Origin of the sequence: Fundidesulfovibrio soli (assembly GCF_022808695.1) — a bacterium.
GTDB classification, from domain to species: Bacteria; Desulfobacterota; Desulfovibrionia; order Desulfovibrionales; family Desulfovibrionaceae; genus Fundidesulfovibrio; species Fundidesulfovibrio soli.
In genome coordinates this window covers 276,385-319,921 of sequence record NZ_JAKZKW010000002.1, presented here as the reverse complement: position 1 = coordinate 319,921, position 43,537 = coordinate 276,385, and the positions used below count along the sequence as shown (strand labels likewise).

Below are 43,537 nucleotides of genomic sequence, written 5' to 3'. Positions count from 1 at the left end.
CCGGCTCGCGGTGTCAACGACTTATTTCGTTGACGCTCAATCTTCAGTTTTCAATCCCGCCGCAGCACTCGGCTCCGTCGGGCGAGGCGGCAACCTATTGGCTTCCGGCCCCCGCGTCAACAACTTTCTGCGAAGTTTTCGACACGTCCCTCAGCGGCCCAGGGTCTCCCCCTTCCCGCAGCGGGCCGAACTTCCTACCGAAGCCCGGTCGCCGTGTCAACCGCCAATCGCGTCCAGTTGTCAATTTTCTCAAACCACCCCGGATGGGCTCGCGCCCTCCCGCAGCGGGAGAGGCTGTCTAGCTGGGCCAGCACCTGGAGTCAACAGGATTCTTCCAACCCACGGAACATTTTTACGATTCCTGGCCTGGTGAACTGCGCAACAGCTCTGCATCACAGGGCATCACGCCGCGACACTTTTTACCCTTCGCTAGCCCGCGCTCTCGGATAGAGGGGCATCTCGTTCAAGAATAATCAGAGCCGCACATCGGAATATAGCACAGAAAAGGGAGGGGGGAAGGCCTTCGCCCTCCCCCCGGTCGGTGAAATCGTCCCTGGCGATGATTGCCGCCTAGAATTCCAAATGTTTGTAGGTCCTGGGGAAGGCGATGACGTCGCGGATGTTGGTCACGCCCGTGACCAGCATGACCATGCGCTCGAAGCCCAGGCCGAACCCGGCGTGGGGGGCAGTGCCGAAGCGGCGCGTATCCAGGTACCAGCCGTAGCTCTCGCAGGAGAGGCCCAGCTCGTCGATGCGGGCCTGAAGCCTGTCCAGCCGCTCCTCGCGGGCGCTGCCGCCGATGATCTCGCCGATACGGGGCACCAGCACGTCCATGGCGCCCACGGTCTTGCCGTCGTCGTTCTGGCGCATGTAGAACGCCTTGATATCTTTGGGATAGTCATACACGATCACGGGCTTGCCGAAGTGCTCCTCGGCCAGGTAGCGCTCGTGCTCGGTCTGGATGTCCTTGCCCCAGCCCACGGGATACTCGAAGGATTTCTTGGCCTTGGAGAGTATGTCGATGGCCTCGGTGTAGGAGATGCGCTCGAAGGGCTCCCCCACGAGCTTGTCCAGGCGCTCGGACAGCCCGGTGTCCACCCACTTGGCGAACAGCTCCAGGTCGGAGGCGCGCCGGTCCATGACCGCCTTGATGCAGTACTTGAGCAGGTCCTCGCCCAGGTCCATGTTGTCGCCCAGGTCGGCGAAGGCCATCTCGGGCTCCACCATCCAGAACTCGGCGGCGTGACGGGCCGTGTCCGAAGGTTCGGCGCGGAAGGTGGGGCCGAAGGTGTACACGTCGCCCAGGGCCAGGGCGAAGGGCTCGGCCGAGAGCTGGCCGGAGACCGTCAGGAAGGCCTCCTTTCCGAAGAAGTCGGCCTTGACGCCTTCGGGGCCGAGCATCTGGCCCGGGTTCAGGGTGGTGACGCGCAGCATCTCGCCCGCGCCCTCGCAGTCCGCGCCGGTGATCAGCGGCGAGTGCAGGTAGAAGAAGCCACGCTCCTGGAAATAGCGGTGCACGGCCAGGGCCAGCTCGGAGCGTATTCTGAAGAGCGCGCCGAACTTGTTGGTGCGGGGCCGAAGGTGCGCTATGGTGCGCAGGAATTCGTCGGAGTGCCGCTTCTTCTGCAGGGGGAAGGTGTCCTGGTCGGAGGCCCCGATGAGCGCGACCGACGTGGCCTTGATCTCCCAGGCCTGGCCCTTGCCGGGCGAGGCGACGAGCTCGCCCTCCACGGAGACGGAGGCGCCTGTGCCCATCTCCTTCACGGAGTCGTAGCCTGGGATGCCGGCGTCCACCACGGCCTGGATGTTGCCCAGACAGGAGCCGTCGTTGAGTTCCAGGAAGGAGAATTCCTTCGAATCGCGCCGGGTACGCACCCAGCCCTTCACCAGCACACGGGGCACGGGCCCTTCGGCCGCGAGCAGTTGAGCGATTTTGGTACGTTTCATCCCGACATTCTAATCCAATCTGGAGTATGCGGGCAAGAGGCGTCTGCGCCCTTGTCTGGGAAGGCCCGCTGGGTTAGGAGAGGTGCGCAAGTAAATCTTATAAGGATGGCTCATGGGTTTTTTCTCCAAGCTCACCTCCTGGATAGGCCGCAAGAAGCCCGACGAACAGACGCCCGACGAGAAGGCTCCTGAAAACCTGCAGACCGCCGAAGCTCCCGCCGGGGAGCAGGCGGCGCCAGCGCCGGAGCCTGAAAGTCCGGCGGCCGAGGCCGCTCCGGAACAGGCCGAACCCGCCGCCTGCCCCAAGGCCGAGCCCGGCGCGACCCCAGCCTGGCAGACGGAGCTGACCCTGAGCCTGCGCCAGGCCGAGCCGAAGCTTTCGGTGTGGCTGGGCATCGTGCTCCAGGGCGTCAACCGCGGCGGCCCCGAGCTCTGGGAGCGCCTGCGCTTCTTGTTCAACTGCCTCGAAGCCCCCGCCGCCGAGGCCGACGAGTTCATCGCCGCCTTCGAGAAGTGGCTCGCCAACATGGGCTACGAAGAGGTGGAGGAGTTCCGCTCCGAACTGCAGTACCGCCTGGCCCTAGCCCTGGACCTGGAGGACGAGGAGGACGAGCGCAGCCGCCTGTTCATCAAGCTCTCCGAGGGCCTGGCCAAGACCCGCGAGCAGATCGCCGCGCGCATCGACGGGCTGCTCACCTCCCACTCCAAGATGGACGACGAGTTCTGGGAGGAGCTGGAGGAGATCCTGATCATGGCCGACGTGGGCTTCGAGCCCGCGGGCAAGCTGCTCTCACAGCTCAAGAACCGGGCCCGCAAGTCCGGCGTGACCGACCCGTCCGGCTTCAAGGAGATCCTGCGCGAGGAGCTGGCCCAGATTTTCAAGGCCCCCAAGACCATCAAGGCCGTGAACCCGCCCGAGGTGGTGATGATGGTGGGCGTCAACGGCGTGGGCAAGACCACCTCCATCGCCAAGCTGGCCTACAGGGCGCAGATGCAGGGCCGCAAGGTGCTCATCGTGGCGGGCGACACCTTCCGCGCGGCGGCCATCGAGCAGTTGCAGATCTGGGCCGGACGCGTGGGCGCGGGCTTCTTCTCCAAGGGCGAGGGCGCTGACCCGGCGGCCGTGGCCTTCGAGGCCATGGACCACTGCCTGGCCAACGGCTACGACCTCATGCTCCTGGACACCGCGGGCCGCCTGCACACCAAGGCAAACCTCATGGAAGAGCTCAAGAAGATCGAGCGCGTGCTGGGCAAGAAGCACCCCGGAGCGCCCCACCGCACCATCCTGGTGGTGGACGCCACCACCGGCCAGAACGCCCTCTCCCAGACCAAGCTGTTCCACGAGGCCGTGGGCGTGGACGAGATCGTGCTCACCAAGCTCGACGGCACGGCCAAGGGCGGCGTGGTGGTGGGCATCGCCCTGGAGCACGCCATCCCCATCACCTTCGTGGGGCTGGGCGAGAAGATGGAGGACATGCGGCCCTTCTCCGGCGAGGACTTCGCCAAGGCCCTGCTGGTCTAGAACATGCTCGTCGACAACTCCAACCAGGCCGGTACGACCATGCGCACGCCCTCCAGGACGGAGGCCCTGGCCCTGCTCGAACAACACCAATCCAAGCCGGAGCGGATAGCCCACAGTCTTGCCGTGGCCGAACTGGCCCTGGCCATCCGGGACCGGCTCGCCGAGCGCGGCCACGAGCTGGACCGTGGCCTGGTGGAGTCGGCCGCCCTGCTCCACGACATGTGCAAGGGCCAGCCCGACCATGACCGCGCCGCAGGCGAGCTGCTGCGCGGACTGGGCTACCCCGAGGTGGCCGCCGTGGCCGAGGTGCACACCCGCCTTGCCGGGCGCACGCCCCAGGAGCCCGAGCCCGTGAGCGCCGCCGAGGTGGTCTACATGGCGGACAAGAGCTACCGCCGCACCACCCGGGTGAGCGTGGAGGACCGCTACGCCATCTGGCTCAAGACCTGGGAGGGCAACGCGGAAAAGCTGGCCAGCCTGGAGAACGGCCAGAAACGCGCCGAGACGGTGCGTGCGCGCATCGAACGGGCCATGGGACTCCCTTTGGATGCGGTGGGACCCCGGGCGTAATTTTTGACTTTACACAATCCGTTTGCGCATGACATCCTCCGGCCATGATCCACTGCCGGAGGCTCCCCACATGACCAGCGCCCCGCCCGAACGCTCAGCCCGGGCCATGCTCGGCAGCGTGTTCGGCTTCCCGGGGTTCCGCCCAGGCCAGGCCGAGGCCGTGCAGCGCCTTCTTGAGGGGCGCAGCGTGCTTGCCGTCTTCCCCACCGGCGCGGGCAAGAGCCTGTGCTACCAACTGCCGGCGCTGTGCCTCTCGGGCGTGACGGTGGTCATCTCGCCGCTCATCGCCCTGATGAAGGACCAGATCGACTTCCTCACCGCCAAAGGCGTGGCGGCCGCGCGCTACGACTCCACCCTCGACGCCGACCAGGCCCGCTCCGTGCTCGACGGCCTGCGCGGCGGCAGGCTCAAGCTGCTCTACATCTCGCCCGAGCGGCTGGCCAACGAGCGCTTCCTGCAGCACCTGCGCAGCGTGAAGATTTCCCTCCTGGCCGTGGACGAGGCCCACTGCATCAGCGAATGGGGCCACAACTTCCGGCCGGACTACCTCAAGATCGCGGACTTGGTCCGGGACCTCGGCATCCCGAGGGTGCTGGCGCTCACGGCCACGGCGGACCCGGCAACCGCGCAGGACATCGCCCGCGCCTTCGCCATCGCCCCCGAGGACGTTGTGCGGACCGGCTTCCACCGCCCCAACCTGGAGCTGCGCGCCACTGCCGTCACGCCCGGAAGCCGCAGGCGCACACTGCTCGACCGGCTGGCCTCCCGGCCGCGCGGCCCGGCCATCGTCTACGTCACCCTGCAGAAGACGGCCGAGACCGTGGCGGAGTACCTGAACCGGAACGGCTTCCAGGCCCGGGCCTACCACGCGGGCATGGAGAACGAGGACCGCGACGCCGTGCAGGACGCCTTCATGGCCTCCAAGGATATGATCGTGGTGGCCACCATCGCCTTCGGCATGGGGGTGGACAAGGCCGACATCCGCGCCGTGTACCATTACAACCTGCCCAAGTGCGTGGAGAGCTACGCCCAGGAGATCGGCAGGGCCGGGCGGGACGGCGCACCGGCCGTGTGCGAGCTGCTGGTCTGCCGCCAGGACACCGTGACCCTGGAGAACTTCGTGCTGGGCGACACCCCGGACGAGGGCTCCATCGCGGCCGTGCTGGACGAGATTCTTGGCGGAGAGGCGCAGCAGGACATCTCCACTTACGATCTCTCCAACCGGCACGACATCCGGCCCCTGGTGGTGCGCACGTTGCTGACCTACCTGGAGCTTGCCGGGGTGCTGCGCTCCGTGGGGCACGTCTATTCCAGCTATCTGGTGGAGCCGCTCAAGCCTTCGGCGGAGTTCCTGCCCCTCTTCGACCCGCAGCGGCAGGATTTTCTGCGCCGGGTGCTGGCCAGGCTGGTCAAGCGCCGGAAATATTTCGTCATCGACGTGGACGAGGCGGCCCAGGCCCTGGAAGAGCCCCGGGAGCGCATCGTCAGCGCGCTGGACTATCTGCACGCCCAGGGACATGTCACGCTCAAGACCAGCGGCGTGAAGCAGCGTTTCCGCGTGCTCGCGCCGGACAGGGACAGCTCGGCGCTGGCGGCGGAGCTGGCCCGGCGCTTCAACCAGCGGGAGACGAGGGATGTGGAGCGCGTGGGCAGGATGCTGGCCCTGGCCGCCACTTCGGGCTGCCTCACCAGGGAGCTGGCCGGGCACTTCGGGGAGGAGATGGGCGACTGCGGGCACTGCGGCCCATGTCTGGGCGACGCGCCCGCCCACCCCGCCCCGCTTGGAGTGCGCAGGCCCAAGACGCAGGCCCTGGAGCGGGTTGCCGCGCTGATCGGGGAGCGGCTGCCGCAACTGGGCACGCCCCGGCGCATGGCCAAATTCCTGTGCGGGATATCATCGCCCGCCACCAGCCGCCTGAAAGGCCACGAGGCGTTCGGGCTGTTCGAGCGGGTGCCGTTTACGATGGTGCTGGAGCTTGCGCGAAGGGAAATGGAGAGATGAAGGCCGCCCTCACTCCGGCCACATCATGCGCGTGTGCAGAAGGCGCAATATTTCCACGCGGACCCCGGAAAGTCGGTACACGCAGACATACGCCGTGCCCGGAATCACGAGTTCCCGGGTATCGGGGACCGCGCCTTCCCGCCCGACCCGTGGGAACTGATCCAGCCCGGTGCAGGATACCTCGATCTTGATCGCCGTTCGGCGGGCGGCCTCGGGGTTGTCCTGGGCGATGTAGGCCAACTGGGCGCGTAAATCGTTCAAGGCATGAACTGTCCAGACGGGCATGGCTAGGCCCCAAACTCCCTGAAGACGGAATCGACCTCATCCTGGGATGCGAAGCGTCCCGCTTCCGCCGCTTCGACGCCCTCCCGCACCTTGGCGAGATACCACTCGTGGTAGGTAATGAAATCCTCGATGGCTTTGTTCAGGGCCCAATTGCGGCTTCTGCCCATTTGTTTGGCCACTTCGTCCAACCTGGCCAATGTTGCGCTGTCCGTGCGTAGCGTGCTGGCGACGCTCATGGCGGTGCCTCCCGGCATTATGATACCACCATGATATCGCCATGACATCAAGCTGACAACCCCAAACCGGGCTTCCTGTGAATTTCCACGAAAAAGCGGCCACAGCTTCCGCCGTGGCCGCATCAATTCGCGAATATCCTCAACAATCAGTCTAGGTGAACGCCTTCACCAGCTCCAGCGGCGTTTCATCAGGCAGCTCGATGCGCTTGTCCTTCAGGAAGACTTCCGCCAGCTTCTGCATCCACTCCCTGCTCACGCGCAGCTCCTCGAAGCGCAGCACGGGCTTGCCGTCCTCGCGTTCCAGGCTGTAGCCCACCAGCTCCACGCGGATGGCCTCGGCCTCCCCCTTGGGGGTGCCTTCCAGCACCAGCACCTTCCCCTTTGAATCCAACTCCACGCGCAACATGTCGCAATAGTCCTTGAGCAGCGGTTTGAGCTTCACCGTGGCCGCCGCTGCGGCCACATTGTCCATGATGGTCCTGAGCAACGCGGCCTACCAGGTCAGGGCGTTCTGCTCGTCCATGCAGAGCTTGCCGCCCTCGGCGCAGGGAGGGATCACGTAATTGCCGTCGAAGCAGGCCAGGCAGTACTTGTGGTGCTCCCTGTCCGCGCCCACGGAGTCCAGCAGGCCGCCGATGGAGAGGTAGTGCAGGCTGTCCAGCCCGATGTAGCGGGCGATATCCTCCACGGAGTGATTGGCCGCGATCAGCTCGCCCTTGGAGGAGAAGTCGATGCCGTAGAAGCAGGGAAACTTGATGGGCGGGCAGCTCACGCGCATGTGGATCTCGCGCGCGCCCAGCTCCCGCAGCTTCTTCACGCGGGTGCGGATGGTGGTTCCGCGCACGATGGAGTCTTCCACGATGATGATGCGCTTGTTCTTGATGAGCGAGCGCACGGGGTTCAGCTTCACGCGCACGGAGAAGTCCCGCATGGACTGCGAGGGCTGGATGAATGTGCGGCCGACGTAGTGGTTGCGCACCATGGCCACCTCAAAGGGCAGGCCGGACTGCTGGGCGTAGCCCACGGCGGCGTAGACCCCCGAGTCCGGGAAGGGCATCACGTAGTCGGCGTCCACGGGGGCTTCCAGGGCCAGGGCCTGGCCCATCTGCTTGCGGCAGGAGTAGACCACCTCCCCGAAGACCACGGAGTCCGGCCGGGCGAAATAGACCAGTTCGAAGATGCAGCGCTTGGCGGGCTTGGGCTCGCTGATGCGGAAGGTGCGCAGGCAGTTGCCCTGCACCACGAGCATCTCGCCGGCCTCGACCGTGCGCAGGTACTCGGCCTCGATGAGGTCGAAGGCGCAGGATTCGGAGGAGATCACGTAGGCGTCGTCCAGGCGGCCCAGGGCCAGGGGGCGGATGCCGTGGGGGTCGCGTACGGCGATGAGCTTGTCGTTGGCCAGGATCAGCAGGGAATAGGAGCCCTTCACGCGCTGGCAGGCCTTGATCACGGCGTCCTCGATGGTGCCGCCGTTCAGGTGCTTGGCGATGAGGTGCACGAAAATTTCGGAGTCCATGGTGGTCTGGAAGATGGAGCCCGAAGCCTCCAGCTCAGCGCGCAGCTCCATGGTGTTCACCAGGTTGCCGTTGTGGGCGATGGCCAGGCGCCAGTCCCCGAAGCGCACCAGGAAGGGCTGCGCGTTGCGCAGCAGGGAGGCCCCGGTGGTGGAGTAGCGGATGTGGCCCACGGCGATGTTGCCCTTGAGCTCCTTGCCCAGGTGGCGTTCGTTGAACACGTCGGCCACCAGACCCATGCCCTTCTGCTCGCGGATCAGCTCCCCGTCCCAGGTGACGATGCCGGCCGACTCCTGCCCCCTGTGCTGCAGGGCGTAGAGGCCGAAATAGGTCATGCGCGCGGCCTCGGGGTGGCCGTAGATGCCGAACAGTCCGCAGTACTCTTTCTTCATGTGCTTGCTACCTGCCGTCTGCTGAAAGTGAGGAGATAAGGCTCCTTCCTTCCGAGTCAACTAAAAAGCCCCGGCCGCCCTTGCGGGCGGCCGGGGCGCTTGCTTGCGCTGTTAGGCGTAATGTTCCTGAAGGCTCTTCACGGAGAGGCCGTGGCCCTTCATCTCCTTGATGGCCTGGGCCATGGCCCGCGCGCCCGCCACCGTGGTGGTGTACGGCACGCCGTACATCAGGGTGGTCTGGCGCAGCTGGGAGGAGTCCTGCACGGTCTTCTTGCCGGAGACGGTGTTGATCATCAGCTGGATCTGGCCGTTGATCACGTGGTCGGCGGCGTTGGGCCTGCCCTCGTAGACCTTGAGCACCTTCTCGGCCTTGACCCCGTTGGCGGTCAGGTGGGCGGCGGTGCCGCCCGTGGCCACGATGCGGAAGCCCAGCTCCTCGAAGAGCTTGGCCACGGGGACCACGGCGTCCTTGTCCGTGTCGTTGACGGAGATGAACACCGTGCCCTCCATGGGCAGGCGCTGGCCTGCGGCCAGTTGGCTCTTCATGAAGGCCAGGCCGAAGCTCGCATCCACGCCCATGACCTCGCCGGTGGAGCGCATCTCGGGTCCGAGCAGCACGTCAACGCCGGGGAAGCGGTTGAACGGGAACACCGACTCCTTCACGGAGATGTGGCCGGTCTTGCGCTTGGTCCAGGGGTCGAGATCCTTGAGGGTCTGCCCCATCATCACCTTGGTGGCCAGGTTGGCCAGGGGCACGCCCGTGGCCTTGGACACGAAGGGCGAGGTGCGCGAGGCCCGGGGGTTGACCTCCAGGATGTAGATCTCGCCGCTCTTGATGGCGAACTGGATGTTCATCAGGCCCACCACGTTCAGCTCCACGGCCAGGGCCTCGGTCTGGCGCTCGATCTCCTTGATGAGCGCGGGATCGAGGGTGTGCGGGGGCAGCACGCAGGCCGAGTCGCCGGAGTGGATGCCCGCCTCCTCGATGTGCTCCATGATGCCGGCCACGTAGGTGTCCGTGCCGTCGCAGATGGCGTCCACGTCCACCTCGACCGCGTTCTCCAGGAACTTGTCGATGAGGATGGGATGCTCGGGGGAAGCCTGCACCGTGCGCTTGAAGTAGCTGGCCAGGGCCTCCTCGTCGTAGACCACTTCCATGGCCCGGCCACCCAGCACGTAGGAGGGGCGCACCACCACGGGGTAGGTGATCTGCTTGGCGATGTCGCGGGCCTGCTCGAAGGAGTACGCCGTGCCGTTGGGCGGCTGCTTGAGCCCGAGCTTGCGCAGCAGGGCCTGGAAGCGCTCGCGGTCCTCGGCGCGGTCGATGGAGTCGGGCGAGGTGCCCAGGATGGGCACGCCAGCGCGCATGAGCGGCACGGCCAGGTTCAGCGGGGTCTGGCCGCCGAACTGCACGATGACGCCCTCGGGCTTTTCGGACTCGATGATGTTGAGCACGTCCTCGAAGGTCAGGGGCTCGAAGTAGAGCTTGTCCGAGGTGTCGTAGTCCGTGGACACGGTCTCCGGGTTGGAGTTGACCATGATGGACTCGATGCCCAGCTCCTTCAGGGCGTAGGAGGCGTGCACGCAGCAGTAGTCGAACTCGATTCCCTGGCCGATGCGGTTGGGCCCGCCGCCCAGGATGACCACCTTGCGCTTGTCCGAAGGGGTGATCTCCTTGCCGGACTCGTAAGTGGAGTAGAAGTACGGGGTGTAGGCTTCGAACTCGGCGGCGCAGGTGTCCACCAGGTAGTAGGTGGGCTGCACTTCGAGCTTCTGGCGGATGGAGCGGATGTCCAGCTCCTCCTTTTTCCAGAGCGCGGCCAGCTGGCGGTCGGAGAAGCCGAACTGCTTGGCCTTGCGCATAACCGGGCCCAGCTTGGGGTTGGAGGCGCTGATGGACTCCTCCAGGGCGAAGGAATGCAGCTCGGCCTCCATGTCCACGATCTCGCGGATCTGGCGCAGGAACCAGGGGTCGATCTTGGTGGCGTCGTGGATCTCCTCGTCGGTCATGCCGCAGAGCATGGCGGAGCGCACGTCGAAGAGCCTGCGGGAGTTGGGCTTGCGCAGCGAGGCCAGGATGGCTTCCTTGTCCCAGGTGCAGCGGTCGAACTCCTTGGAGAGGCCGGGCATGCCCACCTCAAGGGAGCGCATGCCCTTCTGCAGCGACTCCTTGAAGTTGCGGCCGATGCTCATGGCCTCGCCCACGCTCTTCATGGCCGTGGTCAGGTAGTCCTCGGCGCCGGGGAACTTCTCGAAGGTGAACCGGGGGATCTTCGTGACCACGTAGTCGATGGTGGGCTCGAAGGAGGCCATGGTCTCCCTGGTGATGTCGTTGGGGATCTCGTCCAGGGTGTAGCCCACGGCCAGCTTGGCCGCGATCTTGGCGATGGGGAAGCCCGTGGCCTTGGAGGCCAGCGCCGAGGAGCGCGACACGCGGGGGTTCATCTCGATGATGACCATCTCGCCGTCGGCCGGGTTCACGGCGAACTGCACGTTGGAGCCGCCGGTCTCGACGCCGATCTCGCGCATGATGGCCAGGGCCGCGTCGCGCATCTTCTGGTATTCGTCGTCGGTGAGGGTCTGGGCGGGGGCCACGGTGATGGAGTCGCCGGTGTGCACGCCCATGGGGTCGATGTTCTCGATGGAGCAGATGATGACGCAGTTGTCGCCAACGTCGCGCATCACCTCCAGCTCGAACTCCTTCCAGCCGAGCACCGACTGCTCAAGCATGATCTCGGACTTGATGGAGAGGGCCAGGCCCCGGGCCGAGATGGCCTCCAGGTCCTCCATGTTGTAGGCCACGCCGCCGCCTGCCCCGCCCATGGTGAAGGCGGGACGGATGATGATCGGGAAGGGGATCTGGCGGCCCCAGTGGCGCACGTCTTCCATGGAGCGGGCGATGCCGCTCTTGGGAGTCTTGAGGCCGATCTTGTCCATGGCCTCGCGGAACTCCTGGCGGCTCTCGGCCTTCTTGATCACGGCCAGGTTGGCGCCGATGAGCTCCACGCCGTACTTGTCCAGCACGCCGGATTCGGCCAGGGCCACGGCGGTGTTCAAGCCGGTCTGCCCGCCCAGGGTGGGCAGCAGGGCGTCGGGGCGCTCCCGCTCGATGATCTTGGCCACGATGTCCGGGTCGATGGGCTCCACGTATGTCCGGTCGGCCAAGCCGGGGTCGGTCATGATCGTGGCGGGGTTGGAGTTGACGAGGATGACCTCGTAGCCTTCCTCCTTGAGCGCCTTAGCGGCCTGGGAACCGGAATAGTCGAATTCGCAGGCCTGACCGATGACGATAGGGCCGGAGCCGATGATCAAAATTTTCTTTAGGTCCGTGCGTTTGGGCATGACTTGGGAGAGGTTGTTGAGGTTAGGAGGGCGCGCGAGGCCCGAACACTGCGCGATTTTGTAAAATCGTGGGCTTCGCCTCGCGGGTGGATGTACGCAAATAGCCGCCCCCCGGCAAGATGTTTGAGGCCCCGCACGGCGATTGACTTCCCGGCCAGCTAGCATATTGGGATGCGCAGCCGTTAACGCACGACAAGGAAGCCCCGTGAAGCCACACTACATGCTCGCCGCGAGCCTCGCCGCCACCGTCGCCCTGCTGGACCAGGCAACGAAATACCTGGTGCAGAAGCACATTCTGCTTTTCACCGGGCGCGAGGTCATCCCCGGTTTCTTCAATCTGGTGCACACCCTCAACAAGGGCGCGGCGTTCGGCTTCCTGAACGACACCGGCGGCAACTGGCAGACCTATTTCTTCCTGGGGGCCTCGGCCCTGGCGGTGGTCATCATCGCCAACCTGCTCACCAAGGCCCAGCCCGGGGATACCATCTTCGTTGTCGCGCTGGGCCTGATTCTCGGCGGAGCCATCGGCAACATGGTGGACCGCATCCGCTCGGGCGAAGTGATCGACTTCCTCGACTTCTACATCGGCTCCTTCCACTGGCCCGCCTTCAACGTGGCCGACATCGCCATCACATGCGGCTCGCTGGCCCTGATAATCTCGCTCTACGAACGCAAGAGGCCCTGAAGCCAAACCCCGCGCGGTCTTGCCAAACAGGCCGCCTGGATATAGCAAGGACGCACCTATGAGCCTGACAACTCTCGTCGGGGGGTTCCCCCTCTGGTTCTACGTCGCGCTGGCCCTCCCGCTGGTGCTCAACTTCTGGGCGATCACCCACGCATTCTACCGCGAGTTCCCCACGATACAGGAAAAGATGGTCTGGCTGTGCCTGGTGGTCTTCGTGCCCGTGGTCGGCGCCCTGATCTACCTGTTCGCGGGCAAGAAAAGAGGAAAGTCAACCAAATGAGCCGTAAGCATATCGCCGCATTGGCCGCCCTGCTCATGCTCTCGGGCTGCGCAGGAAGCTCCGACGCCCCGGTGAAAGGCAAACCCGTGGACCCCACCGCCCAGGCCCAGGCCAACGCCCTGGCCGAGGTGGACGGCCTGCGGTCCCGCGTGCAGCAACTCTCCGCCCAGGTGGAGGAACTGAACCTCCAGGTGCGCTCCCTGACCTCCGGCGACGGCGGCGGCGGTTCGGCCTCCCTGCCGGAACTCTCCAGGCGCATCCAGAAGCTGGAGGGCAACCTGAAGCAGGTGGCCGCGCAGCTCGGCGTCGAGGTCGACGGCCAGGTGCCCGCCGCCCAGCAGGGACAGGCCCCGGCCGCCGACCAGGGCCAGCCCGCCATGCAGCAGGCCGCGCAGCAGCAGCCCCAGGCCCAGGCGCCCGCCAAAACTCCGGGCAAGCCCACGGACGTTCCCGCCGCCACCAACACGGACCCGGCCGAAGCCATCTACTCCAAGGGCATGCAGGCCTTCCAGGCCAAGGAGTACGACAAGGCCGCCTCCATGTGGAGCGACGTGGCCAAGAACTACCCCAAGCACACCCTGGCCCCCAACGCCTACTTCTGGATGGGCGAGGCCTACTTCCAGAAGGGCGACATGCCCCAGGCAGTGCTCAACTACCAGGAAGTCATCGAAAAGTTCCCCAAGAACAACAAGGTGCCCTCGGCGATGCTCAAGCAGGGCATGGCCTTCCAGAAGCTGAACAAGAAAGAGGCCGCCAAGATGATTTTCCAGGACCTGATCAAGAAATTCCCCGACTCGGCCGAGGCACGCCGGGCCAAGAGCCTCATCTAAGGTACCAAGCCATGAACGAGATCAGAAAGATCGTGCACCTGAGCTTCTCCCCGGAGACTTCCGGCAAGCCCGTCGTGTGCAACATCATCAAGCTCTACGACCTCTGCTTCAACATCCTCAAGGCGCACATCACGCCCCGCGAGGTCGGCGAGATGATCCTTGAGATCAACGGCCTGGAGAAGGCCGTGAGCGACGCCATGGATTACCTCAAGGAGCACGGCGTCAAGATCACGCCCGTGGGCCAGAAGATCCGCAAGGACGAGACCTCCTGCATGCACTGCGGCGTGTGCACCGCGCTGTGCCGTCCCCGCGCCCTCTCCGTGGACAGGAGCACCTGGAAGGTCACCTTCGACCCCGAGAAATGCGTGGCCTGCGGCCTGTGCGTGAAAGTCTGCCCGGTGAAGGCCATGGAGACCCAGTTGGAGAACGGCACCATCTAGCGCCCATTCCCGGGAGTCCGGCATGGAAGAAGACAAACGCACGTTCCTGCGCATCCCCACCAACCTGCGCGGCAGGATCAGGCTGCTCGCCTCCGACAAGGAGCTGCAGCTCTTCCGCGAGGCGCCCATCACCAGCACATCGGTCTCCGTCATGGAGCTCAAGAGCGCGGGGGTGAACGAGGCCCTGGTGAACGCCCTGGCCGGCATCGACCGCAAGCTGGACCTGCTCATCTCCGTGCACAGCCAGGACAACCTCCTGGACGACTTCCCCCACGCTGTGCAGATCGGCGAGATCTCTGGCGCAGGGGTCAAGCTGACCAGCACCCTGCCGCTGGAAATCGGCCAGATGATCGAATGCGTCATCACCCTGACCCAGGTGCCGATCCGCATGGCCGGTGTCATCGGGCGCGTGGTGCGCAACGAGGATGTGAGCGGCGTTCCCGGCTGGGCCGTGGACTTCACCCGCGTGCGCGACCGCGACCTGGAGTCCATCGTTCAATTCGTGTTTCAAACCCAGCGCGACGAGCTGCGCGTCAAGATGTGGGAGTAACCGGGCATGGTTCAGAGCGAAGCGGCGATTGAAAACATCATGGACAAGCTCATGGACGAGATGGTGGACAACCTCAAGGCGTCCATCACCCAGGCCGTGGAGACCGAGCTGTCCAAAACGCTCACCCGGTCGCTTCTGCAGAGCGAGTTCTACAAGCGCCTGAGCGACAACATGCGCACGGGCCTGCAGTCCATCTACAAGGAGCTGGCCAACGCCCGCCAGGACGGCGACGGCAACGAGATCACCAAGGAGAAGAAGCGGGCTGACCAGCTCTTCAGCGAGGCCGCCGACCAGTTGGACAAGATCCTGGCCACCACCGAACAGGCCACCGGCGAGATCATGGACGTGGTGGAGAAGCACCTGGAGATGCAGGCCGAATCCAACAAGATCCTGCACAGCCTGAAGTCCGGCGGCGTCACCAAGGAGCAGCTGGCCGAGCTGCGCTCCATGAGCGACACCCTCAACGAGGACCTCATGAGCATCATGACCACCCTCTCCTTCCAGGATCTCACCGGCCAGCGCATCAAGCGCATCATCGGGGCCATCAAGAACGTGGAGGCCATCGTGCTGGACCTCTACCTCTCCACGGGCTTCAAGTTGAAGGCCCACGAGGAGACCCCCGAGAAGGACCTGGACCTCATCGAGGCCGAGGCCGTCCGCAAGGTCAGCGAGCTCAAGGGACCCCAGATGGACGCCAGCCAGGCCTCCGTGGACGACCTGCTGGCTTCGCTGGGCATGTAGGGATATCTCAAACGGCGAATCACGAAAGGGGGCCATGCGGCCCCCTTTTTTCGTGCACGGATGACGGCCCGTTCAACACAGGCCGCGGCTCCGCGGATGTCTTCCGTGCGCCGGAGCGGCGCGGACGCTCAGTCCTGCTCGTAGGCCTGCTTCAGAAGCGCGACGTCGAGCTTGACCATCTTGAGCATGGCCCGCATCACCCGGTCGGCCTTTTCCCGGTTCTTGTCGCGCAGCATCTCGCCCAGGAAACCCGGAACGATCTGCCAGGACACGCCGAACCTGTCCGTGAGCCAGCCGCACTCCACCGGCTGGCCGCCATCAAGAAGCTTCTCCCAGAGTTCGTCGATCTCCTGCTGCGTGGCGCAGTCCACGAAGAGCGATATCGCCGGGGTGAAGTGGAACTCGGGCCCGCCGTTGAGCGCCATGAACCCCTGCCCTTCGAGTTCGAAGTTCACGCACAGGACGTCGCCCTTTTTGCCGGGCCCGGCATCGCCCCAGTACATCACGTCGCCGATCTTCGAGTTCTTGAAGACCGAGAGGTAGAAGTCCACGGCCTCCATCGCGTTGCCGTCGAACCATAGACACGGTGTGATCTTCTGCATGGGGCCTCCCGGTGGGTGTTGCAGGGTTGGATTGCGCATCCGGCAGCACGTCTCCCCGGCCGGTCGAAGCTCGCCCGGGCGGCTCGGGCAGCCCGGCTACTGCGCGGCCTTGCGCGCCAGCTCCGTTTTTTCCAGCTCCCGCACCATGGGGACGATCATCTCCCCGACCCTCTTGTGCGTTGCCTCGTTGGGGTGCGCGTCCAGGGAGCCCACCACCAGTTCGGACGGCTTCGCGTCAATGAACACCGGGCTCAGGTCCAGCACCATGGCGCCCTGCTCCGCCAGGGTCCCCGCCACTTTGGCCGTGATGGGAGCGCTCTGGGCCGGGGCCTGGAGCATGGGGAAGACCACCGCCACCAGCCCGATTCCCTTTTCCCGGCAGTAGCGGGCCAGCTCGCCCAGTTCGGCGGAGTGCGCGCCCCAGACCGCCGGGTCGGTGTAGGCGCCCTGGAGCGATTCCCAGAACGTGTTGCCCCCGCCGGTCAAGTTGCCGCCCCAGCGTTCCATGCGCCAATACAGATAATCGGCCAGGGCCGAGTTCTCCAGCACGGCCTTGGTCAGGCCCTTGGGCAGGTTCACCGCGAAGTTCGCCGGGTAGCCCACCTGCCGCGCGGCGGCGAAGATGTCGTTGACGTAATAGGAGAAGACCACCACGTCGGGCTTCACCGGGAACGCCTTGAGGGCCTCGATCTCGTCCGGGGTGTCCCAGCCGATTTTGGAGACGTTGTACACCCTCCAGCCCTCGCCCAGGGCGCGGGCGGCCACGTCCGAGAAGCGGTCCCCGGCCTGCTTGACCCCGTGTCCGGCCGCGAAGGAGTCCCCAAGCACCACCAGCACGCGCTGGCCCGGCCCAGGCGGCGACACCTCGGCGTCACGGTAGCCCAGCTTGTTCATGGGCTGCCAGTGGCGCTCGAACCACTTCTTCCCGGCGCGGGTCAGGTTGAAGCCGTCGGACTGGTCGTAGAAGTGGGAGAAGTAAAGCTCCAGCAGCAAGAAACCCAGCAGCAGGGAATCGAGCACGAGAATTCCGGCCGCCAGCGCCTCGAGCGAGACAGGCAGGCGCTTGCGCACCCCGGGCAGCAGCACGGCGTGCAGGGCCAGAACCAGCAGGATGATGGCGAGGATTAAGATAACGCGCTCCGTGCGCGGCGCACGTACCGCGCGGTGTGTCCCGTGAACGACGGGAGGTTGGTGTTCCCCGGACCGGGCCGGGATCATCCGATCCCATTTCCCAAGTCCCGGGGCAAGTCAACGCCGTTACGTCAAACCCTTCTGGAATTTCCGACGGGCCGCCCCGGCCCTCAAAATCAGCCCTTGCCGCCTCCGTACTGCTTGCGCCACTCGTCCAGGAAGAGGATGGCCGTCTCCACCGGGGAGAGCCTGCCCGCCTTGGCGCGCAGGGCCCAGACCAGGTCCGCGAAGGGGGCTTCCGGGCTGAGCCCCAGCTCCCCGAGCAGCTTTGCGGCGGCCTCGCGGTGCTCCTCGGGCAGGGCGTCCAGCGCGCTCTCCCCCCCGGCGGGCCGGGGCCAGCCCTCCAGGCGGGACTCCAGGAATTCGAGCAGCGTGCGCATCCTTGCCTGGTAGGTGTGCTCCGCCAGGGCGCGTTTGCGAGCCCGCTCGGCGTAGGCGGCGCGTTCCTCGGGGTGGGCCAGGAAGTGCCGCAGGGACTCGTGCAGCTCCTGCATGGAGCCGAAGGTGGCCAGTTCCCCGGGCGCGAACAGCTCGCCCATGAGGCTGCGCTCGTCCACCAGCTGGAAGGCTCCGCACATGGCCAGCTCGAAGGTGCGCGGGTTTACGAAATCCCCGCCGCTCACCAGGTCCCTGGCGGAGACGCTGGAGTGCAGGTTGAGGTTCACGGCCGTGGCGTTGAAAATCTTCACCGCGTCCTCGGGGCTCACGCGCTCGCCGCCGCGCTGCACGTAGGCCTGGAGCACGTCCTCTCCCTCCCAGTCCGAGCCCCAGATCTTGAGCCCGTAGGAGACCAGCTCCTTGAAGGCAACGCGGCGATTGGGGTAGCCCGCCCCCAGGAAGGAGACTTCCGAGCCGTAGATGCGCTTCTCCACGGACGAAAGTTCAAGCGGCGCATGAAAAACCGGATCCGCCGCCAGGGGCAGGTACAGGGCGTTGGGCTGCCCGGCGGCCTCCAGCTTGTTAAGCAGGGGCTCCTTCTGGATCACGGCGAAGGCGTCGTAATGGGCCGCGTAGGACTCCCAATAGGTGAAGAGCCGGAAATCCTCCACGAACCACATCACCGAGGGGATGCCCATCTGGCGCAGCCGCTTGAGCGCCTGCCGCGAGAGCGGGGCCTGGGCCAGGGCCAGCACCAGGTCGGGCCGGAAGGTGTCCGCCTTGGCCAGGATGGCCTGGGCCACCACCTGCAGGAAGGCGTGCTCCAGGTGCTCCAACCGCTCTGAGGTGACGCGCAGGCCCTTGAGCGCGGAGAACGCGCCGTGGAACTCGGGAGCCTCGAACACCTCGACGCAGTGGCCCAGACCGGCCAGGGCCCGGGCGCAATAGCGGCCGATGGGCAGGGAGCCCCCGTACATGGGCAGGACCACGAGCACGCGCAGGGATCGGTTCATAGTGTCTCAAGAAGTGCTTGATGTTTGGGGAGCATGAAGTCCGGGTCCGCCACCATGTCCTCGACGAGGCCGGGCGCGGGGTCGTAGCCGTCGCCGCCAATGCCCAGGCTCCGGGCCGCGAAGGCGCGCAGGGCCAGGCGCTCGGCCCGGCCCGGGTCCGGCCCGCAGAAGGGTTCGCAGCACACGCCCAGGGCGTCGAAGCCTGTAGCGTAACCGGTGAGCCCGGCGGGCGGCTCCACCCCGGCCTTGCCGGTGGCCAGGCGCAGGAATTCGCGGGAGGCGAAGGGGTCCAGGCAGGCCACTTCGTTTGGGCACGGGGCGGCTTCCAGGCACGGGGCGCAGTCCAGGGTGGCCTGCCAGACGGTGTGCCCAAGGCCGTAGGGGCCGGTCTCGTGGCACCAGGCGTTGGAGAGGAACAGCCCCGTCACCGGCACGCCCAGGTGCGCGGCCAGGTGCATGATCCCGGTGTCGGGGGTGAGCAGGCGGTCCAGCCCGGCCACCGTGTCCACGAGCTGCTCCAGGCTGGTGCGGCCGGTGAGGTCCGTGACGGACTGCGCCACGCGCTCGGGCAGCAGGGACGTGAGCTCCTTGGCGGCGAGGCGTTCGGAAGCTGTGCCCAGGAGCGTCACCCTGACGGCCCCCAGCGTGGGCAGCAGGGCCTGGATCACCCCGGCCAGCACGCGCGGCGGGGGGGAGCGCCTCGGGTCGCGCCCGGCCAGGGCCACGCCCAGGCCGCCGCCCTTGGGCTCGGCAACGGGGTTCACCGAGGAGGCGTCGGCCAGGGGCAAGGCGTAGCCGGCCCAGAAATCGGCCAAGTTCACCCCGGCCTGCCTGCGCCTGCGCGTCCAGCGGAAGGCCATGCCCGCCCACGGGTCGCGCTGAGGCTGGCCTTGCTCAAGGCGGTGGCCGCGCACGGTCTCGGGGTCGAAAGCGGTTGTCAGGGCGGCGCTCAGGCCCGAATAGTTGAGGTTGTAGACCCGCCGGAATCCGGCCTCGCCCAGTTCGCGCACGCTCTCTCGCAGGGCGGCCAGGTCCGGCCGGGAGTGCGCCGCCACGGCGTGCACCACCGCCCGGGGATAGACCAGGCGCGCCAGACCCGCCAGGGAGGAGTCCACCAGCAGGTGCACGGGCCGCCCGGCCTGCTCGAGGCCCGCCACCAGCCGTTTGGTCTGGAGCAGGTCCCCGAAGCGGGCCAGCTGCATGACGAGCACGGGTTTCATTGCTCCAGGGTAGCCCAAGGCCGGGGGGAAAGAAAGTGGGTTTGCTGGCGGCTCGGGTTGTGCTAGGCTCTCTGCCCATGCGTTACTACCCACTCTACGCGGACCTCACCCGCAAGCGCTGCCTCGTGGTCGGCGCGGGCGAGGTCGGCCGCCGCAAAATCGGAACCCTGGCCGCCTGCGGGGCCAAGGAAATCCTCGTGCTGGACACCAGCCCCCCGGACGCCGAGCTCCAGGAGGTCCTGGCCCTGCCCAACGTGGTCTTCGAGCAGCGCTCCTTCGACGAGGCAGACCTGGACGGCCGCTTCCTGGTGATCGCCTCCACCTCCAACGAGGAGCTCAACTGGCGCATAAGCCGGGCCTGCGAAGCCAGGGACCTGCTCTGCAACATCGTGGACCAGCCCGAGAAGTGCAGCTTCATCGTCCCCGCGCTGTTCACCCAGGGCGACCTGACCGTGGCCATATCCACGGGCGGAGCCTCCCCGGCCATGGCCCGCAAGATCCGCAAGGAGATGGCCGACACCTTCGGCAGCGAATACGCCGCCGCGCTCATGCTCATGAGCAGGCTTAGGCCCCTGGTGCTGGAGCTGGGCCTCGGCTCGCCGCGCAACGGGGCCATTTTCCGCAGCCTGGTAGAGTCCGGCCTGCTGGAAGCGCTGGAGCGGCGCGACGCGGCCACCACGGCGGACATCCTCGCCGCGCACCTTCCTTCCGAGCTGCACGGCAGCATCCCGGAGCTACTGGATGGACTCAGCTGAACTCGCACTGTACGCCGCGCTGGCCCTCTATCTGGTGGGCAGCGGCGGGCACATCTGCGGCATCTTCACCGGCAAGCACCGCCCGAACACCTTCGGGGGCATCGCCTCCGGCGCGGGCTTCGCCTGCCACACGGTGAGCCTGGCCCTGCGGCTCTTCGCCAACCCGTCCCTGGCCCTGGCCAGCGGCGAGTTCTACCTCAGCCTGTTCTCCTGGAGCCTGCTGCTGGTGCTCTTCGTGCTCTGGGTGCGGCTCAAGCTCTCCTTCCTGGGGCTGATCGCAACCCCCCTGGCCTTCATCATCCTTCTGGGCTCGCTGAGCGTCAGTTCGGCGCGCCTGCCCCTGCCGCCATCCCTGGCGGGGCTGTTCTTCGGGCTGCACATCGGCACGCTGTTCTGCTCGCTGGGGCTCATGGCCATGGCAGGAGCCGCCGGAGCCGCCTACATCAAGCTGGAGCGGCGCATCAAAAGCAAGGAGAAGCTCAACGGCGTCTGGGCCGCCCTGCCCTCCCTGGACAAGCTGGACAACGCCAACCGCCTGGCCGTGACCTTCGGTTTCCCGCTCTACACCCTGGGCCTGCTCTCCGGCTTCATCTGGGCCGGGCTGACCTGGAAGCGCTATTTCTCCTGGGACCCCAAGGAGATCACGGCCGTGTTCATCTGGCTGCTGTTCGCCTTCCTGTTCCACCAGCGCGTGGCCCTTGGCTGGCGCGGCAGGAAAACCGCCTGGCTGGCCATATGGGTGTTCGGGCTCAGCCTGGCCTCCATGCTCGGCATCAACTTCTTCGTAAAGACGCACCATAGTTTCGCCTGATGCAGCACGACATTCATATTCTCGGTCTCAACCACCGCACCGCCGACGTTGACGTGCGGGAGTGTTTTTCCCTCAAGGAGCAGGTGAGCTTCGAGGAGTGCGTCCACAACCTGGGCAAGTCCGTGGACGAACTGCTGGTGCTCTCCACCTGCAACCGGGTCGAGATCCTGGTTGTGGCCCCCCTGGGCTCCGGCGCGGGGGAGAAGGTGATCCGCTGCTGGGCCGAGTCCAGCGGCCGCAGCCCCTCGGAGCTTGCCCCCCACGTGTACCACCGGCGCGGCCTGGAGGCCGTGGAGCACCTGTTCCAGGTGGCCGCGGGGCTCGACTCCATGGTGCTGGGCGAGCCGCAGATCCTGGGGCAGCTCAAGCAGGCCTACAAGAACGCCGTGGACAAAGGCCAGACCAAGGTTGTGGTCAACCGGCTGCTGCACAAGGCCTTCTCCACGGCCAAGCGCGTGCGCACGGAGACGGGCATCGGCACCAGCGCCGTGTCCATCAGCTACGCCGCCGTGGAGCTGGCCAAGCACATCTTCGGCGAGATGGCCGACAAGAAGGCCATGCTCATCGGCGCGGGCGAAATGGCCGAGCTGGCCGCCACGCACCTGGTGGGCGCGGGCGTCAAGTCGCTCAGCGTCGTCAACCGGACCTACTCCCGCGCGGAGGAGCTGGCCGCCCGCTTCAAGGGCAGGCCCCTGGCCTTCGCCGAGCTCATCGACCGCCTGCCCGAGGTGGACATCGTCATCAGCTCCACCGGCTCCCCCGAGCCCATCATCAGGGCCCGCGACATCAAGGACGTGCTCAAGAAGCGCAAATACAAGCCCATGTTCTTCATCGACATCGCGGTGCCCCGCGACATCGACCCGGACATCAACAGCCTGGACAACGTCTACCTCTACGACATCGACGACCTCAAGGACGTGGTGGAGGAGAACAAGGCCCAGCGCGCCACCGAGGCCGAGAAGGCCCGGGAGATCATCCGCTCCGAGTCCGAGAAGTTCGGGCTGTGGCTCAAATCCCTTGACCTGCAGCCCACCATCGTGGACCTGCTGGGCCAGGGCGAGGCCCTCGCCCGCAAGGAGCTGCGCCGCACGCTCAAGCGCCTCGGCCCCGACTGCCCCCAGGAGGTGCAGGCCGCGGTGGAGAAGCTGGCCCTGTCCCTGGCGCACAAGCTTTACCACCAGCCCCTGCAGTTCCTGAAACGGCGCTCCCAGGAGGAGGACGGCGGCGAACGCTTCCTGGACCTGGCCCGGCGCATGTTCGATCTCGACGGGGAGGTGGTGCCCCCCGAAGCCCACCTGGACCGCAAACCCGCCGCCAAGGAGTAGCCCATGCGCGTCTACCAGATTGACGAACTCACCCGCGAGGACGTGGAGAAGATCGAGGCGCGCCTGGTCCAGAAGGGTTGGACCGGCTCCATCAAGGGCATGTACTACGTTCCCATCCCCGAGGAATTCCTGGGCCCGGAGCAGAGCGAACACCTGGAGTCCTGCGGCCCGTTCTTCCTGCCCCTGGAGACCGGCGACGGCTGGATACGCCTGGAGCTTTTGGTGCGCGCCCGCAAGATCCTGCGCTGCTCCTGCGTGGCCTACGCCAACGCGTCCTTGCGCGAGCACATGATAGATAGCCTGGACCTGCTCGTGCGGGAACTCGACATCGCCGTATAGGAGCGCGCCATGACAATTTTCGTCTGGTCAGACAGCCTGAGCGTGAACCACAAGGACATCGACCTGCAGCACATGCGCCTGGTCGAGCTGCTGGCCGACCTGGAGCGTGCCCACGCCGCCGGTGAAGGCAAGGACATCCTGGCCCGAGTCATCCGCGAGCTCAACGAATACGTGCGCGAGCACTTCAGCACCGAAGAACGCCTGATGGCCCGCATCGGCTTCCCGGGCCTGGATGCGCACGTGGCCCAGCACGAGGCCTTCATCGAGAAGCTGCTCCACTTCGAGCTGGACTACCTGGGCGACAGGGCCGAGCTGTCCAACGAGCTGCTGGCCTTCCTGAAGCGCTGGTTCGAGGAGCACGTCACCGGCTTCGACCAGGAGTACGCCCGCCATTTCGAACAGCGCGGGCTGCTCTGAGGCCATGCCCCATCCCGGCGGGCTCACCGCCCTTTCCCCCTGGTCCGCCCATCTCTGCCTGCGCGTGGAGAGCATCCTGCTCGACCTCGCCGGCCCGGAGCTGCGCGGCAAGAGCGTGGTGCTCGCCGTGTCGGGCGGGCTGGACTCCACGGCCCTCGCGGCCATGCTCTCCATCCTCGGCCCGCGCCTGAGCCTCACACTGCACGCCGCCCACCTGGACCACGGCCTGAGACCCGATTCCGCCCAGGACGCAGCCCACTGCGTCGAGATGTGCTCCGAACTGGACATCAACTGCGTGGTCAAGACAGCCGACATCCGCGCCGAGGCAGCCAGCCGGCGCACCGGCCTGGAGGACGCGGGCCGCAGGGCGCGCTACGCCTGGCTGGAGGAGCTGCGCCGTGAGACCGGCTCCTACGCGGTGCTGACCGCGCACCAGCTGGACGAACTGGCCGAGGATGTGCTCATGCGCCTGATCCGCGGCGCGGGCTGGCCCGCCCTGGGCGGCATGCCCGCCTGGGACCCGCGGCGGCGCATCCTGCGGCCGCTGCTCACCCTGCCCAAGGAGCAGCTGCGCCGCTTCCTGAACGAATGGGGCCTCGCCTGGCGCGACGACCCGAGCAACGAGGACCGCACTTTCCTGCGGAACCGTGTGCGCAAGGAATTCGTGCCCTTGTTCGTTCGTGAAAATCCGCACTTTCTGGGCGCCGTGGCCGAACTCTGGACCCAGGCGCGCATCGACGAGGCCTACATGCAGGAGGCCGTGTCGCCGCTCGTCCCCGAGCCGGACCCGGCCACAGGGGAGCGCCTGCTGCGCTCCGAGCACCTCGAAAACCTCCCCAAGGCCCTTCGCCTGCGCCTGTACAAACGCGTCGTGGAGACTCTCGGCCCAGGACAGCCCTTGGCCCCGCCCCTGCGGGCCCTGGACGAGGCCTGGGCCGCCCGCTCCCTGGGCAAGGACTTCCAGTTCCCCGGCGGCAAGCAGGCCCTGGTGACGCGCGAGGGCATCGTTTTCATTCCAGGTTCCGGGGCCCCCGCCGTTGACACTTCCCCGCCCGAGGGATAGAGAGCACCGATTGTTATTTTTTAAACAAGGAGGCGGCGCGTGAATATCCTGACCTTCGGGCCCAACGGCAGCGGCAAGGGAACTCAGGGTTCCCTGGTTAAGCAGAAATACAATCTGGCTCACATCGAGTCCGGCGGCATCTTCCGCGAGCACATCGGCGGCGGCACCGAGCTGGGCAAGAAGGCCAAGGCGTATATCGACCGCGGCGACCTGGTCCCCGACGACATCACCATCCCCATGGTCCTCGAGACCCTGAAGACCAAAGGTCAGGGCGGCTGGCTGCTTGACGGCTTCCCCCGCAACACCGTGCAGGCCCAGAAGCTGTGGGAGGCCCTGCAGGCCGAAGGCATCAAGCTCGACTACGTGATCGAGATCCTGCTGCCCCGCGAAATCGCCAAGAACCGCATCATGGGCCGCCGCATCTGCAAGAACGACCCCAACCACCCCAACAACATCTTCATCGACGCCATCAAGCCCAACGGCGACAAGTGCCGCGTCTGCGGCGGCGACCTCTCCGCCCGCTCCGACGACCAGGACGAGGCCGCCATCGGCAAGCGTCATGACATCTACTACGACACCAACACCGGCACCCTGGCCGCCGCCTACTTCTACAAGGACCTGGCCGCCAAGGGCGTGACCAAGTACATCGAGCTCGACGGCGAAGGCGCCATCAACGACATCAAGGACAAGCTGCTGGCTCAGCTGGCCTAACGTCTGCCGCACCAAGCCCCGGAGCCCGGCCCGCCGGGTTCCGGGGCTTTTTCGCATCCCATGCCCAAATCCGCACGCATAGACGCCCTGCTCGCCCGGCTGGCCGCCGTCCCCCAGGCCCCGGACCTGTTCAACCCCTTCCAGGACCCCCGCCTGGCGGGCAATATGCGCCAGTTCCTGCTCTTCCTGGCCCGCCAGCCCGTGAAGCTGGCCCTTGTCGGCGAAGCCGCCGGACACAGGGGCTGCGCCCTGACCGGCATGCCCTTCACCAGCCCCGAAACGCTGGCCACCAACGCAAACCCGTTCTTCGCCTCCCACCGGGAGACCATGTTCCGCCAGGGCGACGTGTTCGAGCCGAGCGGCCGCTACGTCTGGGGCGTTGCCGACGCCCATGGCGTCGTGCCCCTGCTCTGGAACGCCCTGCCCCTGCACCCGCACCTTCCAGGCAAGCCGCGCACCAACCGCACCCCTCGCACGAAAGAGCTGGAGCTTGGCAAGCCCTTCCTGGCCGAGGTGCTGGACATCTTCAGCCCGAGACAGGTGGTGGCCGTGGGCCGCAAGGCCGAGCACTCCCTGGGCGCGCTCTTCCCCGGGCTGGCCTTCCGCACCGTGCGCCATCCGGCCATGGGCGGCAGCACCCTCTTCCGCGCCCAGATGGCGGAAATCCTCGCCTAGCAGGCGTTGCCCCGCCACTGGGCAAGCCGCCGCATAAGCGAACGAACCGCAGCCCATGCACCGCCCCTTGCTCGCGACGTTGACGCGAGCAAGGAAGTTTCCACTCCATCCGCGCAAGCTTCATCAGCAATTCGCCGCGCCAGGGCCTGCTCCACGCCCCTGACCACCAGGAAAGTTCGCCCCCCAATTATCCGTTGCCGCGCTTGTTGTTAGCGGTTATTGACCGGCAGGACGTCGCGGAGAGCACGTCCGGAGCCACACTGCAACACAGGACTCCCCAGGCCAACTTCGCCATGTTGTACCGAATTCTCGCAGCCATATGCCTGGTTCTCGCGCTGGCAGCCGCCACCGGTTTCCTGATGCGCGAGACCATCAACGTCCGGCTTCTCGACATCCACTCCTTCAAGCACGATCCGGCCGCTACGGCCTCCCCCACGCTGGGATTCCGCCTCAAGCATGGCTACGAGATCAAGAGCAAGGGTCTCCGCGGCTTCCGCCACAACACGTACGGTTTCATCGGCCCGGAATTCAGCCCGCGCAAGCCGTCGGACACGTACAGGATCTTCTGCCTTGGCGGCTCCACCACCTACGGAGCCGGCGTCGAGACGGACCGGTACTCCTATCCCGCCATCCTGCAGGAGATGTTCGAGCGAACCCGATCTCCCGGCGGCAAACGCATCGAAGCGGTCAACGCCGGCGTGTTCGGATACAACTCCCTGCACACCTACCTGCAGATATCCACCCGGCTGCAGTGGTTCAGCCCGGACATGTACGTGATCATGGACGGATTGAACGATCTTGACGCCGCCCAGCACGTGCACCGGAGGGGCTGCGCCTGCGAATACACCATCCCCGAAGCGTTCGAGCAGGTCGTGAGGTACGAGCGCAACCTGCAGGCGGCGCTGGACGCCTCGCGGCGCGAGGGTGTCCTTTCGGTTCTGGTCAGCGACCCGATGAAATTGGGCCGGGATCCGGGCTCATCCCACCTGAGGGACATGAACCAGGATCTGGTCAAGCTTCTGGCCTACGGGCGCACCGTGCTGCCCGCCGCCAACGCCTCGCTCGCCGCCAGGAACCACATCCCGTACGTCAACACGCAGGCGACCTTCGACTCCGTCCTTGATGAGAGCCGCCTGATCCGCAGAGTATGGGCGGACGACCTGCACCTGACCCGATACGGCTATTATCTCCTCGCGAGGGACGTCTACCGCGCGCTCATGGCCATCCCCGCCGTGCAGAAGGCCGCGGGGGCCAGCCGCGCCGCCTCCGACGAGGAGCTGGACGCCCTCTTCCCGGATATCGTCCTGTGGCGCCCGGCGGACGGCGCGGGCTGGGCTTCTTCCCCGGCCCCCCTGGGAGGTCAGGTCTCTACGGTCAATATCAAGGAGCTGGAACCCAACAGCAAGGGCTGGAGCGCTTTCACCCCGGCCAGCACCGAAACTCCCGGCATTTTGACGATCCCCCTGGCCGGCGGGGGTACCCGGTTCAGGATTTATCCGCGCATGGAAAAGTCGAGTGACAGCGTGAGCGTCTTCTGGCTGTCCGGCGACGGCAAACGCCAGCCGGTTTTCAGTCTGACCAAGGCTTTCGACGACAGCCATTGGACCCCGGAATCGTCATGGTATGAGATCACCGTGCCTGATGGGCCGGGCGGAAAACTGGAAATCATCCTCAAAGGGTTCACTTCTCAATTCTGGCACAACGGCCCGGCATTGCTGTTTAACGTCGATTGAGGGCCTGCTACCCCCCTTGCGCATCCGCAGCAGGCGCACTATCATTTCCGGGCGATCATCATCACTTCGCGAGGTCCGCCCATGCCGCAAGCCCACAGCCCCAGCATCGTCCATGTAGAGCCCACCACCCGCTGCAACATGCGCTGCCGCATGTGCGTCAAGGCCGTAACCGACTCCCCCACCCCTGATGGCGACATGCCCCTGGAAGATTTCCAGCGTCTGCTGCCCGACCTGGCCAGCTGCGACAGACTGGTTTTCGCTGGCGTGGGTGAGCCTCTGCTGCATCGCGACCTCCCGGCCATGATCGCCAGCGCACGGCAGGTCATGAGCCCCGACGCGCAGATCGCCATGCAGACCAACGGGCTGCTGCTGACCAAGGATCTGGCTCTGGAGCTGGCGACCGCCGGCCTGGACACGGTCTGCATCTCGCTCGACTCCCTGAGCGATGCGGACGGCGAAACCCTGCACGGCGCGGTGCGGCTCCAGGCCCTTGCCGACGCCTACGAGGCCCTTCGCCTGGCCAGCGAGCGCACCGGACGCCCCATACGCGCGGGCGCGCAGATCGTGCTCATGCGCGAGAACGCCCCCCACCTGCCTGCCATGGTGCGCTGGGCGGGCGAACACGGGGCGCGGTTCGTCATCGTGTCGCACCTTTTCCCCTACACCCGCGAGGCCGAGGAACACTCGCTGTTCAACCCCAACCCTGAGGAGGCGGCGCGCTACTTCTCCAAGTGGAAGGCCATCGCAGCCGGGGAAGGCCTGGACTTCGACGACTACTACAAGATTCTCTGGCGGGTGGACAAATCCGAGGGGGACAAGCGCCTGGTGCACCTGGTGAAGCTCATGCAGCGCGACGCCAACGCCCACGGCGTCTGGATGAACGTACGCAGCCTGTTCGACTGGGACAGCACCGACAGGGGCGACCTTGAGCGCGCCTTCGAGGGGGCCAGCGCCGTGGCGCGCGAGATGGGCATGGAGATCAGCCTGCCGCCGCTCTCCGCCCGGCAGGAGAGGCGCTGCGGCTTCATGGAGGAGGGAGCGACCTTCATCAGCCGCTCCGGCCAAGTGGCGCCGTGCCACTTCCTGTGGCGCAATTACCGCTGCGTCATGGGCGGCGAGACCAAGCACGTGCGCGCGGCCTTTTTCGGCTCCATCAGGCAGGCCCGCCTGGAGGACATCTGGAACGAGGCCGGCTACAAGGATTTCCGCAGCCAGGCCCTGGCCTACGAGTACCCGCATTGCGCCAGCTGCAACGGCGGTCCCTGCAGCGACGTCACCTCGGCCAGCTCCCCCTTCGAGGAGGACTGCATCGGCTCACGGGTGCCCTGCTGCCACTGCCCCTGGCCCGTCGGGCAACTGGCCTGCCTGAGCTAGCGCAGCGACGCCCCCTCCGGTGCGGCACATTGACGGGCGGTGTCCAGCAGCCCGGCGCGGCCCTCCCCCCCCGGGATCGTGCCGCCCTTTGCCGAATCCACGCTTCTGGTGTGGCAACGCGACCCGGCGCGGCCCTATCGCCAGGGATTGCGCCCCCCTCCCCGTCAGCCTCCCGGCGCAGCCAATGCCGCACGTTCATACGTAACAGCCAGCCTGGAACGCGAAGCCGGTAGGGATCACAAAGGGAGGAACTCCCTTTGGCGGGGTCCAGGGGCAGCGCCCTGGCCGCCGGAGGCCTTCGCCCCTCTTCCCTCTGCCAACTCCCCTTCAAGAACGACGAAAAGCCCGCGCGGCGAGTAGCCGGCGGGCTTGTTGTCGGTATGGTCGCGGACTAGGCCGTGATCTTGTTCACGGCGAGATTCAGCCTGGAGACGTTGCGCGCGGCGGTCTTCCAGTGAAGAATCTTCTTCGAGGCGGCCTTGTCGAGGATCATCGTGGCGGCCTTGAGGGCCTCCTGGGCGGCGGCAGTATCCTTCTGCTCGACGGCCAGACGCACGGCCTTGACGGCGTTGCGCACACGGGTTTTCATGGCGCGGTTGCGCGCACGGGCGATAAGGCTCTGACGGTGCCTCTTCAAAGCGGACTTATGATTGGCCAAGGGATCTCCCTCCTCGCATCAAGTTCAAAGACGGACTTGATAGATGCGATCTGTTAAGCTGTCAAGTGATTTCGTCTAAACCTGCAACGCGGCGAAGTCCGCGAGCCTGCCCAGCCGGTCCACCAGCGATTTCAGAATATTCAGGCGGCTTTTGCGCAGCCCTTCGTCCTCGCACATTACCATCACCCCGTCGAAGAAGGCGTCCACACCGGGGCGCAATTCCGCCAGGAGCCCGAACAGGGCGTCGAAATCGTCGTTCTTCCAAAGCTCCTCGAAGCGGCCGGCCGTTTCCTCCAGGAGGGCGGCCAGGGCCACCTCGGCGGGCTCCACCAGCTTGGCCTTGTCCACCACGCCGTCCAGGGACTCGGCGGCGGCCTGCTTGCGGATGATGTTGGCCGCGCGCTTGAAGGCCAGCACGGCCTGGTCGAACCCGCTGCCCTCGCTGAAGCGCGCCAGGGCGCCCATGCGTGCGTCCAGGGCCCACACGTCGTCGAATCCCGCGCCGATGGCGGCGTCCACCACCTGCGGGCGCAGGCCCTTGCCCAGGTACAGAGCCTTCAGGCGGGAGCCGAAGAACTCCAGCAGCTTGGCCTTGGCCTCGGCCGGGTCGAGCTTCCAGCGCACGCCGTCATAGCCCTCGAAGGCGCGCTCCACCAGCCAGGCCAGGCTCACACGCAGGCCGCGCTCCACCAGGGTGCGGCAGATGCCCAGGGCCTGCCTGCGCAGGGCGTAGGGGTCGGCCGCGCCGGTGGGGATCATGTCCAGCCCGAAGCAGCCGGCCAGGGTGTCGATCTTGTCGGCCACGGCCAGCAGCGCTCCGGCCTTGCTGGCGGGCACGGGACTGTCCGGCCCCAGGGGCAGGTACTGCTCGGCAACGGCCTGGGCCACGGCCTCGTCCTCGCCCTTGCGGCGGGCGTACACGCCGCCCATGACGCCCTGCAGGTCAGCGAATTCGCCCACCATCTCGGAGACCAGGTCTGCCTTGCAGATGCGCCCGGCCTGGATCAGCGGCGCGGAGAGCGCATGGTCCACCTGGCGGGCCAGGGCCGCGCACAGGCTCTCGATGCGGCGGGACTTCTCGCCCATGGAGCCCAGCGGGGCCAGGAAGGTCACGGATTCGAGCTTGGCCAGCCAGGTCTCGAAGCTGGAGGACAGGTCGGTCTCCCAGAAGAAGCGGGCGTCCTCCAGGCGGGCCTTGAGCACGCGCTCCCAGCCTTTGCGCACCAGGGCCACGTCGGTGGGCTTGAGCCCGGCCGTGGTCAGGAAGTGGGGCAGCAGCTCGCCCTGGGCATTCTCCACGCCGAAGCTCTTCTGGTGGCTCTCCATGCTGGTCAGGAGCACCTGCCGGGGCAGCTCCAGGTAGCGCTTGTCGAAATTGCCCAGGATGACCAGCGGGTATTCGACCAGCCCGCAGACCTCCTCCAGAAGCCGTTCGCCGATGATGGGCTTGCCCCCAACGGCCGCGGCGGCCTCCTCGCACTGCTTGAGGATCAGTTCGCGGCGCTTGGCCGGGTCGGCCACCACGGCGGCCTTGTTCTCCAGCGTGGGGAGGTAGTCCGCCGGGGATGCCAGCTCCCAGGGGCCGGAGCCCATGACGCGGTGCCCCCAGGTGGTGCGGCCGGAAGGCACGCTGGCCACCTCGAAGGGGACGACGTCGCCGTCCAGCAGGGCCACGATCCAGCGGATGGGCCGCCCGAAGGTGTAATCCAGGCTGCCCCAGTGCATCTTCTTGGGAAAGTTGAGCGCCTTGATGGCCGCCAGGCAGGCGGCGGGCAGAAGGTCGGTGGTCTTGACGCCCCCGGTGCTCTTGCGCAGGGCCAGGTACTGGCCCTTGGGGGTGTCCACGGTGAACAGGGCGGACATGTCCGCACCCTGGCCCTTGGCGAAGCCCAGGGCGGCGGGGGTTGGGTTGCCGGATGCGTCGTAGGCGGCCTTGACCGGCGGCCCGGTGACCACCTCCTCCTCACGGCGCTGCTCGGCGTCCAGGCCCTCGACCATCACGGCCAGCCGGCGGGGCGTCACCCAGGCGCGCAGGCCCGAGAAGCCGAGCTTGCACTGCTCAAGCTGGGCGGCCACGGCCTGGCGGAATTCGTCGGAAAGCGGGGCGAGGAAGCGCGCGGGCATCTCCTCGAAGCCGATTTCAAGTAGAAAGACGGGCATGATGGCTTCCTTTAGCGTTGCAGGAGGGGATAGCCCATGTCGCGGCGCTGCTCGGAATAGAGCCGGGCCAGGGCCGAGGCCAGGGCGCGCACGCGGGCGATGTAGCCGGTGCGCTCCGTGATGGAGATGGCTCCCCGCGCCTGGAGCATGTTGAACGTGTGCGAGCAGCGCAGGCAGTAATCATAGGCGGGCCAGGGCAGCCCTTCATCGCAGAGGCGCTTGCACTCGGCTTCGCAGGAATTGAAGAAGTTCAGCAGCATCTTGGCGTCGGAGAGCTCGAAGTTGTACTTCGAGTGCTCCACCTCGCCCTGGTGATGCACCTGCCCGTAGGTGACCTGCCCGTTCCAGGAGAGGTCGTACACGGACTCCTTCTCCTGAAGGTACATGGAGATGCGCTCCAGGCCGTAGGTGATCTCCACGGACACCGGCGAAAGCTCGATGCCGCCCACCTGCTGGAAGTAGGTGAACTGGGTGACCTCCATGCCGTTGAGCCAGACCTCCCAGCCAAGGCCGGAGGCGCCCAGCGTGGGGGACTCCCAGTCGTCCTCCACGAAGCGGATGTCGTGGGCCTCGGGGGGGATGCCCAGGGCGCGCAGGCTCTCCAGATAGAGGTTCTGCACGTTGTCGGGCGAAGGCTTCAGGATCACCTGGAACTGGTAATAGTGCTGCAGACGGTTGGGGTTCTCGCCGTAGCGGCCGTCGGTGGGGCGGCGCGAAGGCTCCACGTAGGCGACCCTCCAGGGTTCGGGGCCGATGACGCGGAAGAACGTGGAAGGATTGAAGGTTCCGGCCCCCACTTCCAGATCGTAGGGCTGGACGATCAGGCAACCCTGTTTGGCCCAGTAGCTCTGCAGGGTGAGTATGACGTCTTGGAAATGCATGCGGACTCCTCTGGAGTAAAAGGCGTCAGATGCGCCTAAACGAGCCGTGGTCCCAGGTCAAGCCCAGGTGATATTCCACAAAAAGGTCCAGGGCGCGCCCGCACTCCATGCGGGCCTGGGCGTCCAGCGCCATGTCCGCCCATTGCTCCGCCGTGCCCTCGGCCACCCCCCGCAGCACGGCGAGGGCCCCGCGCCCGAGGTGGGCCTGCGCGCCCCGCCCGTACTGGGCGCATTCGCGGCAGTACAGCCTGCCCTGCTCCACCAGCAGCCTGGCGGACTGGGCCTCCGCGAGGGGCACGGCGCATCGGGCGCAGGAATGCAGGTCCGGCTTGAAGCCCTGGTCGAAGGCCATGCGCGCCCGGAAGAACAACGGCATGAGCCTGTTCAAGGACTCTGAGCCCTCCAGGGCGGCCAGGGTGGCCAGCAGCAGGTCGTAGGCCGCCTCGCTGCCGGGGAGCCCCAGGTGAGCGGCATCCAGGAATTTCAGGCAGTTTACGGCCATGCCCAGACGTTCGCCGTCCTGGCGCAGGCGCGGGTGGGACGCGATGAGCGAGCCTTCCAGCAGATAGGTGTAGCCTGTGCCCCCCTGGGACTTCACCTTGAAATTCACAACGTTGAACGGGTCCAGGCAGCCGAGGAAGCGCCTGCGGCTCACGGAGCCGCCGAAGGCGAACGCGTTGAACACCCCTTTGCGCGGCGAGAACAGCCGCACCCAGGCGTCCACCTCCCTGAACCGCCCGACCTTGAGCACCAGGGCTTTTTCCGTGGATTCCATGCGCTAGGGGAAGCTGACGGTCCGCCCTTCCAGCTTGCCGCCCTCCAGCGGATAATCCTTGCCGTTGAGCTTGACGCCCACGGCCCCGGCGCTCAGGAAGCGCACGGTGACCTTGTCGTTGAAGCGCAGGGCCAGACGCTGCCCCTTGAGCAGGGTGAACGTGCGGGACTGGCCGTTCTCGAGGGTGACCTCCAGGCGGGAGGGCTGCGTGGCGTTCAACTCCACACCCTGCTTGCCGGACGTGCCGAAGCCCGCCTCGGCGGCAAGGGCCGCGGGGGAGACGTCCTGCCCTGAGGCGGCGCCTTCCTGCACGGCCGGGGCCTTGGGCGCGGAGGTTCCCGTGGCCAGCACGTCGCGTGCGGGAGAGGGCTCGCCGGAGGCGGCCTGGGGCTTGGCCTCGGTTTCGGGCTTCTGGGGCGCCGGCTTGGCGGGCTCCGCGGGCTTCGGCGCGGCCGGGGCCTGAGGCGCGGGCTGCTGCGTGGCCTTCTCCGCGGAACTGAACAGCTTCTGCATCTCGTCCAGGGGGAGGCTCATATTGAAGCCGGAAAAGAAGAAAAACCAAACCAGCCCGCCAAACACCAGAAGCAGCGGCAGCCCGAGCCACATCGAAGGCCGGAACCCGGAGCCAGTGGAGATGGAAGGCACGGACAACTTGCGATCCCGCAGGGGAGCGGGCATCTCTCGTGACTCCACACGTTGGTGAGTCTCGCGCACGGGGTCGTCGTCTGCGCGGTAGTGGCTGGAGAGCGCCTTCCCCATTTCCTCGGGATCAAGGCCCACCAGCTTGGCGTAATTCTTGACGAATCCCTTGGCGTAGACGGGATGCGGCAATTCCTTGGTGCGCCCTTCCTCAAGGGCGACCAAGTACTTTTTGCTGATCTTGATCTCTGTAGCGGCCTGCTCAAGGCTGATGCCCAGGCGTTCCCGCTCCTGGCGCAGCAGAGCGCCCATTTCCTCGAGGGTCATTGGTAGTCCTTACAACAGCCTCAGTTGGATCAAAGATTGATTTTAATGACGGACTTGGCGCGCAGCTTGTCCATGTATTCGGTGAACTGCTTCTCCAGTTTGGCGCGGTAGATGCGCTCCTGGATCTCGTCATGCACGCTTTCCAGCGACGGCACGCTGGAGGCTGCCGGGGCCTGGGCCGCGGCGCCTTCGGAGCCGATGGTGAGCAGGACGGGCTTGCCGTCGAGCTGCACGGGCTGGCTCACGCCGCCGGGCTGGATGTCCTGCAGGGCCTGGCGCAGTTCCGGTGCGAGATCCTTGATTTCGACCTTGCCGATGTCGCCGCCCTGGTCCGCGCCGGGGCCGATGGAGAACTTGCGCGCGGCCTCGGCGAAGCTGATCTGGCCGCTGGCGATGCGCTGGCGCAGGGCCTTGGCCTCGTCCATCTTGGCCAGCATGATCAGGCCCACGCGCTGCCCGGTCTGCACGCGCATGTCGCCCTTGTTCTCGTCGTAGTACTTGCGGATCTCGTCCTCGCTGACCAGCACCTTGCGCTGCACCATGTAGCCCAGCAGCTGCTTCTTGAGGATGTCCTTCTTGATGCTGTCGGCGAACTGTTTGCGGGTCATGCCCTCCAGGCGCAGCTGCTGCACGAACTGCTCCTCGCTGATCTTCCCCTTCTCCCGCATTTCCTTGATGCGGGCCTCAACCTCGGCGTCGGAGATGTTGACCTTCATCCTGACGGCCTCCTGGCGGAGCAGGATGTCTTCCACCATGGAGGCCAGTATGCGCGACTGCAGCTCCTTGTTGGCGGGGGAGTTGGGGTCATACGGCTTCTTCTCCACCTGGGTGACGTAGAGCCGCACACGCTCGTTGAGCTCGAAGAGGGTTATCATCTCACCGTTCACCTGGGCCACCATTTTGTCCACCACCTGTTGGGCGGCATCGGCGGTAGCGGCCAGGGAAAGGGACAGCAGCACGGCGGTGAGCAGACGGGGGAACAGGGACAATGGTATCCTCCAAGAAGGCTGGATGGCTGAGGTCAGGACCGGCCTTGCGGCGAGCCCCTTGTATGCTGTTTTGTTTGCCTATGCAACGAGGCGGGCCCTAGCCGCCCCCTTTTTCGGGAACAAGGGCCGGGCTGATCTGCAGGACCGCTCCGGAGAGGGCCTTTTCCAGCCAGGCGGAAAACTCGGCGGACAGCTTGGCTTCGGCCAGGCGCTTCTCCACAAGGGGATAGACCTGGGTGACGCCCTCGACCCTGGGTTCGGAGCGCTCCAGCAGCAAGAGGGCTTGGAATCCCGCTCCGCCCGCGCCCACGGGGCCGGACTGCCCGGGCTTGAGCCCGGCCAGGGTGTCGCGCCATTTGCGGGGCAGGCTCTCCACGGTTCCGGCCTGGGTCTGGATGGAGACGTCGTCGAACACGGTGAGCAGGTCGACGGGGTCCTTGGCCTTGGCGGCCGCGTCCAGGGCCTTCTTCAAGCTCTCGGCGTTCTTGGACTCGATCCGCAGGAACTTCACTGCGGCGGGCTGGGCGAACTCCCTGGAGTGCTCCTTGTAATAGGCCTGCACCTCCATGGGCGTGATCACCACGCGCGGCCGGAGCACCTGGGCGACAAGGGTGTCCATCGCCAGGCGGGCGCGCAGCCGCTCCCGCCAGATGGCGGGCTCCACGCCCTCCTCGGCCATGGTCAGCTCGAAGGCGTTGCCGGGGTAGCCGTCGCGCAGGGCCGTCTCGGCGCGCAGCACGTCCGCCTCACCCGGCTCCAGGCCGCGCCTCTCGAGCTCCTGGGCCACGAGGGACTCCACCACCAGCACGGCCAGGGCCTGCCCGTATTCGCTCTTGAGCCGCTTGAGCTCCTCCCCCTCCCCTCCGGGCTGGACGTAGAGCTTGAGCCCGTGCACGAACTCCAGCGTTTTCAGGGTCACGGGCCTGCCGTTGACCAGGGCCACAACGCCCGGCTCCATGGGCTCGCCGCCGCACCCGGAGAGGCTCGCGACCGCCATCAGCAGGCCCGCCAGCAGGAGCGCGCGCATCACGAAACCAGCCCCGCAAGCTCTTTGGCCGCGAAGAGCAGGTTCTCGCGCACGGTGCCCTCCTGGGGCAGGCGGATGTCCAGTTTGGCGGGCGGCAACAGCTTCACCCAACCCTGGCGCGGAGCGATCCAGGCCAGCAGGGATTCGGGCGAGAGCGAGGCGGCCTGGGCGTCCCAGGTGAGGGCCAGCTTGGAGGGATGGATGTCCGCCTTGCGCACCCCGAGCTTGGTCAGAATGCGCTTGAGGCCCAGCACGGCCGCGAAGTTCTCCACTTCCTCGGGCGTATGGCCCCAGAGGTCGCGGATGTCGGCCAGCACCTCGGCCAGCTCGGCCTCGCCGTGGGCCGTGGTGAGGCGCTTGTAGAGCCGCAGCCGCTCCTTGGAGTCGGGCACGTAGGTCTCGGGGATGCGCGCGGGGATGCCCAGGGTGAGCTCCGTCTCCACCTCCTCGCGGGGCGGCTCGCCTTTGACGCGGCGCACTTCCTCGTCGAGCATCTCCAGGAAGAGGTCCAGGCCGATCTTGGCGATATGCCCGGACTGCGCCTCGCCCAGGATGTTGCCCGCGCCGCGCAGGCGCAGGTCCTCCATGGCGATCTGGAAGCCCGCGCCCAGGTAGTCCATGTCCAGGATGACCTGCAGGCGCTTGCGGGCCAGCTCGGGCACCCGGTCCAGCGACGGCACCACGAAGTAGGCGTAGGCCTGGCGCTCCGAGCGCCCCACCCGGCCGCGCAACTGGTAGAGCTGCCCCAGGCCGAACATCTGGGCGTTGTCCACCACCAGGGTGTTGGCCCGGGGGAAGTCCAGCCCGGATTCGATGATGGCCGTGCAGACCAGCACGTCGATCTCGCCGTGCCAGAACTTGTGCATGGACTCTTCCAGGTCCTTCTCGGCCATCTGGCCGTGGGCCATGCCGATGCGCGCCCCCGGGGCGATCTTGCGCACGAATTCGCCCGCGGCGGCCAGGCTGTGCACGCGGTTGTGCACCCAGAACACCTGCCCCCCGCGCTCCAGCTCCCGGGCCACGATGTTGGCCAGCATGGCCTCGTCGCGCTCCACCAGGGCGGTCTCCACGACCTTGCGGTCCGCTGGGGGGGTCTCCATCACGGAAAGCCCCCGGATGCCCGACAGCGAGAGCTGCAAGGTGCGCGGGATGGGCGTGGCCGAGAGGGTGAGGGCGTCCACGTTCTTCTTGAGGGTCTTGAGCTTTTCCTTGTGCTTGACGCCGAAGCGCTGCTCCTCGTCGAGGATGATCAGTCCCAGGCGCGGGAAGCTCACGTCCTTGGAGAGCAGGCGGTGCGTGCCGATGAGGATGTCCAGCTCGCCCTTGGCGGCCTGCTCCGTGACCAGCTTGGCCCGCTTGGGGGGCACGAAGCGCGAGAGCATGCCCACGTTCACGGCGAAGCCCTCCAGGCGCTTGACGAAGTTCTGGTAGTGCTGCTCGGCCAGCACCGTGGTGGGGCACAGGAGGGCCACCTGTTTGCCGTCCAGCACGGCGCGGAAGGCGGCGCGCATGGCCACCTCGGTCTTGCCGAAGCCCACGTCGCCGCAGACCAGGCGGTCCATGGGCTCGGGGCGCTCCATATCCTCCAGCACGTCGGAGATGGCGCGCTCCTGGTCGGGGGTCTCCTCGAAGCCGAAGGTGGCCTCGAACTCCCAGTACAGCTCGTTGACCGGCCCGTATGCGTAGCCCTTGGCCACCCGGCGGTAGGCGTACATCTCCACCAGATCCTGGGCGATCTTCTCGATGGCCTTGCGGGCCTTTTCCCGGCTGGTCTTCCAGCGGGCGCCGCCGAGGCGGTCCAGGGAGGGGTCGGTGCCCTCGGGGCCTTTGTAGCGCTGCACCAGGCCCAGGCGGTCCACCGGCAGGTAGAGCTTGTCTCCGCCGTCGAAGAGCAGCAGCAGGTAGTCGTTGGCGGCCTGGTCCACCGAGAGGCGGGTCAGCTCCTCGAAGCGGGCGAGGCCGTAGTCCCGGTGCACCAGCAGGTCGCCGAGGTTGAGGTCGTCGAAGGCGGTGAGGCCCTTGAAGCCCTTCTCCGGTTTGGGGCGGGCGGCCTTGTTGGCCCCAGGCTGGATCACGTCCTCCGGCAGGACCAGGCAGTTGTTCCAACCGAGCTCCATGCCGCGCCGCAGGGGGGAGACCAGGGCGTAGAGGCCGGGGCGGCCGGCCGGGGCCTCCTGCGAGAAGGCGAAGCCCTCGTGCTCGGCCAGCTTGAGGAACTTTTTGCGGGATTGGCGCGAATGGAAGGAGAACAGCACCTGCCTGCGCTCCTCCTGCCACTGTTTGAGCCCTGCCACCAGGGTGCTCCAGGGGCGGCGGGCCTCGTCGGGGCGCCAGAACAGGTCGGCGAAATTGTCGATGTGGCGCTCGGGCAGGTCGGTGCCGTGTTTCTCTCGCCCGATGACCAGATCCTCGAACACCAGCTGGGGCCTGTCCATCCAGGTGCGGCGGGACATGGCCTCGGGCCAGACCAGTTGGTGCCTGGGCCAGGGGAAGCCCTGGGCTCCCGCCAGCTTCTCGAGCTCCGTTGCCCAGGCCAGCTCCTGCTCCTCCAGGCGGGGGCGCAGGCTGGCGGACTGGTGCAGCACGAACACGGCGTTCTTGGGCAGCCAGCGCTCCAGCGGCACGGGGGCCTCGTAGTAGAGCCCCGGCCAGATGTTGCCGTCCCCGCGCAGGAGCATGTCCTCCATGTGGGCCTGGGCCGAGCGGTTGAGCTCCCCGGTCTGGGCCAGCCTGGCCCAGTTGGCGCGGGCCTGCTCCTTGAACTCCTCCGAGAGCACGGCCGGGGCCACCGGCAGGATGGAGACGCGCTCCAGCGGGGCCTGGGAGCGCTGCGAGTTGGCGTCGAACAGGCGGATGCTCTCCAGGGTGTCGCCGAAGAACTCCAGGCGCACGGGCTGGTCGTACCCGGGGGGGAAGATGTCCAGCAGGTCGCCGCGCAGGGCCAGGTCGCCCGGCTGGGAGGCCATGCCCACGCGCTTGTAGCCCCAGAGCACGGTCTGATCCAGGATCATCTCCGGGGAGATCTCCTCCCCGGCGCGCAGCTCCAGCACGTTGTGCGCAAGCGCCGCCAGGGGCGGCCACTTGGGCAGCAGGTTGTCCACGCTCAGGCAGAGTATCCGGGGCTCCACGTCGCTGGCGCAGGCGTGCAGGAAGGCCCAGCGCCTGGCCCAGAGCGCGGAGCCGGGCGGCGCCGGGGTGTAGGACGGCAGGGCGGCCCAGGGGCGCTCCGGCCCGGCCGGCCCTTCCTGGGGGAAATAGAGCTGCATGAGCGCCGTGAGCTGGGCCATGTCGGCCGCGCCCGGGGCGAGCACCACCACGGGCCTGCCCTTGGCGCGGATGTCGCGGCAGAGGCTGACCAGGCTGCCCGGTCCGCTCTTGTAGACGCTCAGCGACTGGGATTTGCCCGAAAGCAGGTCGGAAAGAGGCAGTTGTGATTTGGCCATGGGCCTAACGGCGAAAAGCCGCCGATCCCCTCGGGACGGCGGCCTGTTCGGTTGGTTGGGGTTTGCGCTTACGCCCCGGAGAGCGTCTCTTGCTCCTCATGGGAGAGCAGTTTGTCGAGGTCAAGCATGATGAGCAGCCTGTCTTCAAGCTTGCCAACGCCGCTGATATATTCGGATTCCATGCCGGAGACCACGGGCGGCGGCGGCTCCACCGTGCTGGAGGGTATGCGCAGCACCTCGGAGACGGAATCCACCACGAAGCCGACGATCATGCCGTTGATCTCGATGACGATGATCCGGGTGTTCTTGTCGTGGCTGCGCGCCACCAGGCCGAAGCGCCTGCGCAGGTCGATGATGGGGATGACCTTGCCCCGCAGGTTGATCACGCCCTCCACGAATTCGGGAGCGCGCGGAACCCGCGTGATCTCCATCATGCGGATGATCTCCTGAACTTTCAGGATATCGACGCCGAACTCCTCCTCGCCGATGCTGAACGTCACCAGCTGCATGAGTTCCGCGTCTTGCTTCTTCTGAACCTCGTCCATCCTTATGATACCTCCAAAGGCGAGCAAACATGCACGGCGCGAGCGTGCAGGATGGGCCTGCGCCAGGGCGAAGCGTTACCCGTATTCGTTTGAGGAGGCAACATCCATTTGGCTGGCCCTCCAGCGCAGGCCGCGCTTGCATTTATCGGCAGGTGGTATAAGGATGCCGGGGCCGGTCGCATCCGGCGGAGGCATATACGCTATATGGGCCAATACTTTCCCGAGAACGACCAATACCCCCTGGAAGACCAGCTCAAGACCCTCGCCGACGACGAGCTGCTGGACTTCTGGGAGGAAGCCCAGATGCTCGACCGCCCCATGGGCGAGAACGCCGAGCCTGTGAACGTCACCCCGCTGGAGTACGAACGCATCATCCTCCAGGAGCTGATGTTGCGCTCCTGCATGCGCGGCGTCGACCCCCGCTAGCGTCGCTTCCGCGAATTCCGTGTCCCCTGATATGAGGCCAGCCGGCTAAAACCCTTTGGTTTTCAAATTCGCGGCGCTCGGCTGCGTCTGCCCCCTCGACCCGCACCCTACATCGTCGCCATCTCGTGCCGCGCGGCGCGCACCAGGAAGGCGGAGCGGCTGAGCCCCCGCCCCTTGGCGGCCCGGTCGATTTCCTCCAGCGTGCCCGCGGGAAAAGACACATTCACGCGGACTGAGCGTTGGTCCATGAACCCCAGGTCAACGTTGACCAGGGCCCAGACCGCTCCCGCGTAGTCGGTGTCGTCCTTGTAGGCCTCCAGCCCCTTGGGAGCTGGCTTTTCGGCAACGTCCTCAAGCGCCAGCTCGACAGCGTCCTGGACGTTGGCCAGGGCCTCCTCCAGGGTGTCGCCCGCAGTGTTGCAGCCGGGAATGTCCGGGAGGGCCACACCGTATGCCTTGCCCTCCTCAATGAAGATCGCAGCGGGAAAGTACATGCTCCCTCCTATCTGATCTTGGCGTCTTTGCGCAGGATTTTGTTCACGAGCCCCGCGCCGAGGTCTTTTTTCGGATGGGGGACGATGGTCATGCGGCCGTCGTCGTGGCGAAACTTGTGGTGGCTCCCGCGAATGCCCACCAGCTTGAACCCCGCGTCCTCAAGGACCTTGATGAGCTCCGCGCTGTTCATGAGACATAAAATACACACCACAGTGTGTATGTCAAGTAAGCGCGGCAAAACGAAAGGCCGGGAAGGCGTGCGCCCTCCCGGCCTGTGAGCCGTCTCTCGGAGCGTTGCCGCCCCTTTATATCCTACAGGTTCTTCTGCAGCAACTCGCCGAAGGCCTTGCACCCCACGGTGGTGCTGCCGGGGATCTGCCCGGCCAGGTCCACGGTGACGGTCTTGGCGCTGATGACGGCGTCCATGGCCTTGTGGATGCTCTGGGCGGCCTCGTGCCAGCCCAGGTGCTCGCACATCATGGCGCCGCAGAGCACCAGGCTGCCGGGGTTGGCCTTGTCCATGCCCGCGATGGTGGGCGCGGTGCCGTGGGTGGCCTCGTAGAAGGCCAGTTTGGCGCTCATGTTCACGCCGGGGGCCAGGCCGAGCCCGCCCACCTGCGCGGCCAGCGCGTCGGAGAGGTAGTCGCCGTTCAAGTTCGTGGTGGCGATCACGGAGTACTGCTCGGGGCGGATGAGCACCTCCTGGAACATGGCGTCCGCGATGCGGTCCTTGAGGATCACCGGCTTGGTGCCGCCGTCCTTGGCCTCCTGCTCGGTCATCACCTGGGCGGAGAACTCCTCGGCGGCCAGCTCGTAGCCCCAGGCCCTGAACGCGCCCTCGGTGAACTTCATGATGTTGCCCTTGTGCACCAGGGTCACGCTGGACTTCTTCTGGGCCACGGCATGCTCGATGGCCTTCTTGACCAGGCGCTTGGAGCCGGCCGGGGTCATGGGCTTGATGCCCACGCCGGCGGTCTCGTCCACGTTCTTGCCCATGGAGCGCAGGAACTCGATGAGGCGCTTGGCCTCGGGGGTGCCGGAGGCCCACTCGATGCCCGCGTAGACGTCCTCGGTGTTCTCGCGGAACACGATCATGTCCACCAGGTCGGGGCGCTTCACCGGGGACTCGATGCCCTGGAAGTATTTGATGGGCCGGATGCAGGCGTAGAGGTCCAGCACCTGGCGCATGGTCACGTTCAGGCTGCGGATGCCGCCGCCCACGGGGGTGCCCAGGGGGCCCTTCATGGCCAGCTCGGCGGTGGCCAGGGTGTCCAGGGTCTCCTGGGGCAGGTAGTTGCCGGTGTGCTTGTAGGCCTTCTCGCCAGCCAGAAGCTCCTTCCACTCGAACTTCCTGGAATCGCCGTAGGCCTTGGACACGGCGGCGTCGATCACGGGGCGGGCGGCCGCGAAGACCTCGGGCCCGATGCCGTCGCCGATGATGTAATACACGGTTTTGTTCATTTCGCGCTCCTGCTGGGGGTCGTGTGGGAGCCCAAGGGCTTACGTTCGCGCCTCGCCCCTGTCAATAATCCGCACCCCGCTGGCGGCCTTGTTCGTGCCGTTTTTCACAGATCCGCGCACCAGATGGATGCCGCCGAGAACCAGGGCTCCACCCCCGATCTGGCCCCAGCCCACAGGCTCGCCCAGGAAGGCCCACCCCAGGGCCAGGGCTGTCAGCGGCGGCAAATAGGACACCGAGGATGCCGCCACCGCGCCCACCGCGTGGATCAGCCCGTAATAGATCACGTAGGCCGCGCCCGAGCCCAGCGCGCCCAGGCCCAGAGCCACGCAGGCCAGCAGCTGCCAGGAATCGGCCACGCGGGACATGCCCTCCCACTGGGCCAGGGGCGCATAGAGCACGGCCGCCAGAAGCATCTGCAACGCCGCCAGGCTCAGCGGCGGTACGCCGGTCTGCGTGAGGAACTTGCGGGCGTAGACGAAAGCCACCGCGTAACCCATGCCGCCCGCGAGCATGTAGGCTGCTCCGGCCAGGGTGGTGGCGGCAACGCCGCGCCAGGGGGCCACGATGCAGACGATGCCCAGAAAGCTGATGCAGAGCCCAGCCAGCCTGGCGCGGGTGAAGCGCTCCTCTGGCAGGAGCATGGCCGCCAGCATTGCCGTGAGCAGCGGGACCGAGCCGGAGAGCACCCCGGCCACGCCGGAGTCCAGCCGCTTGGTGCCTTCCATGAAGCAATGGAAGGTGAGCACGTTGGCCGCCAGGGTCATCAC

The 43,537-nt window shown here is 66.5% G+C and carries 43 protein-coding genes (1 of these 43 cut by a window edge); 20 read left to right on the top strand and 23 right to left on the bottom strand.

The window, feature by feature from the left end:
- Positions 1–570 precede the first annotated feature (570 nt).
- A complete protein-coding gene (asnS, locus tag MLE18_RS05340; protein ID WP_243367992.1) occupies positions 571–1,947 on the bottom strand; it encodes an asparagine--tRNA ligase in 1,377 nt (458 codons plus the stop codon).
- A 112-nt stretch (positions 1,948–2,059) separates the two neighbouring features.
- Between asnS and ftsY the strand changes: the two genes are divergently transcribed.
- The 3 genes from ftsY (at position 2,060) to MLE18_RS05325 (ending at position 6,041) form a co-directional block, all read left to right on the top strand.
- Entirely contained in the window at positions 2,060–3,469 is a 1,410-nt protein-coding gene (gene ftsY, locus MLE18_RS05335; RefSeq protein ID WP_336605562.1) for a signal recognition particle-docking protein FtsY, read from the top strand.
- 3 nt (positions 3,470–3,472) lie between these two features.
- On the top strand, positions 3,473–4,039 hold the full coding sequence (locus MLE18_RS05330; protein ID WP_243367990.1) for an HD domain-containing protein: 567 nt from the start codon (positions 3,473–3,475) through the stop codon (positions 4,037–4,039).
- A gap of 70 nt (positions 4,040–4,109) precedes the next feature.
- Positions 4,110–6,041 carry a RecQ family ATP-dependent DNA helicase gene (locus MLE18_RS05325; RefSeq protein WP_243367988.1) on the top strand — a complete coding sequence of 644 codons (1,932 nt, stop codon included), beginning with the start codon at positions 4,110–4,112 and terminating at the stop codon, positions 6,039–6,041.
- A gap of 9 nt (positions 6,042–6,050) precedes the next feature.
- Here MLE18_RS05325 and MLE18_RS05320 read toward each other — a convergent pair whose 3' ends face one another.
- The 5 genes from MLE18_RS05320 to carB form a co-directional block, all read right to left on the bottom strand.
- Positions 6,051–6,326 (bottom strand): type II toxin-antitoxin system RelE/ParE family toxin, encoded by a 276-nt coding sequence (locus MLE18_RS05320; RefSeq protein WP_272881483.1) that lies wholly within the window; start codon positions 6,324–6,326, stop codon positions 6,051–6,053.
- Between the two features lie 2 nt (positions 6,327–6,328).
- On the bottom strand, positions 6,329–6,562 hold the full coding sequence (locus tag MLE18_RS05315; RefSeq protein ID WP_243367984.1) for a CopG family ribbon-helix-helix protein: 234 nt from the start codon (positions 6,560–6,562) through the stop codon (positions 6,329–6,331).
- A 151-nt stretch (positions 6,563–6,713) separates the two neighbouring features.
- Complete coding sequence (locus MLE18_RS05310) at positions 6,714–7,034, bottom strand: hypothetical protein (protein ID WP_243367982.1); 321 nt, start codon at positions 7,032–7,034, stop codon at positions 6,714–6,716.
- A 21-nt stretch (positions 7,035–7,055) separates the two neighbouring features.
- Entirely contained in the window at positions 7,056–8,468 is a 1,413-nt protein-coding gene (gene purF / locus MLE18_RS05305) for an amidophosphoribosyltransferase (protein WP_243367980.1), read from the bottom strand.
- A 111-nt stretch (positions 8,469–8,579) separates the two neighbouring features.
- Positions 8,580–11,810 (bottom strand): carbamoyl-phosphate synthase large subunit, encoded by a 3,231-nt coding sequence (gene carB / locus MLE18_RS05300; protein ID WP_243367978.1) that lies wholly within the window; start codon positions 11,808–11,810, stop codon positions 8,580–8,582.
- A 205-nt stretch (positions 11,811–12,015) separates the two neighbouring features.
- Between carB and lspA the strand changes: the two genes are divergently transcribed.
- From lspA to MLE18_RS05270, 6 genes are read left to right on the top strand one after another with little or no spacing between them, the layout of a single operon-like run.
- Positions 12,016–12,495, top strand: coding sequence for a signal peptidase II (gene lspA, locus MLE18_RS05295; RefSeq protein ID WP_243367976.1), 480 nt, complete (start codon positions 12,016–12,018; stop codon positions 12,493–12,495).
- 58 nt (positions 12,496–12,553) lie between these two features.
- The gene (locus tag MLE18_RS05290) at positions 12,554–12,775 is read left to right on the top strand and encodes a PLDc N-terminal domain-containing protein (RefSeq protein ID WP_243367974.1); all 222 of its coding nucleotides are present in this window, start codon (positions 12,554–12,556) and stop codon (positions 12,773–12,775) included.
- The gene (ybgF, locus tag MLE18_RS05285; RefSeq protein ID WP_243367972.1) at positions 12,772–13,605 is read left to right on the top strand and encodes a tol-pal system protein YbgF; all 834 of its coding nucleotides are present in this window, start codon (positions 12,772–12,774) and stop codon (positions 13,603–13,605) included. Before MLE18_RS05290 ends, ybgF begins: the two co-directional genes overlap by 4 nt.
- An 11-nt stretch (positions 13,606–13,616) precedes the next feature.
- A complete protein-coding gene (locus MLE18_RS05280; RefSeq protein ID WP_243367970.1) occupies positions 13,617–14,045 on the top strand; it encodes an NIL domain-containing protein in 429 nt (142 codons plus the stop codon).
- 22 nt (positions 14,046–14,067) lie between these two features.
- The gene (locus MLE18_RS05275) at positions 14,068–14,595 is read left to right on the top strand and encodes a PilZ domain-containing protein (RefSeq protein WP_243367968.1); all 528 of its coding nucleotides are present in this window, start codon (positions 14,068–14,070) and stop codon (positions 14,593–14,595) included.
- A gap of 6 nt (positions 14,596–14,601) precedes the next feature.
- Positions 14,602–15,336 carry a protein phosphatase CheZ gene (locus MLE18_RS05270; RefSeq protein WP_243367966.1) on the top strand — a complete coding sequence of 245 codons (735 nt, stop codon included), beginning with the start codon at positions 14,602–14,604 and terminating at the stop codon, positions 15,334–15,336.
- A 128-nt stretch (positions 15,337–15,464) separates the two neighbouring features.
- On the opposite strand, the gene MLE18_RS05265 is transcribed toward MLE18_RS05270, so the two are convergent.
- The 4 genes from MLE18_RS05265 to MLE18_RS05250 form a co-directional block, all read right to left on the bottom strand.
- Positions 15,465–15,938 (bottom strand): VOC family protein, encoded by a 474-nt coding sequence (locus MLE18_RS05265; RefSeq protein ID WP_243367964.1) that lies wholly within the window; start codon positions 15,936–15,938, stop codon positions 15,465–15,467.
- Between the two features lie 96 nt (positions 15,939–16,034).
- Entirely contained in the window at positions 16,035–17,156 is a 1,122-nt protein-coding gene (locus MLE18_RS05260; RefSeq protein WP_243367962.1) for an SGNH/GDSL hydrolase family protein, read from the bottom strand.
- Positions 17,157–17,245: 89 nt separating this feature from the next.
- Entirely contained in the window at positions 17,246–18,520 is a 1,275-nt protein-coding gene (locus MLE18_RS05255; RefSeq protein WP_243367961.1) for a CgeB family protein, read from the bottom strand.
- Complete coding sequence (locus MLE18_RS05250; protein WP_243367960.1) at positions 18,517–19,740, bottom strand: glycosyltransferase family 9 protein; 1,224 nt, start codon at positions 19,738–19,740, stop codon at positions 18,517–18,519. Before MLE18_RS05250 ends, MLE18_RS05255 begins: the two co-directional genes overlap by 4 nt.
- Positions 19,741–19,817: 77 nt before the next feature.
- Between MLE18_RS05250 and MLE18_RS05245 the strand changes: the two genes are divergently transcribed.
- From MLE18_RS05245 to MLE18_RS05200, 10 genes are all read left to right on the top strand, one after another.
- On the top strand, positions 19,818–20,495 hold the full coding sequence (locus MLE18_RS05245; protein WP_243367958.1) for a precorrin-2 dehydrogenase/sirohydrochlorin ferrochelatase family protein: 678 nt from the start codon (positions 19,818–19,820) through the stop codon (positions 20,493–20,495).
- A complete protein-coding gene (gene ccsA / locus MLE18_RS05240; RefSeq protein WP_243367956.1) occupies positions 20,482–21,306 on the top strand; it encodes a cytochrome c biogenesis protein CcsA in 825 nt (274 codons plus the stop codon). Before MLE18_RS05245 ends, ccsA begins: the two co-directional genes overlap by 14 nt.
- On the top strand, positions 21,306–22,631 hold the full coding sequence (hemA, locus tag MLE18_RS05235) for a glutamyl-tRNA reductase (RefSeq protein ID WP_243367955.1): 1,326 nt from the start codon (positions 21,306–21,308) through the stop codon (positions 22,629–22,631). The genes ccsA and hemA overlap by 1 nt, the downstream gene beginning before the upstream one ends.
- A 3-nt stretch (positions 22,632–22,634) precedes the next feature.
- Positions 22,635–22,970, top strand: a complete 336-nt coding sequence (locus MLE18_RS05230) for a hypothetical protein (protein WP_243367953.1) — start codon at positions 22,635–22,637, stop codon at positions 22,968–22,970.
- Between the two features lie 9 nt (positions 22,971–22,979).
- Positions 22,980–23,387 carry a bacteriohemerythrin gene (locus MLE18_RS05225; protein WP_243367952.1) on the top strand — a complete coding sequence of 136 codons (408 nt, stop codon included), beginning with the start codon at positions 22,980–22,982 and terminating at the stop codon, positions 23,385–23,387.
- Positions 23,388–23,391: 4 nt separating this feature from the next.
- On the top strand, positions 23,392–24,450 hold the full coding sequence (gene tilS, locus MLE18_RS05220; RefSeq protein WP_243367950.1) for a tRNA lysidine(34) synthetase TilS: 1,059 nt from the start codon (positions 23,392–23,394) through the stop codon (positions 24,448–24,450).
- A gap of 39 nt (positions 24,451–24,489) precedes the next feature.
- On the top strand, positions 24,490–25,161 hold the full coding sequence (locus MLE18_RS05215; RefSeq protein ID WP_243367948.1) for an adenylate kinase: 672 nt from the start codon (positions 24,490–24,492) through the stop codon (positions 25,159–25,161).
- Positions 25,162–25,221: 60 nt separating this feature from the next.
- Positions 25,222–25,836 carry a uracil-DNA glycosylase gene (locus MLE18_RS05210; protein ID WP_243367946.1) on the top strand — a complete coding sequence of 205 codons (615 nt, stop codon included), beginning with the start codon at positions 25,222–25,224 and terminating at the stop codon, positions 25,834–25,836.
- A gap of 359 nt (positions 25,837–26,195) precedes the next feature.
- Positions 26,196–27,569 carry an SGNH/GDSL hydrolase family protein gene (locus tag MLE18_RS05205; RefSeq protein WP_243367945.1) on the top strand — a complete coding sequence of 458 codons (1,374 nt, stop codon included), beginning with the start codon at positions 26,196–26,198 and terminating at the stop codon, positions 27,567–27,569.
- Between the two features lie 81 nt (positions 27,570–27,650).
- Positions 27,651–28,943, top strand: a complete 1,293-nt coding sequence (locus MLE18_RS05200) for a radical SAM/SPASM family putative metalloenzyme maturase (RefSeq protein ID WP_243367943.1) — start codon at positions 27,651–27,653, stop codon at positions 28,941–28,943.
- Positions 28,944–29,334: 391 nt separating this feature from the next.
- On the opposite strand, the gene rpsT is transcribed toward MLE18_RS05200, so the two are convergent.
- From rpsT to MLE18_RS05155, 9 genes are all read right to left on the bottom strand, one after another.
- Positions 29,335–29,601: a 30S ribosomal protein S20 gene (gene rpsT / locus MLE18_RS05195; protein WP_243367941.1), complete on the bottom strand. Its 267-nt coding sequence runs from the start codon at positions 29,599–29,601 to the stop codon at positions 29,335–29,337.
- A gap of 75 nt (positions 29,602–29,676) precedes the next feature.
- Positions 29,677–31,761 (bottom strand): glycine--tRNA ligase subunit beta, encoded by a 2,085-nt coding sequence (glyS, locus tag MLE18_RS05190; RefSeq protein WP_243367940.1) that lies wholly within the window; start codon positions 31,759–31,761, stop codon positions 29,677–29,679.
- Positions 31,762–31,772: 11 nt separating this feature from the next.
- The gene (gene glyQ, locus MLE18_RS05185) at positions 31,773–32,642 is read right to left on the bottom strand and encodes a glycine--tRNA ligase subunit alpha (protein WP_243367939.1); all 870 of its coding nucleotides are present in this window, start codon (positions 32,640–32,642) and stop codon (positions 31,773–31,775) included.
- A gap of 25 nt (positions 32,643–32,667) precedes the next feature.
- The gene (recO, locus tag MLE18_RS05180) at positions 32,668–33,417 is read right to left on the bottom strand and encodes a DNA repair protein RecO (protein ID WP_243367938.1); all 750 of its coding nucleotides are present in this window, start codon (positions 33,415–33,417) and stop codon (positions 32,668–32,670) included.
- Positions 33,418–33,420: 3 nt separating this feature from the next.
- Positions 33,421–34,383 (bottom strand): helix-turn-helix domain-containing protein, encoded by a 963-nt coding sequence (locus MLE18_RS05175; protein WP_243367937.1) that lies wholly within the window; start codon positions 34,381–34,383, stop codon positions 33,421–33,423.
- A 29-nt stretch (positions 34,384–34,412) separates the two neighbouring features.
- Positions 34,413–35,372, bottom strand: coding sequence for a SurA N-terminal domain-containing protein (locus MLE18_RS05170; protein ID WP_243367936.1), 960 nt, complete (start codon positions 35,370–35,372; stop codon positions 34,413–34,415).
- Positions 35,373–35,469: 97 nt separating this feature from the next.
- Positions 35,470–36,399, bottom strand: a complete 930-nt coding sequence (locus MLE18_RS05165; protein WP_243368015.1) for a peptidylprolyl isomerase — start codon at positions 36,397–36,399, stop codon at positions 35,470–35,472.
- Positions 36,399–39,842, bottom strand: coding sequence for a transcription-repair coupling factor (gene mfd, locus MLE18_RS05160; protein WP_243367935.1), 3,444 nt, complete (start codon positions 39,840–39,842; stop codon positions 36,399–36,401). The genes MLE18_RS05165 and mfd overlap by 1 nt, the downstream gene beginning before the upstream one ends.
- 68 nt (positions 39,843–39,910) lie before the next feature.
- Positions 39,911–40,387, bottom strand: a complete 477-nt coding sequence (locus MLE18_RS05155) for a chemotaxis protein CheW (protein WP_243367934.1) — start codon at positions 40,385–40,387, stop codon at positions 39,911–39,913.
- Positions 40,388–40,591: 204 nt separating this feature from the next.
- Between MLE18_RS05155 and MLE18_RS05150 the strand changes: the two genes are divergently transcribed.
- Positions 40,592–40,813 carry a hypothetical protein gene (locus MLE18_RS05150; protein ID WP_243367933.1) on the top strand — a complete coding sequence of 74 codons (222 nt, stop codon included), beginning with the start codon at positions 40,592–40,594 and terminating at the stop codon, positions 40,811–40,813.
- A 107-nt stretch (positions 40,814–40,920) separates the two neighbouring features.
- Here MLE18_RS05150 and MLE18_RS05145 read toward each other — a convergent pair whose 3' ends face one another.
- From MLE18_RS05145 to MLE18_RS05130, 4 genes are all read right to left on the bottom strand, one after another.
- Complete coding sequence (locus MLE18_RS05145; protein WP_243367931.1) at positions 40,921–41,307, bottom strand: type II toxin-antitoxin system HicB family antitoxin; 387 nt, start codon at positions 41,305–41,307, stop codon at positions 40,921–40,923.
- 8 nt (positions 41,308–41,315) lie between these two features.
- Positions 41,316–41,498 (bottom strand): type II toxin-antitoxin system HicA family toxin, encoded by a 183-nt coding sequence (locus tag MLE18_RS05140; protein WP_243367929.1) that lies wholly within the window; start codon positions 41,496–41,498, stop codon positions 41,316–41,318.
- A gap of 122 nt (positions 41,499–41,620) precedes the next feature.
- Positions 41,621–42,769, bottom strand: a complete 1,149-nt coding sequence (gene icd / locus MLE18_RS05135) for an NADP-dependent isocitrate dehydrogenase (RefSeq protein ID WP_243367927.1) — start codon at positions 42,767–42,769, stop codon at positions 41,621–41,623.
- Positions 42,770–42,808: 39 nt separating this feature from the next.
- Positions 42,809–43,537 carry the 3' portion of a DMT family transporter gene (locus MLE18_RS05130; RefSeq protein ID WP_243367926.1) on the bottom strand. The gene runs 228 nt beyond the window's last position, so the window shows 729 of its 957 coding nt (coding positions 229–957); its start codon lies beyond the right edge, outside the window; its stop codon occupies positions 42,809–42,811.

What these genes read in the sequence shown, in the direction of transcription:
- MLE18_RS05155 (WP_243367934.1), bottom strand. Translation starts at nt 40,387, where the DNA reads ATGGACGAGGTTCAGAAGAAGCAAGACGCGGAACTCATGCAGCTGGTG.
- MLE18_RS05150 (WP_243367933.1), top strand. Translation starts at nt 40,592, where the DNA reads ATGGGCCAATACTTTCCCGAGAACGACCAATACCCCCTGGAAGACCAG.
- MLE18_RS05165 (WP_243368015.1), bottom strand. Translation starts at nt 36,399, where the DNA reads ATGCGCGCGCTCCTGCTGGCGGGCCTGCTGATGGCGGTCGCGAGCCTC.
- hemA (WP_243367955.1), top strand. Translation starts at nt 21,306, where the DNA reads ATGCAGCACGACATTCATATTCTCGGTCTCAACCACCGCACCGCCGAC.
- ccsA (WP_243367956.1), top strand. Translation starts at nt 20,482, where the DNA reads ATGGACTCAGCTGAACTCGCACTGTACGCCGCGCTGGCCCTCTATCTG.
- ybgF (WP_243367972.1), top strand. Translation starts at nt 12,772, where the DNA reads ATGAGCCGTAAGCATATCGCCGCATTGGCCGCCCTGCTCATGCTCTCG.
- tilS (WP_243367950.1), top strand. Translation starts at nt 23,392, where the DNA reads ATGCCCCATCCCGGCGGGCTCACCGCCCTTTCCCCCTGGTCCGCCCAT.
- MLE18_RS05205 (WP_243367945.1), top strand. Translation starts at nt 26,196, where the DNA reads ATGCGCGAGACCATCAACGTCCGGCTTCTCGACATCCACTCCTTCAAG.
- MLE18_RS05280 (WP_243367970.1), top strand. Translation starts at nt 13,617, where the DNA reads ATGAACGAGATCAGAAAGATCGTGCACCTGAGCTTCTCCCCGGAGACT.
- MLE18_RS05210 (WP_243367946.1), top strand. Translation starts at nt 25,222, where the DNA reads ATGCCCAAATCCGCACGCATAGACGCCCTGCTCGCCCGGCTGGCCGCC.
- purF (WP_243367980.1), bottom strand. Translation starts at nt 8,468, where the DNA reads ATGAAGAAAGAGTACTGCGGACTGTTCGGCATCTACGGCCACCCCGAG.
- ftsY (WP_336605562.1), top strand. Translation starts at nt 2,060, where the DNA reads ATGGGTTTTTTCTCCAAGCTCACCTCCTGGATAGGCCGCAAGAAGCCC.
- MLE18_RS05265 (WP_243367964.1), bottom strand. Translation starts at nt 15,938, where the DNA reads ATGCAGAAGATCACACCGTGTCTATGGTTCGACGGCAACGCGATGGAG.
- asnS (WP_243367992.1), bottom strand. Translation starts at nt 1,947, where the DNA reads ATGAAACGTACCAAAATCGCTCAACTGCTCGCGGCCGAAGGGCCCGTG.
- MLE18_RS05315 (WP_243367984.1), bottom strand. Translation starts at nt 6,562, where the DNA reads ATGAGCGTCGCCAGCACGCTACGCACGGACAGCGCAACATTGGCCAGG.
- carB (WP_243367978.1), bottom strand. Translation starts at nt 11,810, where the DNA reads ATGCCCAAACGCACGGACCTAAAGAAAATTTTGATCATCGGCTCCGGC.
- MLE18_RS05260 (WP_243367962.1), bottom strand. Translation starts at nt 17,156, where the DNA reads ATGATCCCGGCCCGGTCCGGGGAACACCAACCTCCCGTCGTTCACGGG.
- glyS (WP_243367940.1), bottom strand. Translation starts at nt 31,761, where the DNA reads ATGCCCGTCTTTCTACTTGAAATCGGCTTCGAGGAGATGCCCGCGCGC.
- MLE18_RS05330 (WP_243367990.1), top strand. Translation starts at nt 3,473, where the DNA reads ATGCTCGTCGACAACTCCAACCAGGCCGGTACGACCATGCGCACGCCC.
- MLE18_RS05140 (WP_243367929.1), bottom strand. Translation starts at nt 41,498, where the DNA reads ATGAACAGCGCGGAGCTCATCAAGGTCCTTGAGGACGCGGGGTTCAAG.
- MLE18_RS05275 (WP_243367968.1), top strand. Translation starts at nt 14,068, where the DNA reads ATGGAAGAAGACAAACGCACGTTCCTGCGCATCCCCACCAACCTGCGC.
- MLE18_RS05230 (WP_243367953.1), top strand. Translation starts at nt 22,635, where the DNA reads ATGCGCGTCTACCAGATTGACGAACTCACCCGCGAGGACGTGGAGAAG.
- icd (WP_243367927.1), bottom strand. Translation starts at nt 42,769, where the DNA reads ATGAACAAAACCGTGTATTACATCATCGGCGACGGCATCGGGCCCGAG.
- MLE18_RS05200 (WP_243367943.1), top strand. Translation starts at nt 27,651, where the DNA reads ATGCCGCAAGCCCACAGCCCCAGCATCGTCCATGTAGAGCCCACCACC.
- MLE18_RS05145 (WP_243367931.1), bottom strand. Translation starts at nt 41,307, where the DNA reads ATGTACTTTCCCGCTGCGATCTTCATTGAGGAGGGCAAGGCATACGGT.
- MLE18_RS05325 (WP_243367988.1), top strand. Translation starts at nt 4,110, where the DNA reads ATGACCAGCGCCCCGCCCGAACGCTCAGCCCGGGCCATGCTCGGCAGC.
- mfd (WP_243367935.1), bottom strand. Translation starts at nt 39,842, where the DNA reads ATGGCCAAATCACAACTGCCTCTTTCCGACCTGCTTTCGGGCAAATCC.
- MLE18_RS05270 (WP_243367966.1), top strand. Translation starts at nt 14,602, where the DNA reads ATGGTTCAGAGCGAAGCGGCGATTGAAAACATCATGGACAAGCTCATG.
- MLE18_RS05245 (WP_243367958.1), top strand. Translation starts at nt 19,818, where the DNA reads ATGCGTTACTACCCACTCTACGCGGACCTCACCCGCAAGCGCTGCCTC.
- MLE18_RS05255 (WP_243367961.1), bottom strand. Translation starts at nt 18,520, where the DNA reads ATGAACCGATCCCTGCGCGTGCTCGTGGTCCTGCCCATGTACGGGGGC.
- recO (WP_243367938.1), bottom strand. Translation starts at nt 33,417, where the DNA reads ATGGAATCCACGGAAAAAGCCCTGGTGCTCAAGGTCGGGCGGTTCAGG.
- MLE18_RS05310 (WP_243367982.1), bottom strand. Translation starts at nt 7,034, where the DNA reads ATGGACAATGTGGCCGCAGCGGCGGCCACGGTGAAGCTCAAACCGCTG.
- MLE18_RS05250 (WP_243367960.1), bottom strand. Translation starts at nt 19,740, where the DNA reads ATGAAACCCGTGCTCGTCATGCAGCTGGCCCGCTTCGGGGACCTGCTC.
- glyQ (WP_243367939.1), bottom strand. Translation starts at nt 32,642, where the DNA reads ATGCATTTCCAAGACGTCATACTCACCCTGCAGAGCTACTGGGCCAAA.
- MLE18_RS05290 (WP_243367974.1), top strand. Translation starts at nt 12,554, where the DNA reads ATGAGCCTGACAACTCTCGTCGGGGGGTTCCCCCTCTGGTTCTACGTC.
- MLE18_RS05225 (WP_243367952.1), top strand. Translation starts at nt 22,980, where the DNA reads ATGACAATTTTCGTCTGGTCAGACAGCCTGAGCGTGAACCACAAGGAC.
- MLE18_RS05175 (WP_243367937.1), bottom strand. Translation starts at nt 34,383, where the DNA reads ATGACCCTCGAGGAAATGGGCGCTCTGCTGCGCCAGGAGCGGGAACGC.
- MLE18_RS05320 (WP_272881483.1), bottom strand. Translation starts at nt 6,326, where the DNA reads ATGCCCGTCTGGACAGTTCATGCCTTGAACGATTTACGCGCCCAGTTG.